Origin of the sequence: Streptococcus sp. 477, assembly GCF_013277295.1 — a bacterium.
GTDB lineage: Bacteria > Bacillota > Bacilli > Lactobacillales > Streptococcaceae > Streptococcus > Streptococcus pseudopneumoniae.
Genome location: NZ_VMMQ01000014.1, coordinates 1 through 57,671 on the forward strand (window position 1 = coordinate 1; position 57,671 = coordinate 57,671).

At 41.0% G+C, this 57,671-nt stretch carries 54 protein-coding genes, 7 pseudogenes and 1 other annotated feature (1 of these 62 running past the window's edge); of the genes and pseudogenes, 6 read left to right on the forward strand and 55 right to left on the reverse strand.

What is annotated here, in order from left to right; all coding sequences use genetic code 11:
* Positions 1-111: 111 nt before the first annotated feature.
* Together HT691_RS02355 and HT691_RS02360 are read right to left on the reverse strand one after the other, a co-directional pair.
* Entirely contained in the window at positions 112-465 is a 354-nt protein-coding gene (locus HT691_RS02355; protein WP_000945719.1) for an aminotransferase class V-fold PLP-dependent enzyme, read from the reverse strand.
* Positions 466-1,142: 677 nt separating this feature from the next.
* Positions 1,143-2,522: an FAD-dependent oxidoreductase gene (locus HT691_RS02360; protein ID WP_000036801.1), complete on the reverse strand. Its 1,380-nt coding sequence runs from the start codon at positions 2,520-2,522 to the stop codon at positions 1,143-1,145.
* Positions 2,523-2,817: 295 nt separating this feature from the next.
* On the opposite strand from HT691_RS02360, the pseudogene HT691_RS02365 reads away from it, so the two are divergent.
* Positions 2,818-3,538: pseudogene (locus HT691_RS02365) on the forward strand (FAD:protein FMN transferase); the annotation flags it as partial.
* 12 nt (positions 3,539-3,550) lie between these two features.
* On the opposite strand, the pseudogene HT691_RS02370 reads toward HT691_RS02365, so the two are convergent.
* From HT691_RS02370 to HT691_RS02475, 22 genes and pseudogenes are all read right to left on the reverse strand, one after another.
* Positions 3,551-3,658: pseudogene (locus tag HT691_RS02370) on the reverse strand (IS5/IS1182 family transposase); the annotation flags it as partial.
* Positions 3,659-3,760: 102 nt separating this feature from the next.
* Positions 3,761-4,446, reverse strand: a pseudogene (locus tag HT691_RS02375) (transposase family protein); the annotation flags it as partial.
* 57 nt (positions 4,447-4,503) lie between these two features.
* On the reverse strand, positions 4,504-6,738 hold the full coding sequence (locus HT691_RS02380; RefSeq protein WP_000942432.1) for a DNA internalization-related competence protein ComEC/Rec2: 2,235 nt from the start codon (positions 6,736-6,738) through the stop codon (positions 4,504-4,506).
* Complete coding sequence (locus tag HT691_RS02385; protein ID WP_000387332.1) at positions 6,722-7,372, reverse strand: helix-hairpin-helix domain-containing protein; 651 nt, start codon at positions 7,370-7,372, stop codon at positions 6,722-6,724. The genes HT691_RS02380 and HT691_RS02385 overlap by 17 nt, the downstream gene beginning before the upstream one ends.
* Positions 7,373-7,439: 67 nt before the next feature.
* Entirely contained in the window at positions 7,440-8,009 is a 570-nt protein-coding gene (locus HT691_RS02390) for a GNAT family N-acetyltransferase (RefSeq protein WP_000443735.1), read from the reverse strand.
* Positions 8,010-8,221: 212 nt separating this feature from the next.
* The gene (locus tag HT691_RS02395; RefSeq protein WP_023936948.1) at positions 8,222-9,226 is read right to left on the reverse strand and encodes a PhoH family protein; all 1,005 of its coding nucleotides are present in this window, start codon (positions 9,224-9,226) and stop codon (positions 8,222-8,224) included.
* 84 nt (positions 9,227-9,310) lie between these two features.
* Positions 9,311-9,526, reverse strand: a complete 216-nt coding sequence (locus HT691_RS02400) for a YozE family protein (RefSeq protein WP_001232084.1) — start codon at positions 9,524-9,526, stop codon at positions 9,311-9,313.
* An 8-nt stretch (positions 9,527-9,534) separates the two neighbouring features.
* Positions 9,535-10,389 carry an RNA-binding virulence regulatory protein CvfB gene (gene cvfB, locus HT691_RS02405; RefSeq protein ID WP_001095471.1) on the reverse strand — a complete coding sequence of 285 codons (855 nt, stop codon included), beginning with the start codon at positions 10,387-10,389 and terminating at the stop codon, positions 9,535-9,537.
* 59 nt (positions 10,390-10,448) lie between these two features.
* The gene (gene frr, locus HT691_RS02410; protein ID WP_001262225.1) at positions 10,449-11,006 is read right to left on the reverse strand and encodes a ribosome recycling factor; all 558 of its coding nucleotides are present in this window, start codon (positions 11,004-11,006) and stop codon (positions 10,449-10,451) included.
* Positions 11,007-11,014: 8 nt separating this feature from the next.
* Positions 11,015-11,752: a UMP kinase gene (pyrH, locus tag HT691_RS02415; RefSeq protein ID WP_000002996.1), complete on the reverse strand. Its 738-nt coding sequence runs from the start codon at positions 11,750-11,752 to the stop codon at positions 11,015-11,017.
* An 83-nt stretch (positions 11,753-11,835) separates the two neighbouring features.
* Positions 11,836-13,170: a methylenetetrahydrofolate--tRNA-(uracil(54)-C(5))-methyltransferase (FADH(2)-oxidizing) TrmFO gene (trmFO, locus tag HT691_RS02420; protein ID WP_172923244.1), complete on the reverse strand. Its 1,335-nt coding sequence runs from the start codon at positions 13,168-13,170 to the stop codon at positions 11,836-11,838.
* Between the two features lie 332 nt (positions 13,171-13,502).
* Positions 13,503-14,381 (reverse strand): 16S rRNA (cytidine(1402)-2'-O)-methyltransferase, encoded by an 879-nt coding sequence (rsmI, locus tag HT691_RS02425; protein ID WP_023933809.1) that lies wholly within the window; start codon positions 14,379-14,381, stop codon positions 13,503-13,505.
* 2 nt (positions 14,382-14,383) lie between these two features.
* The gene (gene yabA / locus HT691_RS02430) at positions 14,384-14,701 is read right to left on the reverse strand and encodes a DNA replication initiation control protein YabA (RefSeq protein WP_000358228.1); all 318 of its coding nucleotides are present in this window, start codon (positions 14,699-14,701) and stop codon (positions 14,384-14,386) included.
* Between the two features lie 39 nt (positions 14,702-14,740).
* Entirely contained in the window at positions 14,741-15,631 is an 891-nt protein-coding gene (locus HT691_RS02435; protein WP_023933812.1) for a DNA polymerase III subunit delta', read from the reverse strand.
* Entirely contained in the window at positions 15,628-16,266 is a 639-nt protein-coding gene (gene tmk, locus HT691_RS02440) for a dTMP kinase (protein ID WP_023933814.1), read from the reverse strand. Before tmk ends, HT691_RS02435 begins: the two co-directional genes overlap by 4 nt.
* Positions 16,267-16,379: 113 nt before the next feature.
* Positions 16,380-17,177: a pyrroline-5-carboxylate reductase gene (gene proC, locus HT691_RS02445; RefSeq protein ID WP_069285334.1), complete on the reverse strand. Its 798-nt coding sequence runs from the start codon at positions 17,175-17,177 to the stop codon at positions 16,380-16,382.
* Between the two features lie 3 nt (positions 17,178-17,180).
* On the reverse strand, positions 17,181-18,443 hold the full coding sequence (locus HT691_RS02450; RefSeq protein ID WP_172921728.1) for a glutamate-5-semialdehyde dehydrogenase: 1,263 nt from the start codon (positions 18,441-18,443) through the stop codon (positions 17,181-17,183).
* Between the two features lie 9 nt (positions 18,444-18,452).
* Positions 18,453-19,562 (reverse strand): glutamate 5-kinase, encoded by a 1,110-nt coding sequence (gene proB / locus HT691_RS02455; RefSeq protein ID WP_240154007.1) that lies wholly within the window; start codon positions 19,560-19,562, stop codon positions 18,453-18,455.
* Positions 19,563-19,662: 100 nt separating this feature from the next.
* Positions 19,663-21,546, reverse strand: a complete 1,884-nt coding sequence (gene cbpE / locus HT691_RS02460) for a phosphorylcholine esterase CbpE (protein WP_000728244.1) — start codon at positions 21,544-21,546, stop codon at positions 19,663-19,665.
* A gap of 2 nt (positions 21,547-21,548) precedes the next feature.
* On the reverse strand, positions 21,549-22,436 hold the full coding sequence (locus HT691_RS02465) for an RluA family pseudouridine synthase (RefSeq protein ID WP_000403212.1): 888 nt from the start codon (positions 22,434-22,436) through the stop codon (positions 21,549-21,551).
* Complete coding sequence (gene lspA, locus HT691_RS02470; RefSeq protein WP_000745672.1) at positions 22,426-22,887, reverse strand: signal peptidase II; 462 nt, start codon at positions 22,885-22,887, stop codon at positions 22,426-22,428. Before lspA ends, HT691_RS02465 begins: the two co-directional genes overlap by 11 nt.
* Positions 22,884-23,792 carry a LysR family transcriptional regulator gene (locus HT691_RS02475; RefSeq protein WP_001025687.1) on the reverse strand — a complete coding sequence of 303 codons (909 nt, stop codon included), beginning with the start codon at positions 23,790-23,792 and terminating at the stop codon, positions 22,884-22,886. The genes lspA and HT691_RS02475 overlap by 4 nt, the downstream gene beginning before the upstream one ends.
* On the opposite strand from HT691_RS02475, the pseudogene HT691_RS02480 reads away from it, so the two are divergent.
* Positions 23,785-23,990, forward strand: a pseudogene (locus HT691_RS02480) (AraC family transcriptional regulator). The gene HT691_RS02475 and the pseudogene HT691_RS02480 sit on opposite strands and share 8 nt — an antisense overlap.
* A gap of 51 nt (positions 23,991-24,041) precedes the next feature.
* Here the strand turns inward: HT691_RS02480 and HT691_RS02485 are convergent.
* Positions 24,042-24,713 carry a CPBP family intramembrane glutamic endopeptidase gene (locus HT691_RS02485; RefSeq protein ID WP_000746011.1) on the reverse strand — a complete coding sequence of 224 codons (672 nt, stop codon included), beginning with the start codon at positions 24,711-24,713 and terminating at the stop codon, positions 24,042-24,044.
* Between the two features lie 41 nt (positions 24,714-24,754).
* Positions 24,755-24,976, reverse strand: coding sequence for an SP_0924 family bacteriocin-like peptide (locus HT691_RS02490; RefSeq protein WP_000602445.1), 222 nt, complete (start codon positions 24,974-24,976; stop codon positions 24,755-24,757).
* Positions 24,977-25,247: 271 nt separating this feature from the next.
* Here HT691_RS02490 and HT691_RS02495 point away from each other — a divergent pair, with 271 nt between their 5' ends.
* Entirely contained in the window at positions 25,248-26,057 is an 810-nt protein-coding gene (locus HT691_RS02495) for a Cof-type HAD-IIB family hydrolase (protein WP_023932748.1), read from the forward strand.
* Positions 26,056-26,719, forward strand: a pseudogene (locus tag HT691_RS11610) (choline-binding protein C); the annotation flags it as partial. The gene HT691_RS02495 and the pseudogene HT691_RS11610, both read left to right, overlap by 2 nt.
* 111 nt (positions 26,720-26,830) lie before the next feature.
* Here HT691_RS11610 and HT691_RS02510 read toward each other — a convergent pair.
* A pseudogene (locus tag HT691_RS02510) lies at positions 26,831-27,365 on the reverse strand (transposase); the annotation flags it as partial.
* Positions 27,366-27,421: 56 nt separating this feature from the next.
* Positions 27,422-27,602, reverse strand: a pseudogene (locus tag HT691_RS11240) (hypothetical protein); the annotation flags it as partial.
* Positions 27,603-27,805: 203 nt separating this feature from the next.
* Here HT691_RS11240 and gdhA point away from each other — a divergent pair.
* Entirely contained in the window at positions 27,806-29,152 is a 1,347-nt protein-coding gene (gene gdhA / locus HT691_RS02515) for an NADP-specific glutamate dehydrogenase (RefSeq protein WP_000199528.1), read from the forward strand.
* Positions 29,153-29,515: 363 nt separating this feature from the next.
* On the opposite strand, the gene rplL is transcribed toward gdhA, so the two are convergent.
* The 27 genes from rplL to HT691_RS02650 all read right to left on the reverse strand — a co-directional run bounded on the left by rplL (position 29,516) and on the right by HT691_RS02650 (position 56,820).
* Positions 29,516-29,884, reverse strand: a complete 369-nt coding sequence (gene rplL, locus HT691_RS02520; protein WP_001196965.1) for a 50S ribosomal protein L7/L12 — start codon at positions 29,882-29,884, stop codon at positions 29,516-29,518.
* Between the two features lie 72 nt (positions 29,885-29,956).
* Entirely contained in the window at positions 29,957-30,457 is a 501-nt protein-coding gene (rplJ, locus tag HT691_RS02525; protein ID WP_001287278.1) for a 50S ribosomal protein L10, read from the reverse strand.
* Positions 30,458-30,495: 38 nt separating this feature from the next.
* Positions 30,496-30,631, reverse strand: a sequence feature (ribosomal protein L10 leader region).
* Positions 30,632-30,706: 75 nt separating this feature from the next.
* Positions 30,707-31,966, reverse strand: a complete 1,260-nt coding sequence (locus tag HT691_RS02530; RefSeq protein WP_000862496.1) for a TRZ/ATZ family protein — start codon at positions 31,964-31,966, stop codon at positions 30,707-30,709.
* A gap of 211 nt (positions 31,967-32,177) precedes the next feature.
* Positions 32,178-33,926, reverse strand: a complete 1,749-nt coding sequence (locus HT691_RS02535; protein ID WP_023932752.1) for an ABC transporter ATP-binding protein — start codon at positions 33,924-33,926, stop codon at positions 32,178-32,180.
* A gap of 1 nt (position 33,927) precedes the next feature.
* Positions 33,928-35,652 carry an ABC transporter ATP-binding protein gene (locus HT691_RS02540; RefSeq protein WP_023936095.1) on the reverse strand — a complete coding sequence of 575 codons (1,725 nt, stop codon included), beginning with the start codon at positions 35,650-35,652 and terminating at the stop codon, positions 33,928-33,930.
* A 57-nt stretch (positions 35,653-35,709) separates the two neighbouring features.
* Positions 35,710-36,648 (reverse strand): peptide-methionine (R)-S-oxide reductase MsrB, encoded by a 939-nt coding sequence (gene msrB / locus HT691_RS02545; protein WP_023932754.1) that lies wholly within the window; start codon positions 36,646-36,648, stop codon positions 35,710-35,712.
* 194 nt (positions 36,649-36,842) lie between these two features.
* A complete protein-coding gene (gene thrB, locus HT691_RS02550; protein ID WP_031243300.1) occupies positions 36,843-37,712 on the reverse strand; it encodes a homoserine kinase in 870 nt (289 codons plus the stop codon).
* 1 nt (position 37,713) lies between these two features.
* Entirely contained in the window at positions 37,714-39,000 is a 1,287-nt protein-coding gene (locus HT691_RS02555) for a homoserine dehydrogenase (protein ID WP_023932756.1), read from the reverse strand.
* Positions 39,001-39,152: 152 nt separating this feature from the next.
* A complete protein-coding gene (mecA, locus tag HT691_RS02560; RefSeq protein ID WP_000782675.1) occupies positions 39,153-39,890 on the reverse strand; it encodes an adaptor protein MecA in 738 nt (245 codons plus the stop codon).
* A 201-nt stretch (positions 39,891-40,091) separates the two neighbouring features.
* On the reverse strand, positions 40,092-41,126 hold the full coding sequence (locus HT691_RS02565; protein WP_138699322.1) for a prephenate dehydratase: 1,035 nt from the start codon (positions 41,124-41,126) through the stop codon (positions 40,092-40,094).
* On the reverse strand, positions 41,119-42,588 hold the full coding sequence (locus HT691_RS02570) for an O-antigen polysaccharide polymerase Wzy family protein (protein WP_138699323.1): 1,470 nt from the start codon (positions 42,586-42,588) through the stop codon (positions 41,119-41,121). The genes HT691_RS02565 and HT691_RS02570 overlap by 8 nt, the downstream gene beginning before the upstream one ends.
* Positions 42,589-42,603: 15 nt before the next feature.
* Positions 42,604-43,590, reverse strand: a complete 987-nt coding sequence (locus HT691_RS02575; RefSeq protein ID WP_023932758.1) for a glycosyltransferase family 2 protein — start codon at positions 43,588-43,590, stop codon at positions 42,604-42,606.
* A gap of 1 nt (position 43,591) precedes the next feature.
* Entirely contained in the window at positions 43,592-44,695 is a 1,104-nt protein-coding gene (locus tag HT691_RS02580; protein WP_171039248.1) for a glycosyltransferase, read from the reverse strand.
* Positions 44,685-45,530 carry a phosphorylcholine transferase LicD gene (locus tag HT691_RS02585; RefSeq protein WP_023932760.1) on the reverse strand — a complete coding sequence of 282 codons (846 nt, stop codon included), beginning with the start codon at positions 45,528-45,530 and terminating at the stop codon, positions 44,685-44,687. The genes HT691_RS02580 and HT691_RS02585 overlap by 11 nt, the downstream gene beginning before the upstream one ends.
* A 278-nt stretch (positions 45,531-45,808) precedes the next feature.
* Positions 45,809-47,083 carry a polyisoprenyl-teichoic acid--peptidoglycan teichoic acid transferase Psr gene (psr, locus tag HT691_RS02590; RefSeq protein ID WP_000032344.1) on the reverse strand — a complete coding sequence of 425 codons (1,275 nt, stop codon included), beginning with the start codon at positions 47,081-47,083 and terminating at the stop codon, positions 45,809-45,811.
* Positions 47,080-47,928 (reverse strand): prephenate dehydratase, encoded by an 849-nt coding sequence (pheA, locus tag HT691_RS02595; RefSeq protein ID WP_000686437.1) that lies wholly within the window; start codon positions 47,926-47,928, stop codon positions 47,080-47,082. Before pheA ends, psr begins: the two co-directional genes overlap by 4 nt.
* Positions 47,925-48,401 carry a shikimate kinase gene (locus HT691_RS02600; protein WP_001151365.1) on the reverse strand — a complete coding sequence of 159 codons (477 nt, stop codon included), beginning with the start codon at positions 48,399-48,401 and terminating at the stop codon, positions 47,925-47,927. The genes pheA and HT691_RS02600 overlap by 4 nt, the downstream gene beginning before the upstream one ends.
* Complete coding sequence (gene aroA, locus HT691_RS02605; protein ID WP_000769893.1) at positions 48,394-49,677, reverse strand: 3-phosphoshikimate 1-carboxyvinyltransferase; 1,284 nt, start codon at positions 49,675-49,677, stop codon at positions 48,394-48,396. The genes HT691_RS02600 and aroA overlap by 8 nt, the downstream gene beginning before the upstream one ends.
* 90 nt (positions 49,678-49,767) lie before the next feature.
* The gene (locus tag HT691_RS02610; RefSeq protein ID WP_000065969.1) at positions 49,768-50,106 is read right to left on the reverse strand and encodes a YlbF/YmcA family competence regulator; all 339 of its coding nucleotides are present in this window, start codon (positions 50,104-50,106) and stop codon (positions 49,768-49,770) included.
* 53 nt (positions 50,107-50,159) lie between these two features.
* The gene (locus tag HT691_RS02615; protein WP_138706229.1) at positions 50,160-50,360 is read right to left on the reverse strand and encodes a hypothetical protein; all 201 of its coding nucleotides are present in this window, start codon (positions 50,358-50,360) and stop codon (positions 50,160-50,162) included.
* Between the two features lie 243 nt (positions 50,361-50,603).
* Positions 50,604-50,753, reverse strand: coding sequence for a hypothetical protein (locus HT691_RS02620; RefSeq protein WP_001124152.1), 150 nt, complete (start codon positions 50,751-50,753; stop codon positions 50,604-50,606).
* Between the two features lie 10 nt (positions 50,754-50,763).
* Positions 50,764-51,867: a prephenate dehydrogenase gene (locus HT691_RS02625; RefSeq protein ID WP_001140489.1), complete on the reverse strand. Its 1,104-nt coding sequence runs from the start codon at positions 51,865-51,867 to the stop codon at positions 50,764-50,766.
* A 9-nt stretch (positions 51,868-51,876) separates the two neighbouring features.
* Positions 51,877-53,043 (reverse strand): chorismate synthase, encoded by a 1,167-nt coding sequence (aroC, locus tag HT691_RS02630; protein WP_138706228.1) that lies wholly within the window; start codon positions 53,041-53,043, stop codon positions 51,877-51,879.
* Positions 53,044-53,052: 9 nt separating this feature from the next.
* Positions 53,053-54,120: a 3-dehydroquinate synthase gene (gene aroB, locus HT691_RS02635; protein WP_000702126.1), complete on the reverse strand. Its 1,068-nt coding sequence runs from the start codon at positions 54,118-54,120 to the stop codon at positions 53,053-53,055.
* A gap of 18 nt (positions 54,121-54,138) precedes the next feature.
* Positions 54,139-54,993, reverse strand: coding sequence for a shikimate dehydrogenase (locus HT691_RS02640; RefSeq protein ID WP_023932792.1), 855 nt, complete (start codon positions 54,991-54,993; stop codon positions 54,139-54,141).
* The gene (gene aroD / locus HT691_RS02645; protein WP_000767767.1) at positions 54,983-55,660 is read right to left on the reverse strand and encodes a type I 3-dehydroquinate dehydratase; all 678 of its coding nucleotides are present in this window, start codon (positions 55,658-55,660) and stop codon (positions 54,983-54,985) included. Before aroD ends, HT691_RS02640 begins: the two co-directional genes overlap by 11 nt.
* Positions 55,657-56,820, reverse strand: a complete 1,164-nt coding sequence (locus HT691_RS02650) for a class I SAM-dependent rRNA methyltransferase (protein ID WP_031233545.1) — start codon at positions 56,818-56,820, stop codon at positions 55,657-55,659. Before HT691_RS02650 ends, aroD begins: the two co-directional genes overlap by 4 nt.
* A gap of 149 nt (positions 56,821-56,969) precedes the next feature.
* Between HT691_RS02650 and HT691_RS02655 the strand changes: the two genes are divergently transcribed.
* A protein-coding gene (locus HT691_RS02655; protein WP_031243305.1) for an LTA synthase family protein crosses the window boundary here: on the forward strand, positions 56,970-57,671 show its 5' portion. The gene runs 1,416 nt beyond the window's last position; the window shows 702 of its 2,118 coding nt (coding positions 1-702); it begins with the start codon at positions 56,970-56,972; its stop codon lies beyond the right edge, outside the window.

Consider the following 57,671-nt stretch of genomic DNA (forward strand, 5'->3'; position numbering starts at 1 on the left):
GCTGCCTCGACATGGCTGTGCCCCCTCTTTGATGTAATCTAATGCTCGCTGTTTAAAATCTGTACTATATGCCATAGCTTTATTATAACATGCTTGTTTGAAACTAAGCAACTATAACATTTTCCAAGGTAAATAATTAGAATGGTGTTCTAATACAGACACGCCTAATTTACCTTTATTATATTTTATAGACCTACTAAGTAAGTTATAAGCCTCCGTAGCACTTTTAGTGAAAAGCACATTGTAGTTACTGGCACTTAGAAAATTTTTAATTTTTTTCTTAACAGCCTCATATTCATTAGAAAAAATTAAATCATTTTTTGAATTATGTCTCTTAATGTTTATTGGAATTCCTGAATAAACTTCTGTTAATTTATTAACAACAGCTTTTGGCTTGGGAACTGTAGCTGCATTATCAAAATAAATAATATCTGATGTTTGAAAAGAAAATAAATTCCTCAACATATTTCACCACTTTGAAAATCTACTACCATTAAAAATTTCTACTTCCTAAGATTTAAAATTCGATTTATGTAATACATTGTATTGGCACATCTTTTTGGGAAATACAACTGAACCATTTAATACTACTACAGAAACTTCATCACTACTATGGCTTCTGCTGACTTCTCATGATTCCTTGTTACTATGCTTTAGGCGCTCATGAAACCTCACGGAATCAGTCCCAGATTTTTCTTCCTTTATAACAGAGGACGTTAAAAGGTTACAGTGAAAATAGGAAATCGGACGCAGAGTCTTTGGACTCTAGGAAGATTTATCTTTTTCACACAAACCTTAGTCCGAATTCAATTACTTTCATGACTTACAGATATAAGTTACGACTACCTATTTAAACTTTAGAGTTCTTGGCTATCTCATCTGCTAGATAGGCTTTCCTAGCACCTCTCTGTTCCTAGAACCAGGATTTCGCTATTCTTTCCTCTAACGTTTTTTACTCTAACGTCAGGGTCTATCTCCAGACCGTCTTCGTCCGCTACCTCACGATAGTCAGGATTGAGGGGCGCTGTTGGGTTCATCGGTAGCTAGTGCCCACAGAGGACTTGTTCCTCAGATGTAGGCCATGACCCGTCGTACCTAAAAAACTATCCGACCTTAACTTAAGACCAGATAGTTCATCATTTTTATTTTTCAGCTGTAAGGGCAGCCATTGTGATGTAGTTGTATGGTTTGTTGAAGTGTGGCAAGAAGAAGAGGTCTGTCAATGCCAATTTATCAATTGTTACATGCTCTTGGATAGCAAGTGAGAACATGTGAATTCCCATGCTGATTGAAATATCGTGTGAAACCATTTGGGCACCAAGAATTTCACGGCTATCTTTGTCAAAGACAATCTTAATCGCTACTTCATGGTTATCGTGTTTCATGAATTCTGGTTTTTGAAGATCGTTAAATCCTGTCTCAGTCGCATTGTAACCTGCAGCTTTTGCTTTTTCAAGAGTCAAACCAGTTGAAACCATGTGAAGACCATAGATTGAGATACCGTTTGAACCTTGAACACCGATTCCTTCCAATTCATGTCCACAAGCATTGTAGGCACCAACGATACCAGTACGAACTGCGTTTGAAGCAAGGGCGATGTAGCTTGTGTCTTTACGAGCATTATCATAGACAGTCGCACAGTCACCAACTGCAAATACACCTGGAATTGAAGTTTCTTGTTTCTTATCTACAAGGAAAGCACCATTTCGGAAGAGTTCAATCTTACCGTCAGCAAGAGCTGTGTTAGGACGGAAACCAACCGCAAGAACAACCATATCCACATCAAAAGTTTCTTTATCGGTAATCAAGCGTTCAACTTTACCGTCACCTTCGATTGCTTTAACAGTTTGACCAAGAGCCAAGCGGATGTTGTGGTCTTCCAAGTTCTTCGCCATCATTTGTGTAAAGTCTTTGTCATAGTAACCGTTCAAGACAGTATCAACGATATCGACAAGGACAACTTCTTTTCCAAGACGCTCAAAGGCTTCAGCAAGTTCAACACCAATGTAACCACCACCAACAACGGCGATACGGTCAAGGTGTTGGCTCTTGTCAGCAAGTTTATTGATCACTTCTTCAGCGTTTTGGTACAATTTCACGAATTGTACGTTTTCAAGAGTTGCTTTAAATTCGCGGTTTCCTTTAAGAATTTCAACACCTTCTATTGGTGGCAAGATTGGTGTAGAACCTGTAGCGAAAATCAATTTCTCGTATGATTCTTTGTGCTCTTTTCCTTCAACTTCGGCTGTGACTACTTTGTTATCATAGTCGATTGAAAGAACAGGTGAGTTCATGTAAACCTTAGCACCTTTAGCTTCCAATTTTTCTTTATCAGAATAGAACAAGCCTTCAGCACCGTCAATTTGATTACCAATCCAAAGAGCCATTCCACATCCTAGGAAAGAGATGCTAGAGTTTTGGTCAAATACAACAATTTCGTTCTCATTTCCAAAATTATCCAACATAGTATTAATACATGCTGTACCAGCATGGTTAGCACCGACTACAACAATTTTACTCATAAAAAATTTCCTACTTTCATTCTAAATTTACCTTACTAGTATACCATTTATTGTCAGCGTTTACCAGAGGTTTGCTATTACTTTATCATTTTTTATCAAAAACAATTCTCCATTTATCCTAATTTCAAGCCTAATGAATTTTTTTAAGCATATTTCTTGACTTTTTCCAAATTTAATTTATGAAAATTCTAGCTTTATGGTATTATAATAACATGAAAATAAAATACAAGGTCTTCCATTTATATAATTATTTGATATTGCAACTTATTTTCTACAAAAGAAAAAAGTTGCTAGCTTGCCTCTTCGTTCACATTCTGAACTCCTAACGGGAACCACTATCACTATTTCATTAGTTAATGAGTGAGCAGATATCTTACTCCAAAAATCCTTTGATTTGCTCAAAAAGCTTGAATACCATTTCAATGCCAATAGTCAAGAATCTGAGTTGATGGAAATCAATTATCAAGCAGGAATAGCCCCCGTCACTGTTCATCCAGACCTGTTTGAACTGATTTCACTTGGTTTAGAGCATAGCCTAGCACTCTATAGCCAGCTCAACATCAGTATTGGTCCCCTAATTCAAACCTGGCGCATTGGTTTTTCAGATGCCAAAGCTGCACAACCTCAAGAAATTGAAGCGGTGCTGTCTCTAATCAATCCTCATGATATCGAGTTAGATTCTTCTACTTCCATTGTATTCTTAAAGCAGAAAGGAATGAAAATCGATTTAGGTTGTTTAGTCAAGGGTTATAGTGCAGATAAAGGGTGCCCAATTTCTTAGAAAAGAGGGTATGACTTCTGCCTTGATCAATCTGGGAGGGAGTATCCTGACCATTGGAAAAAATCAGACAAGAGGGGATAACCCTTGGCAAATCGAGATTCAAGATTCAGCCAATCCGAGGGGAAATCACTTAATGACCATTCCCGTTGTCAATCAATCTGTCGTGACTTCAGGCATTTATGAACGTCACCTGACAGTCGATGGACAAGATTACCATCACATTTTTGACAATAGACTTCCTGCAAAACTAGAATCCTAGTTCATGATTGATAATGCCAGCAATCAAATTCATTCGTAATCCGAAGCGTTTACGATGATTTCGATAGGTTGTTGAAAATATTTTAAACGTTTTCATAGTGAAATGAAATAAGAACAGGACAAATCAATCAAGACAGTCAAATCGATTTCTAACAATGTTTTAGAAGTAGATATGTACTATTCTAGTTTCAATCTACTATACTTTGGCAAAAATATTCTCAACCTTGCTGCTCCCCTTAGATAGCGCATGGTTACAGGCCTTCTCTTCAGCTGTTAGCGGCTTGAGTTTGCTGGATTTACGTGGAGTTTGTGCTTGAGGATATATCTTCATGAGCCTTTGATAAGCACTGTCAGCCAAGATTTTACCAGCTTGTCCGATATTTCTGCGACTCATTTTGAACAACTTCATATCATGACAATAGTTCACAGTGATCTCCAAAGAAACAATTCTCCCTTGACTTGTGACAATCGCTTGAGCCTTCATAGCGTGGCATTTCTTTTTACCAGAATCATTCGCTAATTGTTTTTTTAGGGCGATTGATTTTTACTTCCGTCGCATCAATCATTACCGTGTCTTCAGCACTAAGGTGAGTTCTTGAAATCGTAAAACCACTTTGAACAAGAGTTACTTCAACCCATTGACTCCGATGGGTTAAGTTGCTTTCGTGGATACCAAAATCAGCCGCAATTTGTTCATAAGTTCGATATTCTCGCACATATTGAAGTCGCCATAAGAAGGTATTCTAGGCTTAATTTAGGTTTTTATCCATCTTTTGCGTGTTTAATTTTTAATACAGCTAACATCTCTTCAAAAGTCGTGCGCTGAACACCAACAAGACGATTAAATTGTGCATCAGTTAGTTGTTTACTTGCTTCATAATTCATAGAACTATTATACCATATTTTGTTTCGCAGGAAGTCTAATAATAATATTTATCTTTCCTATCGAACGCTTTCAATCTTCCAACTATTCCAACCTTTAAACCGTATAGCTCCATGCTGGTCAGTTCGGTAAACTTTGCTATTGATACCTTCCAGTCGTGTCAAAGTTTCCTGATGGGGGAGTTTCGTTCGATTGTTCTTTCCAACTGAGATGAGAGTCATCTCTGGTTTGAGCTGTTCTAAAAAGTCTGAACTTAATGATTTTTTAGAGCCATGTTGGCTAGCTTTCAAAACATCCACTTCTAGGTCAGGATAGTGCTTCAGCATGTCCTTCTCTCCTTTCTCCTCCAAATTTCCAGTGAAAAGAAAGTTTTTATCCAAGAGTTTTCCATACAAAACCAGGGTATCTTCATGATCTCCAATTTTCCTTGGAGATAGGACTTCTAACTGACTTCCAAAAATTGGCAAGTTCTCTCCTGCTGTCACACTGCGCACCTTGGTTTGAGTCGCCTGTAGTTCTGCCACAAATTCCTTCTGTTTCAGACTTCCTTTTGATACTAAAATCTCCCCTACATGAAAAGCCTTGGTCACCTCCAACAAATCTCCAACATGTTCCTTGTCCGTATTTGTCAAAATCAGCTGGTCAATCTTGGCTACTCCTCGACTTTTGAGATAGGGAATCAAGGTTCGCTGGGCATTGCTGGTCGTCGCCTTTTCTTGCCATTTTTCAATTTTCTTATCAGATTCTGCCTTGCCACCTACATCTATGAGAATGGTCTTCCCAGTTACATCCCTTAGGAAAATACTTTCTCCTTGCCCCACATCCAGCATGGTAATTTCATTTTCCAGTGGATGCTTGGTCAAGAAAAAGAGACCCACAATAAGTAAGCTGAAGCCAGCTACTCTTTTGATATTTTTCCTCAAATCATAGACCAAAGCCAAGGAAATTAACAATAAAATTAAAAACCATGCATTAGGTTGTCCAAAGACAAACGGCCTACTTGTCATCTGCGAGACCAAGCGAATCATTCCCTCCAACCATTCAAAGATAAAATTCAGTTGAATGACTGGATAGAGAAAGGAAAGGGCAAATAAGATAGACAAGAGCGGTAAGAAGACCAAATCAAATAGAAAGGAAAAGACAAAGGTCAAGAGGATGGACCAAGGTTGAAATTCCGCAAAATAGAAGGATAGAATGGGCAATATGCCCAAGGAGATGACTAGACTTTCACTAGCAACAGCCTTGAGCCCCTCCCCTTCTTTGCTGGTCATGGTCAGGATAAAAGCATAAGCGCAGGACAAGACTCCTCCTGCTGTCAAGAAAAAGTTTGGCATGACAATAAAGAGGAGAAACACTGTCAAGGCAAAATTATCCAAGCCCTTAACCCCATGTTGAGCCAGTAGCTTTTGCAAGAGACTGCGAATAACCGATGCTGAAAATCCAGTTAGTCCCGCATAGATAAGGGAAAAGGGATAAGTCAGCCATTTCAACTTTTCTTGGGTCAAGCCCAATCGCAAGAGAAGTTTCTTAAATCCATTCATGAAAAAACCTACCTGCATGCCAGATAGGGCAAAGAGGTGGATAATTCCTAGACTGGAATAAAGCTCATTCATCTCCTCAAAGTCGGTGTCCAGATGTCCCAGCAAGAGTCCTGTCATGTAATTGCGCATAGGGTCTGGAAAGTGCGTCTTAATCCAAACCACAGCCTTTCGACGTAAACTGGACAAGTTTTCTCCTATATCCCAACTGCCAATCTTTTGAAGTGACTGGATTGTTTTGATATTGAGAGTCTGGTAAATTCCCTGAGTCTTCAGATAGGCTTGGTAATTAAAGCCACCAAAATTTCTCTGCCCTTCTGGCTCCGAAAGCTTCCCTTCTAGTCCTATCTCATGCAGGTCGGTTAAAGCTTGAAAGGCTTCTTTCTCCTCCTCGGACTGGAGTTTATAATAGACTTGAAAAATGCGTCCATCAGCCTTGCCGCGAAAGGACAGACTATCACCATTGACCTTAACAGTGTCAGGCAGAATCCGTACCCTTTCAACAGAATCCGCCAGATTTTGACTCGCTTGGCTCTGTTGCCAATTTTGAAACAGAAACCAGAAGCCAAAGACTCCACAAATCACTAAAACTTTGCCTGTTGATTTCCATGGAAATTGGAAAAAGAGACAGACTAGCAGAAAAACAAAGCCCAACAAAGCAAGATAGGATGCTGAGAAAATAGCGTAATAAAACCAAAGTAACAAAAAACTCAGGTAAATTAGGGGAATGGGGATGTTCTTAATCCACTGTAACATAGTCTTTTAGCTTTTCTATGGTCTTAGCACCAATGCCAGAGACCTTCTTGAGTTCATCAATCGACTTGAATTTCCCATTTGCCTCACGATGGTCTATAATGTCCTGAGCTCGTTTTCCTCCCAGTCCCTTAACCTGTTTAAGCTCTTCCAGACTGGCCTTGTTGAGATTGACCTTCTTTTCCTTGCTTGTTGAAGAAGCTGTCCCCGAACCAGTCTGTTGACTAACTGCTTCTTCTCCCTTAGTAGGAACGTAAACCAGAGCCTCATCACTAACTTTCTGAGCTAGATTGAGCGACTTGCTGTCTGCTTGCTCTGTCAAGCCACCAGCCTTCTGAACAGCATCATTGACTCGACTACCTACAGGCAAGTCATAAATCCCTGGCGATTTGACAGCACCTTTGACATCTACTGTGATTAGATCTTGTTCAAGGGGTTCTTCCTTCTCTTCCTTGTTCACTTCCTTTTCGGATACCAAATCCTTGGAAACAGCTGCAACTTCAGCCTGCAAATTCGTTTCCTTTACAGGTGTTTGTGGAGCTGGCTTTAGCAGGAAAAATCCGCCTACAAGCAAGCCCAGACCAGTACAGATGACGATGATTTTATACTCTTTGATTTTCTCGATAATTGCTTCCATATTTTCTCCTCTCTTAGATTATTCGTAAGAGGAAGAAAAAACAGTCGAAAAATTTCTTTTCAACTGCTTATTTATTTGCAAAATAGTCTTCCTTGGTCAAGACATAATGAACTCTTGTCACGATTCGGCCTTTTTCATGCTGGTCCATACAAGCATAAGCTTCTTCGTGGGAAAAACGCATGCCTGATTTCTCCATGACCTTTCCTGACGCGGGATTAGCCTTATCGTGTAAAGCAACTAACTTATTCATTCCTATCTTCTCAAAAGCTAGCTCAATTACGGCACGATTGGCTTCTGTCGTCAATCCTTGATTCCAATACTTTTTATTGATAATGTAGCCAATAGCTGCCTTCTTAAGAACAGGATCAATCTTGTGCAAGTCAATGGTTCCGATAAACTTGCCGTTATCTTTTAATTCAATCCCCCAGCGTCCCAAGGGATTAGCCAAGTAGAACTGAGCAATATTATTCTTGGTTTCTTCTACATTTTGATTGGTTGAAAAAGTGTAACGTGTATTATCCTTGTCCGAGGCATAGTCAAACATTGCTTCCGCATCATTCAAAGTTACAGGTCTAAGCAACAAACGCTCTGTCTCGACTATGGGATACTGAGCTAGTTTTAAAAAGATTGATTCCATACGTTTCTTCCACTTGAAACCTTTCTAATCTAATATAAGGATATTGAATAAAACATTTAAAAAGCAAACTTATAGTAGATTGAAATAAGATATAAACAAATCAATCAGGAAAGTCAAATTAATTTCTAAAAATGTTTTAGCAGTCACAACGTACTATTCTAGCTTCAATCTACTATAGATTTAGTATTGAGATAACTTTAAGTACAAAAGAACTATCCTTCATATAGAGGTTGAGGATCTAATTCTTCACTCTCTTCTTTTTTAACCGGTTCTGGTTCATAGGCTCGGATAATCTGAGCGACAACTGGGTGGCGAACCACATCCTTGGCTGAAAAATGAACAAAGTCAATCTGGTGAATGTTCTTGAGTTTCTCTTGGGCATCAATCAAACCGGACTTGACATTGCGTGGCAGGTCAATCTGACTGATATCTCCATTGACAATCATCTTAGAATGAAAACCTAAACGAGTCAAAAACATCTTCATCTGCATAATGGTCGTATTTTGCGCCTCATCGAGAATGACAAAGGCATCATCCAAGGTCCGTCCACGCATATAGGCAAGGGGCGCAATCTCAATAATTTCACGCTCCATGAGTCGAGTTGTTTGGTCTTTCCCCAGAATCTGATACAAAGCATCATAAACAGGTCGAAGGTAAGGATCTACCTTCTCCTTAAGATCACCCGGAAGAAAACCTAGACTCTCTCCTGCTTCCACCGCTGGACGTGTCAAGATAATCCTCTTGACTTGCCCACGTTTAAGTGCAGTCACTGCTAAGGTCACTGCAAGAAAGGTCTTCCCTGTCCCTGCTGGCCCAATTCCAAAGGTCACATCATGCTGTTTAACACTGTCCACATAAAGTTTTTGACCCAGTGTTTTGACACGGATAGGCTTCCCTGTATTATCCTTGATAATTTCTTCTTCATAAAGGGCGACAAATTTGTCGATTTCATCGTTTTTGACCATGCTAATCGCAGTCACTACATCTGGTGTGCCGACTGTCATTCCACGATTTACCAAAACCATCAAGGCTTGAATAACTTGTCTAGCTTCCTCACAAGCTGACTCCCCCCCCAAGACTTGTACAATCTCTGTACGAGCATGAATCACCACATCAAGCTCTTCTTCCATCAAACGAAGATGGCGCTCATTGGAACCAAAAAGATGAAACAGGTCATCTGGATGACTCAGTTGAATGTCTATTGAATGTTCCTTCAAATAAAGAACCTCTCTAATCCTTTTATTTCTTTTTATTATAGCAAAGGGATGGAGAAATTACTAGCCCAAACCCAATGAATCATGCTAGTGTTCTAAGTATTCTTGCCAGATAGCGTCAAAGTCTCCTAGGTTAAAAGAGAAACTGGCATGTTCTTCCAAAAAGCGACTCACCTCATCAAAATCATCTGTGTGTTTTGGAAAAGCTGATTCTTCAAAGGCTAGGTCTGCTAGGATAGCTTTGGGACTGTTACTTTTAGGATTGCGCTCGGTCATGAGCCAAGTGTAAAATGATTTTCTCATATGTCACCCTAGATCAATTCTGTCCCAAACTGGTCTTGCTTGATTTTACCAGCCTTCATAAGACCACCTAAAACTTTCTTGAACTGACCTTTAGAAATGCCAAAGGTTGCCTTGATGTCATCTGGAGATGACTTATCATTCAAGGTCATGAAACCGCCATTGCTTTCCAAATAAGTCAAAATCATCTGGGCATCATTTTCCAACATTTCAAATGAACGTGGTTTGAGGGAGAGGTTCAGAGTGCGGTCCACTTCGCGGAAACCAATGACACGCGCATCTAAAACTTGCCCTAAACGTGGCTCTGCATAGCGCTCGCTAGGATGGATAAAACCAAGCATGTTATTTTCTGGCAGGTAAACAAAAGTTCCTGACAGCTTGAGGCGGTATACAATGGCTGGCCAGTTTTGGTTCTGCATGTTGTTGTAGGCAGGTCGAGCCAGACGTTGGAAGTCTTCTTGATAAGCCAAGAGTCCCCAGATACGATCTTTCTTGTCCACTTCAAGACGGATGTAGAGTTGATCACCCTTCTTAGGCCAGAGTTCCTTGAGCTCAGGGAGAATATCGAGTGACACAACGATTTCCTTGTCAGGAAGGCCTGTATCCACAAAGACACCCAAGTCTTTACGAACTTCTGTGACACGTCCCCAACCAAATTGGTCCTGAGTGGCAGTCACTTCTAGAGTTGTCAAGCGGAGTTTTTGCTTCATATCCGTGTAGGCAAAACCTTTAACCGTATCCCCTACTGTATGTTGACCTTCTTCCTTGGTAAGAGCATAGGTCTGGCCATCCTTTTGAACAAAGTAAAAACGGTCGTTTTCATCGATGATCAGTCCAACGATAAAACTTGCAAGATTTGTATTCATATTTCCTTCTTTCGAACAAAACTCAGCCAGCAATGCCAACTGAGTTTTTCTGTTTATTTTTAGACTTCCAAGAGTTCTTTCTCTTTGTTGGCAGTCATGTCGTCGATGTGTTTAACAGCATCATCTGTTACTTTTTGAATGTCTTTTTCAAGAGTCTTCAATTCGTCTTCAGTGATTTCTTTTGCTTTTTCTTGTTTCTTAGCTTCATCCATAGCATCGCGACGGATATTGCGGACAGCCACTTTAGCATTCTCACCGACCTTCTTCACTTCTTTAGCAAGGTCACGACGAGTTTCTTCTGTAAGAGCAGGGATAACCAAACGAATTACAGAACCATCGTTAGCTGGTGTGATACCAAGATCAGAAGCGTTTAAGGCACGTTCGATGTCTTTCAATGAAGACTTGTCAAATGGTGTTACCAACAAAACACGCGCTTCTGGAATGGTAATTGAAGCAATTTGGTTAAGAGGAGTTTCTACTCCATAGTATTCTACATGTACACGGTCGAGTAAACTTGCGTTGGCACGACCAGCACGGATACCACCAAATTCACGAGCAAGTGATTGGTGAGACTGGGTCATTCTCTCTTTAGCTTTTTCAATAATTGCGTTAGCCATAATCTTTCTTATTCCTTTTCTTCGATATTATTTGAAACTGTTGTTCCGATATTTTCACCAAATACGACACGTTTGATGTTGCCTGGTTGGTTCATGTTGAAGACAACCAAGTCAATGTCGTTATCCATTGAGAGGGTTGAAGCAGTTGAGTCCATGATACGAAGACCTTTATTGATAACGTCACGGTGGGTCAATTCTTCAAACTTAACGGCTGTCTTGTCCTTCTTAGGATCGGCATTGTAAACACCATCGACCCCATTTTTAGCCATAAGGATAGCATCCGCTTCGATTTCAGCTGCACGAAGGGCCGCTGTTGTATCTGTTGAGAAGTAAGGTGAACCAATTCCGGCACCAAAGATAACGATACGGCCTTTTTCAAGATGACGAAGGGCACGTCCACGGACATAAGGCTCTGCCACTTGTTGCATTGCAATAGCTGTTTGCACACGCGTATCAACACCAACTTGTTGCAATGAATCGGCCATCACAAGAGCATTCATAACAGTCCCAAGCATTCCTGTGTAATCTGCCTGAACGCGGTCCATACCTGCTTCTGCTGCAGGTTCTCCACGCCAGAGATTTCCTCCACCGATAACAAGGGCAATTTCGATACCTAAGCTATGAACTTCTTGAATCTCTTTTGCGATTGTTTGAACTGTTTGGATATCAATCCCTACGCCACGTTCACCGGCAAGGGCTTCACCTGATAACTTGATTAAAATACGTTTATACTTGGGATTCGCCATTTTCACTCTCCTTCTTTTATCCTACCTATTTTATCACAATTTCTAAGATTTTTATAGTATCATGAGCGATTCTTTCAAAAAAATTAGACAGTCAAAAATTCCTCTAAATCGCTGAGGGCACGCTCTGCAATTTTTTCATAACGAGCCTTCTTATCACGGATACGTTCGCCTTCCAACTCCTTGATAATCCCAAAGTTGACATTCATTGGTTGGAAATGTTTGCTGTCGGCATGGGTGATGTAATGAGCTAGACTTCCAATCGCTGTTGTCTCTGGGAAAATAGCCTCACTTTCACCCTTGAAGAGTCGAGCCGCGTTAATACCTGCAACTAAGCCTGATGCTGCGGACTCTACATAGCCTTCCACACCCGTCATCTGACCAGCAAAGAAGAGATTTGGTTGTTTCTTAGAACGGTAGGTCTGCTCCAGAAGATTTGGTGAATCCATGTAAGAATTGCGGTGCATGACCCCATAACGAACAAACTCCGCATTTTCAAGACCTGGAATCATTTGGAAAACGCGCTTTTGCTCTCCCCATTTAAGGTGGGTTTGGAAACCGACGATATTATAGAGGCTACCAGCAGCATTGTCCTGACGAAGTTGCACAACCGCATAAGGTGTTTTAAATTCTCCATCACGAGGTCCTGTGTAGTCGTCCGGATACTCAAGACCCACTGGTTTCATAGGACCATAAAGCATGGTTTTAATACCTCGTTTGGCCATGACTTCGATAGGCATACAGCCTTCAAAATACTTTTCTTTTTCAAAGGAATTAAGCGGAGCTTCTTCCGCATTGACCAAGGCTTCATGGAAATCCATAAATTCTTGCTTGGTCATGGGAGCGTTGAGATAAGCCGCTTCTCCCTTATCATAACGAGACTTGAGATAGACCTTGCTCATATCGATGGTATTGACGTCGATAATAGGCGCTGCCGCATCGTAGAAATAGAAGCCATCGCCATCATTAAGGGCATGAATCTTTTCAACCAGGGCATCGCTAGTCAAGGGACCAGTCGCCACAACTGTAATAACATCTGTCGGCAACTCTGTAATTTCATCACGCACCACTTCAATCAAGGGGTGGTTGGCAACTTTTTCAGTCACCATCTGTGAGAAACCATCTCGGTCCACCGCAAGGGCTCCTCCTGCAGGAACACGTGTATCCTCAGCAGATTCCAAGATAACAGAACCCAAGCGACGCATTTCTTCCTTGAGAAGACCAACTGCATTTGTCAAAGCATCCCCACGCAAAGAATTGGAACAAACCAACTCAGCAAAATTGTCTGTTTTATGCTGGGGTGTAGACTTGACACCACGCATTTCATATAGTTTAACTGGAATACCACGCTCTGCGATTTGGTAAGCTGCTTCAGAACCTGCCAAACCAGCACCGATAACATTGATATAAGATTGAGACACGACACTAATACCTCTTTGGGAGTGTGAAGACAAGGTTCACATTGAAAAAGCCAATCAAACTTAAGAGCTTTCGAATTTCTTGGTTCAGGCTGAAAAAGTCTACAGGACTTACTTCGCTCTCGAGTTTCTTGGCTCAGGCTGAAAAAGTCCACTGGACTTACTTCGCTTTCGAATTTCTTGGCTCAGGCTGAAAAAGTCCACAGGACTTACTTCGCTTTCGAATTTTCTGGCTCAGGCTGAAAAAGTCCCCCAGACTTTTTCACTCCCACAAATCTTTCTATTTTTTCTTCTACTAGTATAACAAAAAAAGGGAAGAAGGCAAACTTCCCTGTTTAGTCATTTTCTTGATTTTCTTCCCAGTCATGATAGGCAGCATAGAGCTGACTTTTATTCCACTGGTAAATCTTAGCGACTTCCTTGATAGCTTGATTTTTCTTCACACCTTGCTGGATACGGGCTTGGATTTCTGAAAACAAGTCTTCCTCGTCCTTTTCCTCCACATCCTGGCTGGCACCTTCAACGATGAGAAGGCATTCACCCTTGAGTGGCGTTTCAGCAATGCTTTCTAATAACTCAGAAATGATACCGCGTTGGTATTCTTCATAGATTTTGGTCAATTCTCTGACCAAGACGACCGATCGGTCGCCGTAGACTTCTAGCATATTTTCCAACGTATCTGCTACACGATGAGGCGATTCATAGAAAATCTGAGTTTCTGGATAGTCTTTTTTTGAGTCGAAAAATTGCTTTTGCTGGCCTGATTTTCTGGGTAAAAAGCCATAAAAGATATGTGGCTGTGGCGCTAAACCACTGGCAATCAAGGCAGAAATACCTGCAGAGGCACCTGGAACAGTCACAACCGCAATTTCTTCCTCAATCGCTACCTTAACCAAATCATGACCAGGGTCTGAGATGCTAGGCAGACCCGCGTCGGATACCTGAGCAATGCTTTGTCCTGCTTTCAGGAAACCAATCAAATCGGGAATTTTTTCCTTGGCATTGTGCTCATGAAAACTAATCTGCTTAGTAGAAATGTCAAAATGCTTGAGCAAAAGACCTGTATTGCGCGTATCCTCAGCAGCAATCCAATCTACTTCTTTCAAGGTCTGGATAGCTCGAAAGGTCATATCATCTAGATTGCCAATCGGCGTTGCCACTAGATACAGCTTGCCATAGGGAGACTGCCCCTTAAAACTTTTTTGAATCTGCATGCCTACTCCCTGTATAGCAACTCGTCACAAAACATACATTCCTCGTCCTGCTCTCGACGTTGTCCATAAAAATCATTACATACGTGAAATCCATCACGGTAAATGCGACGGACACTTTCACGAACATGCTTGGCCTTGACAGGAGCATCTGCTTCCACCTCACCCAAGCGTTCGCGCAACTTACTATTTTCCAAACGAAGAGCTGTATTTTCCTCTACCAGGCTCTTGAGATTTTTCTTGATGGCTTCCACATCGGCCAAGGTTACCAATAACTGTTGGGAAAAATCATCCAGCGCGTCAAATAATTCTTTTTTGTCCATAAACCAGCCCTTTCCTCTCTTTATCGTTCATTTTTGAGTTCATATTTCTTTCAAGACCAGATATTCCATGGCATTTTGAAAGCTGACATTAGCTTGCCACATTTTTCTAGCTTCTAACAAATCTTGTAAAATCACTCTTACTCTTGCTTGTAGGATATCTTGTCCACAGAGGACTTCAAGAATCCGTAAAACCTGATCTTGTTTTTCCTTGTCATCTGCCAAGTTGGCTAATTTAGCAACCTGCAGATAACTTTCTTTTTTCTTAGCTAATAACCAGGTTAGCAGGCGTTCACTTTCATCGACCAAGGTCCAAAAACTTGCCTGATTAGCCAACTTTTCCGCTTCAGCTCGCGATTGACTAAACTGGGCTAAAAGAGTTGCTTTTTTCTTGACCAGACCTGCTTGTTCTAATTGATGGATGAGCTTTTCTTCTTGCTTTTTAAAGTGGAAGATCTGGGTCCGACTTCGGATTGTCGGTAACATCTTTTCCTCATCGCTAGTCAAGAAGAAAATATAAACTTCACTCTGGGGTTCTTCGATGACCTTGAGCAGAGAATTGGCTGCGTTGGGATGCATTTTATCCGCTTGCTCGATGATAAAGACCTGTTGCTGGCTTTCAATCCCTGCTTGAGAAAACTGTCCCACCAATTCCCTAATGCGTTCTGTCTTGATGACCTGATTGACTGGTTTAATCAAGGTGACATCGGGAAATTCTCCCTGTTCAATCAGCTTGCAACTTCGGCATTTCTCACATGGTAAGACGCCAACTTTATCCGTACAAAAGAGGCTCTTAGCTAAAAATTGCGCTATTTCCAAGCTTCCAAAGAAACCTGAAAAGAGATAGGCGTGATTGAGCTGGTCTTGTTCTAAGATACGGACAAAACGGTCAAACTGAGCTGGTTGCCAAGCCTTTAGTTGATCTTGTTTCATTTGGCCAAGCCCATTCCGTCAAACAAGACAGCCTTGGTAGTTTCCACAACTTGCTCCAAAGGGAGACTAGCATCAATCTTGACAATGCGATTTCCCTCTTTATCCAGAAGAGAAAGGTAGCCTTGACGAACTTTTTTATGCAAGTCCAACCCTTCCAAATCCAAACGATTAACCTCGCGGTCACTATTAGCAGCAATACGAGCCAGCCCTTCTTCCACCTCGATGTCAAAATAGAGTGTCAAATCGGGTTTGAGGCCATCTGTCGCAAACTGATTGAGCCAGTCAATGGCTTCAATATCTAAGCCACGACCAAATCCCTGATAGGCAAGAGAACTATCGATGAAGCGGTCCATAATGACCAACTTGCCAGCTTCAAGGGCTGGAAGAACTTTTTCCACCAAATGCTGTCTGCGACTGGCAATATAGAGAAGCAACTCTGTCTTCGCATCCATCTGAGTATGACTTGGGTCCAAAATCACTTCCCGAATCTTCTCCCCAATCAAGACTCCGCCAGGTTCACGGGTCGTCAGCACCTCTACCCCTTTTTCCTCTAAAATTGGTAGCAGAGCCTCTAAAACACTGGTCTTTCCTGCTCCCTCTGGTCCCTCAAGAGAGACTAAAAATCCTTTTGACATGTCTAACTCATTTCTTTTTTACTACTTCTATTCTATCAAAAAAATAGGGGTTTGTGACAATCTTTTTGTCTTCTCATTTCAACCACCATAAAAGAGGCAGACAAATCCACCTCTTATTTACCTAGTTCTTGTGTTCGTTTGTAGGCTTGACCAACTGCATCCATGACCGTTCCTCGAAAAGCATGCGCTTCTAGGCTCGCTACACCAGCGATAGTCGAACCGCCTGGGCTGCAAACTTGGTCTTTCAAAACTCCAGGATGTTGCTGACTTTCAAGGACCAATTGTCCAGCTCCTACCACAGTTTGAGCTGCCATTTTCAATGCTGTTTCTCGTGGCAATCCAGTCTGAACACCTGCATCTGCCAAGGCCTCGATAAAAAGATAGACAAAGGCTGGTCCACAACCTGCAAGACCTGTCGCTGCATCTATTAAGCTTTCTCCAAGTTCAACCAAGAGGCCAGCCTTGGCTAAAAGCTGACAAAAGAGCTCACTGTCCTCAGCCCTGCAATTAGGAGACAAGGCATAACTAATCACTCCTTGACCAATAGAAGCAGGGGTATTTGGCATCATACGAATAATTCTGTGTTGATTTGGAAGAAGACTAGCGAGTTTTTCCAAGGTCAATCCAGCTGCCATGGAAATCAAAAGAAGACTTTCTCGTTTTTCAAGGATGGTCTGATATTGAGAAAGTAAGTCTGAGAACTGAGCTGGCTTAACACCTAGAAAAATCACATCTGCTTCTGCAAAAATTTCTTCATTGCTGGAAGCATGACCACCAAAGTTGGCGATGAAAGCATCCACCTTGGCTTGGCTACGATTGGCAAGAAGAATGTCATCACACGTCTTGGCCTGCAAAACAGCCTTAGCCAAACTAGCCCCCATATTCCCCAAACCGATAAATCCAATCTTCATCTCTTACTCCCTTATCTGTCCGTCCCCAGTAACCACATACTTGTAGCTAGTCAACTCCTTCAAGCCCATTGGACCACGCGCATGCAGTTTCTGAGTTGAAATTCCCATCTCACATCCAAGACCAAATTGTCCACCATCGGTAAAACGAGTTGAGGCATTGACATAGACAGCTGCAGAGTCCACTTGATCTGTAAAGTAAGCTGCAGCTTCAGCATTTTCCGTTACAATGGCATCCGAATGATGGGTACTATGGGCTTCAATATGGGCAACCGCTTCTTCTAAACTGCTCACAACCTTAACAGCAAGGACATAGTCTAAAAACTCGGTGTCAAAGTCTTGGGTCTCAGCTGCTTGACCTGAAACAAACTGGCTTGCTTTGCTATCCAAGCGGAATTGAATTGGTTCCAGTCCAGCTTCCTTACGCTCTGCAACCAGCATTTGATCCAAGCGAGGAAGGATGCTTGCTGCCTTGTTTTCATGAACCAGCAGAACCTCCATGGCATTACAAACAGAAGGACGACTGGTTTTAGCATTGTTGATGATAGACAGCGCCTTGTCTTCGTCTGCATCCTTATCCACATAGACATGGACAATCCCAGTCCCTGTCTCGATAGCAGGTACAATCGCATTCTCAACCACTGCATTGATCAAGCCAGCTCCTCCACGAGGAATGAGAAGGTCTAGATAGCCCTTGGCCTTCATCATAGCATAACTACTTTCACGGCTAGTATCCTCCACCAGTTGAATCACATTTGGATGAATAGTAGTCGTCTCCAAGCCCTTCTTCAAGGCTGTGACAATGGCATGGGTTGTTTGATAGGCATCCTTACCACTACGAAGAACAACCGCATTTCCACTCTTAAGAGTCAAAGCAGCCGCATCAGACGTCACATTTGGACGGCTTTCATAGATAATACCGATGACACCCATAGCTACACGTTTTTTTGTGATAACCAAACCATTTTCAAGCTGACTTGTTTCTAAAACTTCACCGATTGGATCTGGTAAGGCAACCACTTCACGAATTCCTCTTGCCATCGCTTCTATACGATCTGCATCCAAATAAAGACGATCCAACATCACATCTGAGATTTTCCCCTTAGCCGCTGCCATATCGAGGGCATTAGCCGCTAAAATTTCCTCAGTAGCAGCCACTAAGTGATCAGCCATGGCTAGCAAGGCTTGGTTTTTCACTTCTTCACTAGCTGTGTTAATCGATTTTTTAACAGCCTGTACCTGTTCAAATTGTTCTTGTCTACTCACCATAGTTTACCTCTAAAATTCTGTAAAAAGTAGTTGGATTTCAGGAGTAATGGAAATCCAGTCGTCACGGTAAATCAAGACACCCTTGGCTTTTTGAGAACGCAACATATCCTCCAAAGCAGATGCTCCAAATTGCACGCGTCCTTTTCCAAGTGATTTTCCACTTTCCTTATCAAATACTGTCACGATATCACCGTAAGAAAAGGCGCCTTCTGCTTCAACGATACCAGATAAGAGAAGACTCTTTCCATGTTGAGAGAGAGCTTCCGCAGCCCCTTTATCAACCCAAATAGAACCTTGACTCTGAGCATAAAAGGCCAGCCATTGTTTCTGGGTACGAAGCCCCTTCTCTTGCGCAACAAAGTAGGAACCATCCTTGGTCTCCTCAGCCGCTTCAATCATGGCATCTGACTTCAAGGATGAGCAGATATAAACAGGAACACCCGATTCTGTCGCAATAGTTGCAGCTTTGATTTTGGTTAACATGCCCCCAGTTCCGTTTGACGAACCAGCTCCACCGGCCATATCGATAATCTCACGATTGATAGTCTCGATTTGCTCCAAACGTTTGGCTCTTGGATCTGAATTAGGATTTCCTGTATAGAGACCATCTACGTCTGTCAAGAGGATCAAAAGGTCTGCTTGGATCATGGCCGCCACCTGTGCACTCAGAGTATCATTGTCCCCAACCTTGAGCTCATCAATAACAACACTATCATTCTCATTGATGATAGGAATCGCCCCACGGCTAAGTAAAACCGACAAAGCCTGATGGGCATTTTTATAACGACGCTTATCTACAAAGTCATCCTGGGTTAGCAAGATTTGTGCAGAAACGATTTGGCGCAAGAGAAGATTGGTCGTGTATTCTTCCAACAAAAGCCCTTGTCCTACCGCTGCTGAAGCCTGTTTATCAGCAATTTTAGTCGGACGCTTTTTAAATCCTAAGGCTCCAAAACCAGCCGCAATGGCACCTGAAGACACCAAAATCAACTCATGACCAGCCTCGTGCAGCATAGCCAACTGCTGGGTAATATCCTTTACCTTACTACGTGATAAACTTCCATCCTCATTTGTCAGAGAAGAAGTACCCACCTTAAAGACAATCCGTTTGTATTTCATAGTCTCACTCCGATTATTCATATTTATCCATTATAACATGAATAACAGGAAATAGAAAAGAGTTGATAGGAAAAAGAAGGCCCTAAAACCTTCTTTTCTACTACTGTTCTGATTCCGATTTGTTTACACTCGTTTCAGAGCTTTGTGAAGTTGAGGATGTCAAATCTTGACTAGTTGAAGAATTTGTAACACTTTCATGTTGACTCGTTTCTTTATTTTCAAGATCCTTTTTCACTACTTCTTTGGATTCTTTTATTTCTGAATGACTTGTAGTTTTAATTGTAGCAGATTTCTCGATCGGAACATCCACTAACCAGGCACCACTTGAATCCACAGTATAGCCTTCTGGTGTCTTACCATTCACAAGTAATTGACCATTTTCTTTCAAGAAGTACCATTTATCCTTGTCTTTAATCCAACCTATAGCTCGTGAACCATCTGTCTTGTAGAAATACCAATCATTTGCCTTTTTAAGCCAGCCTTGCTTCATAGCTCCTGATTCTTCTAGATAGTAATGATGTCCAGCAACTTCTATCTCACCTGTCTTCATGATACCAGTAGAATCCATATAGTACCAGGCTTCTTTATCTTTTACCCAGCCCGTTTTCATTTCCCCTGATGGAGCAAAGTAATACCATTGCCCCTTATATTGAAGCCAACCTGTCTTCATAGAGCCATCAACATCCAAATAATACCACTGCTCTTTATCTTGAATCCAACCAATTTCCATCTGGTTTTCTTTGTTAAAATAATACCAGATTCCAGCGATTTTCTTCCAATTTTTAGCAGCAACACCAGAGTTTGTCAAATAGAACCAACGATTGTTCCATTTTTTCCATTGATTCTGTAATAAGATACCCGTTTGGTTAAAGTAATACCATTCACCCTTAATTTCATTCCAACCGACAGCATATTCTCCTGTAGAATCAGGCGCTTGATACCACCAGTTTCCATATGAACTCTTATGCCAACCAGCTTGAAAACTTGGAATAGGCTTGTAGGAAGTTGAAATGTTTACTAAACCGTCTTGTCGAATATCAAAAACTGTTGCATCATAGTCTTTGCTGGCTGCGTTGATTCTCTCAATTCCTCGTTCTTTGAGCCAATTAACATACTCACTATCAACACCATTTTTCCAAGGTAGACTATCCGAAGTTTGAACAATCAAACTCGGACTCAAATTTTTAATAAAATCCTTGGTATTTGATTTGTTGGTATCATGGTGATGATTAAACTTCATCAAATCAACTTTTCCAATGAGAGGTCCATACTTATCTTCCGCTCCATGCACATTATCTAAGTCGCCCCCAAGGTAAATTTTCTTACCATTGACTTTTACTACGCTAATCAAGGAATTGGAATTATCATCCCAAATTTTCTTTAATTCACCTGATGAATCTGTTTCATTTTCATAATTATATAGTTGAATATCCATGTCTCCAAACTGAAAATGAGCATCTCCTTGTGTGATATTTTGAATAACTGAAACACCTTTTTCAGCAGCAGTCTTTAAAACCTTATCATAGCCATACAGATTATCCCAAAGACGTTCAGGCTTAGTAATACGATTATCACTATATTTCTTAAGATAGACTCGGTCAACTGGATAGGTAGACAGTAATTCATCAACATTTCCAATATGGTCACTGTGGGTATGGGTTACCAAAATAAAATCAAGTTTTTGGACACCCAATTCCTTCAAACGACGAAAGACACGGTCTGTTAGAACATGCTTATAAGTTGTATTGATACCCTGTCTCCATGGATAACGAGAATCACTTCCATCTGGGAAATCATAATCTTCTCCTGTATCCACCATGGCAAAATGTCCATTGCTTTCAAGAATAATCGCATCACTGCCACCTTCATGAACATTTATAAAGTGGATTTTATTTCCTGAACTTTCTTGAGCTTGAACATTTCCATACCATGACAAGCCTAAAAAAGCGCCTGCAAGTGCTAAACTAGTTAATTTCTTTTTCATTCTTACTTCCTCAATCTCTCCAATGTTTCCTTAAAAATTGCTGGGATATCTGCTGTAAATTCTAAGGTCTCACCTGTTCTCGGATGAGTAAAACCTAGAGTCTTGGCATGAAGAAATTGTCCATGCCCCTTAAGTGTCTTACGAGGACCATAGACTTCATCCCCAGCAACTGGATGACCGATATAAGCCATGTGGACACGAATCTGATGGGTACGCCCTGTCTCTAGTTGCAACTCCACTAAGCTATAATCGCCAAAGCGTTCCAAGACGTGGAAACGAGTTACTGCAGGTTTCCCTTTAGCAGTCACAGCCTGTTTCTTACGATCTTTTTCACTCCGGCCAATCGGTGCTTCAATCACACCGCGATCATTGGGCAAATTTCCATGAACAATCGCCCAATATTTGCGGAGAGACTTTTTATCCTTGAGTTCTTGGGCAAGTGCTAGATGCGCCTCATCATTTTTAGCAATCATAAGAAGACCTGACGTATCCTTATCAATACGATGAACAATTCCTGGACGCAGAACCCCATTGATACCCGACAAGTCCTTAATATGATACATAAGGGCATTTACTAGGGTTCCACTAGTATGACCAGCACTCGGATGCACAACCATTCCCTGAGGTTTGTTGACAACAGCCACATCCTCATCTTGGTAGATGATTTCTAGCGGAAGATCCTCAGCCACATACTCTAAAACCTCTGGTTCTGGCACATGGTAAGTGACGACATCGCCCTCTTGGACAGTGTATTTAGCTTTCTTGACTTGGCCATTGACCAAGACCTGGCCTGATTTGATTTGTTCATTCGCGAGACTACGTGATAATTCTGTCAAATCTGACAAAGCCTTATCTAAACGCAGGCCACCAGTTTCAATTTTAATTTCCATTTATTTCCTCTTTTAGCATTGCAATCAATAAAATAATCACTCCAACAGTCAGATAGCTATCTGCCACATTGAAAATTGCAAAATTGATAAAGTCAAGGTGAAACATATCCACAACAAAGCCCTGACTGACCCTGTCAATAAAGTTTCCAAGACCACCCGCGATTATCAGAGTCAAACCCAAGACCATCCAGAATGAGTCCTCCATGTGCTTATGTAGATACCAAATGGCACCTACCACGACGACCAGGGTAATGACAGCGAATAACAACTGCTGATCTTGTAAGATAGAAAAGGCTGCCCCTCGATTTTGCAGGTAGGTCAAGCTAACGAAATTGGGAATCCAGGAGCGCACTTCACCCAGTGGAATCTGTTGGACGATATAGGATTTAACTAACTGATCCAGCGCAATCAAAAGCAGTACAATGACTGCCACTATTCCTCTTTTTTTCATGATTTCCTCTTCTGATTAAAATATTCTTGCATGACTTCTACGAAAAGAGTTCCAGCTTGACTCAGCTCCACTTCTTCACGTTTAACATAGACCATGCGGTTATCTAGGTTATCCTTGAGACGAATAACTGTGATGCCATTCACACTGTCACTATCTAAAAATCCGGAACCTGTTGCATAAGCGTCCGTCCGCTCCAAAATACCATTCAAAGTAGCACGGTCTGTCACATTAAACATCTGCGAGCTCGCGCTGGTATCAACAAAGTTCTCTGAATAATAAAGATACTCGTCTTTCTCTTGCGTGAAACGAACCGTTGGTAGATCCGCTAAATCCTCCATGACCAATTCCTCTTTCTGAGCTAAAGGATGCCCCTCACGGAGATAAATATGGGTATGGAAGGGAATTAGTTCAATAACCTCTAGGCCTAACTTTTCAACCCGTTGCATAATCCCTTTTTTATTTTGATTATTGAGGTAGATAATCCCAATCTCACTGTGACCTTGCGCTACTTCGTCTAAAATTTGAACAGTAGTTGATTCAAAAATACGGAAGTTCTTATAATCAGGATAGCGCTCTGAAAAGGCCGTAATGGTTGGTGGCAAGAAGTCATAGTGCTGACTGGCAATGGAAAATTCATCCTTTTCTTCCTCAGGATGGGCATACTGATTTTGAAAAATATCAAATCCTTTAACCAATTCTTGCGCTTTTTCATAGAATTCCATACCACGACGAGTCAAGAAAGTCCCTGAGCTGGTCCGACGGAAAATCTTAAAACCCAATTCTTTTTCCAAATCACGAACAGAAATAGACAGACTCGGCTGACTAACATACATCTTTTCAGCAGCTTCACGAAAAGTACCGCTATTGGCAATAGCCACAACATAGCGTAATTGTTGAATGTTCATCTTCTACCTCCAACTTCTTTATCTTTTCATTATACCATATTTTAGAAGTTTTCCAAAAAGGAAAAAAGAACATCCTATTCTTCTTAACCTTCTTAACTATCTTCACTATCTGCCTTTCTCAAGCCAACCTTATTTTCAAAATCAATTCAAAAAATAACTGGATACACACCACTCCAATATCGAAAAGAAAAACGTTGACTATTTGTGAAAAAAGAAAATGCCGGAAAGTTCCGACATTTTTTTAGTAAGCTAACTTCCTGAAAATAGGAGTAACCATACATTCCAGAAGGCAGTGATATTGATGAGAATATGAACTAGTATTGGATAGTAGAGATTTTTTGTCATGCGATACAGTAGAGCTAAAATGAGACCTCCACTAGCATAAATGAAAAAAGCAAGAGGAGTTAAAGCAAAATTGATATGAATATAACCGAAAATAATAGCAGAAAGCAAGACATCTCCGTACCAAGGCGAGTTTTTGAAAAAGGTTGTCATAAGCACACCGCGATAAATCAATTCCTCAGCAATAGGGCCGATGAAGCAAGCCATGAGCAAGAAATAGGGTAATTCCTGTCTCCCTATCATTTCTATCGTTTCATTCAAAGAAATTTGATTTGAAGACGAGGGTATGAAATAAGACAAGAGGACGTCAGACATATACAAAATGATGTAACCCAGTAAAAGGTAGATAAAGTGCCTCAGCTGCCATTTGAAATGAAAAGTCTTCTTTCCTGCAAAAACTAGTAGATAGATGACCGCTAATAAAAGACCTCCACTCTCCATCCAAAGCAGAATCTGAAAAAATTCACGACTTGCTGGTAGATAGGGCTTTGCGAGGTGATTGAAAATTCCCCAAAACCAAGTTGATTTGTAAAAAATTAAGGATAATGCTAGTAAAATCTGAATAATCCGTTTTTTCATATTAAATCCTCTGTTTTCTCCATATTCCTAATAAATTTTACTTAAAATCTCGCAGGACTTCCTTTGCAAAGATGATTGCCTCCTCCAATATATCCTAAATCATAGGTTCCTCTGGGACAAAATCCATGAACCGGCATAGTTAATACCGGCTCTATTTGCCAAGGAAAATAACCATTAGGTTCTTTTCCATAGGGATCTGCTCCACCTTGTATCAGCTCTAATTCTTCATTTGTTAGATTTATATTTTTTGTCATTAAAATCATGATATATTTCCTCCGTTATTGTTTAGATTAGTTGAGTAATCTGATACTCATACCTACTTACAAAAAACTATTATATTAAGTTGGTTTTTTAATTTGTCTAGTTGCAACGTTGACAAGTTTAGTATAACATATCTTGGCCAAATATCCTCTTCAAATCATGAATTGTCATCAAAACGTCCTAAACTGCAAAATCAATTAGCTCCTGTCCCTTTGACCGTCATCTTCTCCAAAATATGTTATAATAATACCAAAAGATAAAGAAGGAAGTCTTATGATTAAACTACTAGCCTTGGATATGGACGGAACCCTCCTCAATGAAGCCAAGGAAATCCCACAAGCTCACATTATTGCTATTCACAAAGCCATTGAAAAAGGTGTCAAATTGGTTCTCTGTACGGGTCGCCCGCTTTTCGGTGTCCTCCCCTACTACAAAAAACTGGGGCTTGATCTCCAGAATGAGTATGTGATTGTTAACAACGGTTGTTCAACTCACCAGACTAGCGACTGGGGCTTGGTTGACTGGCAAGAACTTAGTCCAGCAGACATCGAATACCTCTATGACCTAGCTGAAAAAAGTGATGTTCAGTTGACTCTTTTTGATGAGGAACATTATTTTGTCCTCGGTGGCAAACCTAATGAAATCATTCAAAATGATGCCAAACTAGTCTTTTCAGACCTGACTGAAATTTCTCTTGAGGAAGCGACTAGTGGCAAGTTTCGTATGTTCCAAGGTATGTTTTTAGGAACAGAGAGCCAAACAGACGATTTTGAGCAGCGTTTTGCTGAAGAGCTTTGCCAACGATTCAGTGGAGTTCGTTCGCAGCCTGTCATTTATGAAGCAATGCCGCTTGGAACGACAAAGGCTACTGCTCTTTCACGACTAGCTGAGATTTTGAAGATTGATTCCTCAGAGATTATGGCCATGGGCGATGCTAATAACGATATCGAAATGCTCCAATTTGCAGGGCTTGGGATTGCAATGGGAAATGCCAGCGATTATGTCAAATCTCTTGCGGATGCCGTTACCTCAAGCAACGAAGAAGACGGCGTTGCGCGTGCTATTGAGAAATATATTCTATAAATCTCGTAGCGGAGCAAATGTCTCTGATCAAACTGGACACTACGAATCCTTAATCAATCCAGAATTGACCTATATGGGTTTGGCAGCCTTTGAAAACCCTGTTACTCAAAATGGATGGATTACCGTTGCACAAAGTTTCGGAACATCATCTGGTGGCTCTGAAGAATTAGCTGGTGGTTATGGAAAAGCCATTCAATACATAGAAGCCTACTCTTCTCAGATTCAAACATTTGCGACTAAGGCGAATCTTTTTGACAAAAATTTGAAGGCTATCGGAACTCATAAAATCAAAAATGAAAATAAGAGTACAACGAATAATTCCTACAATTTCTTTAACCAAATGCAAGAAGTAGGTAAAAGTATGGGTTTTTGGCGACAAGCTGGCTCGCGTTGGTAGTTTATGCAACTTGATGGGATCTTACCCTTACAATCAGTGGGCAAAATTAGATAATATCTGGTATCGCTTCGATAGTTCAGTCTGGATGCAAGCAGGTTGGTTGAAAGACGGTGAGACTTGGTACTATCTCGACGGTTCAGGTGCTATGAAAACAGGCTGGATGAAGGTATCTGGCAAATGGTACTATGCTTATAGCTCTGGTGCTCTAGCAATCAATACGACTACACCAGACGGTTACCGTGTTAATTACAATGGGGAATGGGTAGGATGGTTTAACTACAACAAAAATACTCTATACTATCTCACAGTGAGTAGTCTTCACTTTCAAATAGTATAGAGATTTTTATTTACCTAGTATAGCTCTTATCTTAGGTGTTTATAACAAACTGAAACAAGAGTGGGACAAAAGAGCCTCGTAAAAGGTATTGCAACTTGGTAATACCTTTTTGAGGTGCTTTTTGATATGAGCACATGTCTTCTCAATAGGATTGTACTCAGGTGAGTAGGGAGGAAGGGGTAAAAGTTTATGCCCAAACTCTTCACACAAGAATTCTATCCTAGCTATTCTATTGGAATCTTGCATTATCCATAATAATAACTGAGGGTGTGGTTAATGTTGGTAAGAGAAATTTCTGAAACCATGCTTCAAAAAAGTCGCTCGTCATCGTCTCTTCGTAGGTCATTGGAGCGATTAAGTCACCATTTGTTAGACCTGCAACCAAAGAAATCCCCTGATATCTTCTTCCAGAGACTTTACCTCCTATTAACTGACCCTTTGATGAGCGACCATATTCTCGATAAAAGTAAGTATCGAATCCTGTTTCATCAATATAAACAGGTGCTAAGTGCTTTAAACTATTAAAATTCTTAAGAAATAAGGCTACTTTTTCTGGGTCTTGTTCATAGATAGTATAGTACTTTATGGTTACCGAACAAGTCTAATGAAAAAATTCTGATGATAGTTCTAAATCTCAATAACCGCTTGGGTTCCATGATCCAACTCCAGCAAGACATCTATACTTGTATAGAAAATCCTGCCCTGAATAAGGAGATGTAAATATTTCTTTCCTCCAAAATGGTCATAGTTTTGCTGGCAAATCTAACATATCATGGATAAATTAACAAGTGATTTCTGAATTGCTAAACATTTTCTTTTCTTATAGCATATTTTCAGATTTTCTCTTTGAGAAAGATATTTACAAGAAAAAGGTTCGTTTTTTGTCTATTTTCAAAAAGTCTTAAAACTAAATTGAAAGAATTTTTAGAAAATTTTTGTTTTTCTCTTTACAGTTTAAAAAAATTCTGCTATAATAGCTCATGTAATAAAATATGACAACAAAAGGAGAACGATATGACATCTGCTAAAGAATATATCCAAAGCGTGTTTGAAACTGTAAAAGCTCGTAATGGGCACGAGGCTGAATTCCTCCAAGCTGTTGAAGAATTTTTCAACACTTTGGAACCTGTATTTGAAAAACACCCTGAGTATATCGAAGAAAATATCTTGGCACGTATTACTGAGCCTGAGCGCGTAATTTCTTTCCGTGTTCCTTGGGTTGACCGTGATGGAAAAATTCAAGTAAACCGTGGTTACCGTGTTCAATTCAACTCAGCTGTTGGACCATACAAAGGAGGACTTCGTTTCCACCCAACTGTAAACCAAGGGATTTTGAAATTCCTCGGATTTGAACAAATCTTCAAAAACGTCTTGACTGGACTTCCAATCGGTGGAGGTAAAGGTGGATCAGACTTCGATCCTAAAGGTAAAACAGATGCTGAAGTGATGCGCTTCTGCCAAAGCTTCATGACTGAGTTGCAAAAACACATCGGACCATCACTTGACGTACCTGCTGGTGATATCGGCGTAGGTGGACGTGAAATTGGTTACCTTTATGGTCAATACAAGCGTCTTAACCAATTTGATGCTGGTGTCTTGACTGGTAAGCCTCTTGAATTTGGTGGTAGCTTGATTCGTCCAGAAGCAACTGGTTACGGTTTGGTTTACTATACTGAAGAAATGCTGAAAGCTAACGGTAATAGCTTTGCTGGTAAGAAAGTGGTTATTTCAGGTTCTGGGAACGTTGCTCAATACGCTCTTCAAAAAGCGACTGAACTTGGCGCTACTGTCATCTCTGTATCTGACTCAAACGGTTATGTCATCGATGAAAATGGTATCGACTTCGATCTTTTGGTTGATGTTAAAGAGAAACGTCGTGCTCGTTTGACTGAGTATGCAGCTGAGAAAGCAACTGCAACATATCACGAAGGTTCTGTATGGACTTACGCTGGAAACTATGATATTGCGCTTCCATGTGCTACTCAAAACGAAATCAACGGTGAAGCAGCTAAACGTTTGGTTGCTCAAGGCGTTATCTGTGTATCTGAAGGTGCCAACATGCCGAGCGACCTTGATGCCATCAAAATCTACAAAGAAAATGGTATCTTCTACGGACCTGCCAAAGCTGCCAACGCTGGTGGTGTAGCCGTTTCAGCCCTTGAAATGAGCCAAAACAGTCTTCGCCTCTCATGGACTCGTGAGGAAGTTGATGGACGTCTCAAAGACATCATGACAAACATCTTCAACACAGCTAAAACAACTTCAGAAACATATGGTCTTGATAAAGACTATCTTGCAGGAGCAAACATTGCTGCATTTGAAAATGTAGCAAACGCTATGATTGCCCAAGGTATTGTTTAAGATTCATTTGCTTAATCCTCAATCGCTTCGATTGGGGATTTTTATCTTGAGTTAAACGGTTGGGAAATTCTAATTTAATTAAATTAAATGAAATAAAAACCGAACAAATTGATTGCGGAATTCAAACCAATTTCTAACAATGTTTTATAAAACTCAGTGGACTATTCTAAATTCAATCTATTTTATACTTTTCGAAAATCTCTTCAAACCACGTCAGCGTCGCCTTACCGTAGATATGTTACTGACTTCGTCNNTTTTCATTGAGTATTACTTACTCGCCAACTTCTTAAACAAAAAGAAAAACCACTACTCCTAAGAATAGCGATTTAATCATGTTTTTAAGCTACTAATGTAGTCGCTCTATTATTTAAGAGTAACTGAAGCTCCAGCTTCTTCCAATTTAGCTTTGATTTCTTCAGCTTCTGCAGTTGCAACGCCTTCTTTAACAAGTGCTGGTGCACCGTCAACAAGTTCTTTAGCTTCTTTAAGACCAAGACCTGTGATTTCACGTACAACTTTGATAACGCCAACTTTTTTGTCGCCTGCAGATGTCAATTCAACGTCGAATGAATCTTTAGCAGCACCAGCGTCAGCAGCACCAGCTGCAGCAACAGCTACAGGAGCAGCTGCAGTTACACCAAATTCTTCTTCGATAGCTTTTACAAGGTCGTTCAATTCAAGGATTGAAGCTTCTTTAATTTCAGCAATAATGTTTTCAATGTTCAATGCCATTGTTATTTCCTCCAAATATGTTTTAAATTTATAATAGATTTTCGTAGCTAGGCTACGCTACGTAGCTTAAGATTAAGCTGCGTCTTCTTTGCTTTCTGCAACCGCTTTGACTGCAAGAGCAACGTTGCGCACTGGCGCTTGAAGTACAGAAAGGAGCATAGAAAGAAGTCCTTCGCGGTTTGGAAGAGTTGCAAGTGCAAGAATCTCTTCTTTAGATGCGACAGCGCCTTCGATTGCACCACCTTTGATTTCAAGTGCTTCAGCGTTTTTAGAAAAGTCGTTCAAGATTTTCGCTGGTGCAATAACATCTTCGTTAGAAAATGCTACTGCAGATGGTCCAACGAATACTGATGCAAGATCTTCAAGACCAGCTTTTTCAGCTGCACGACGCAAGATTGAGTTTTTAATGACTTTATACTCAACTTCGCTTCCACGAAGCTCACGACGAAGAACTGTATCTTGCTCAACTGTCAAACCACGAGCGTCTACAACGACGATAGATGCAGCAGCTTTCATTTTTTCAGCTACTACGTCAACTAGTTCCGCTTTTTTAGCAATAATTGCTTCACTCATTAGTGTGTTCACCTCCGTAATTATTTTGCTTGGGGAATTTTTCCAAAAGAAAAACGCGCCCAAACCTAGACACGAAAGTACAATACGCTTCTTTTTACATGATACGTTTTGTCCTCGGTAGGATATTTATGAGTCGAGCTCCCCTACTGTCTTAGGCAGTTTTTTCAAACCGTATATAAGTATAGCATAGTCAAAAAAAGAATGCAAGATTTTTACAAACTTTTTTTAAAATTTTTCGTGATTTTTCTTCTAAAGTTCTACTGTCAGAACTTGACCTTGCTTAACAACCTGTTCTCCAGCAATATAGACATCATCAACATCACTGGATTTGACAGCATAAACTAGGTGAGAGAGCATATTTTCTTGAGGTTGGAGATGGATTTTGCCTTGTGGTTGAATAACGAGAAAATCTGCCTGCTTGCCGACTTCTAGACTTCCTATCTGATTTTCCATTCCTAGAACCTTAGCCCCTTCGATTGTCAGTGCCTTGAGAGCTGTTTCGATAGGAAATTGGCTGGCATCTCCACTTTTCATCTTCTGAAGAAGGGCTGCAGTCCGTCCCTCCTCAAACATATCAAGATTGTTATTGGAAGCGACCGAGTCAGTCGCAATTCCGACTGCTACTCCTGCTTTTTGGAGCTGGATAATTGGAGCAATTCCTGATGCCAGTTTGAGATTACTGATAGGATTGTGAGCAATAGCCACTTGAGAAGTTGCCAAGCGTTCAATTTCTCGCTCGTTTAATTCGACCCCATGAGCAAAGACAGACGGATGATCTAAGTAACCCAGTTCTTCTAGAAAGGCGAGGGGGCGTTTGCCGTATCGTTTCAGGATAATGCCTGATTCTTCCTTGGTCTCCGCCACATGGATATGGATTGGAATAGCAAGCTCTTTTGCCATTTCCAAACTCGCTTCCAGCAAGTCTCTACTGCAGCTATAGGGAGAATGAGGTGCTACCATAACCTTGAAATTTGGATTTTTATATTTTAAGATTTCGTCTATGATGGATCGAGTTCTGCTTATAGTCTCAGCAGTTGTTTCTGTCTCTGAAGAAAAAAGAGTCGGAGAAAAATAACAACGCATCTTGGAATCTTTCACTGCCTGATAAATCTGCTCAATATTCACACCATTGGGATTATACATATCATTAAAGGTTGTTGTTCCTGACTGGAGTATCTCTGTCAGAGCTTCTTTGACCGCCTTAGTAGTCATGTCGGGAGTAAACTCAGCTTCTGCTGGCCAGATATAGTCATTGAGCCATTCATGGAGATTGCTATCATCCCGAATTCCTCTCAAACCTGTCATAGCAGAATGGGTGTGGCAATTGACCAACCCAGGCATAATCCAAGCTCCCTGATAGTCTATAATCTGCTCAGCTTGCTCTAAAAACGCTGGCTTATCTTGACCGACATAGACGATTTGAGAATCCTTGACTGCTAAGATTCCATCAAGATAAACATGGAAATCTTGATCACAAGTCACGATATTTACATTCTGAAAGACTTTCATTATAGGCTCCTTTTCTAAAAGACAAGTTATACTCTCTTCAAACTACTTCAGATTCACTTTGCCGTAGGTGTGGTTACTGACTTCGTCAGNNTTCCTAGTTTGCTCTTTGATTTTCATTGAGTATTACAGTGAACAATTTTTCTAGCTATTGTAACAAAAAAGTCACCCGAAGGCAACTTTTTTCGTCCATAAACTTTCAAAAGAGAATGGCTTATTCAGAGCTAAAAGCTGCTGCTTGCTGCATTTGGTAATACTTACCCTTTCTAGCCATGAGATCCTGATGATTGCCATGCTCCACGATGTCGCCATCTACCAAGACAAGAATCAAATCCGCATCCTGAATGGTTGACAAACGGTGGGCGATGATAAAGCTTGTGCGCCCCTTCATGAGTTTGGCAAAGGCATCCTGTACTAGCACTTCTGTCCGTGTATCGATGGAGGAAGTTGCCTCGTCTAAGATAAGAATCTTTGGAATAGCCAAAAAGACTCGCGCTATAGTCAAGAGCTGGGTCTGACCGACAGAGAGAGATTCTCCTGCATTTTCTAACTTGGTATCGTATCCCTGTGGCAACTGTTGGATGAAAAAATCTGCATTGGCTGCTTTGGCAGCAGCAATCACCTGCTCCCGACTGGCTTCAGGATTTCCAAAAGCAATATTGTCATGAATGGTTCCTTGCTTGAGCCAGGTTTCTTGGAGCACCATGCCAAACTGCTGTCTCAATGATACTAGGGTATAATCATAAATGGATTGCCCATCCAGCAAGATATCTCCTGAGTTAATAGGATAGAAACGCATAAGAAGATTGATAAGGGTTGATTTTCCTGCACCTGTCGGACCAACGATGGCTACCTTGCTACCAGCTGGAATATCAATAGATAAATCCTTAATCAAAATCTTTTCAGGATGGTAACCAAAAGAGACATGTTTAAAGGAAATAGCTCCCTTAACTTGGTCACTGGTCAAGACTTCCTTGCCTGTTTCAGCAACCTCAGGACTTTCTAAGACAGCATAGACGCGCTCTGCGCAAGCCAGAGCACTTTGCAACTCAGCTAGCACTGAAGAAATATCGTTAAAGGGCTTGGTATACTGTTGGACATAGTTCAAAAAAGTCACTAAACGCCCAATGGTCAAGGTTGACCCCATCATGATACGATAAGCTCCTACTCCAGCTAGAATCGCATAAATGAGCGCATTGACAAAGCGAGTCGAAGGATTGACCGTTGAAGAATAAAAGATGGCCGACTGCGAATAGCCTGCGTAGTTGTCATTAGCCTCACACAGTCTTTTGATAAACTCTACCTGAGCATTAAAAGATTGAATAATAGTCTGCTGGCTAAGCGATTCTTCAATCAACTGAGTCTGAATTCCCCTTGTCTCTGTTTGCTTCTGGAAGAGATGATAGGAGCGTTTGGCAATAAAGCGTGAAATCACCATAGACAGTGGCGTCAACAGCAAGACTAAGAGAGTCATGAGGAGGTGAATTTGCAGCATGGCTAGAATGCTAACCAAAATCATCAAGACACCAATGAAAAATTGGTTAAAAATCATGGTCAAGCCAGCTGCTAACTGTTCGATGTCCGTGGTTACCCGACTGACCATCTCTCCACTTCCTTGCCGCTCCACAAAAGCAATCGGTAAACGATGGAGCTTATAGATGATTCGCTCTCGCAAGTCTCTGGTATAAGAGAAGATTAGGCGATTATAAAGAAGAGGATTGGCCCATTGTACCAGAGTATTTCCTATAACTACCAAGATCATCTGGAGAAAAATCTGCCAAAAAACTGGTGAAGAACCAGCCACTAGGACTTGGTCGATGACCTGCCCAATCAAGATAGGTAGGTAGATTGATAAGCCAACCTGGGTAATAGTTCCTAGAAAGGCTAGGAAAAGGAGGAAGGGATGACTTGCTAAATCTTTTGCCAAGCGTGTGAGCGTCTGGTTTGCAGTTTGTCGTCTCATGCTAGTCCTCCTTTCCATGTTGGGATGCATTGATTTCGCGATAAACTTGACTAGATTTCATCAAGTTCTCGTGCTTGCCGATAGCTAGGAGCTCTCCTTTTTCTAAGAGGAGAATCTGGTCAGCCATCTGTAAAGTCGAGGTTCGTTGAGAGATCAAGATTAAGCTCGTATTTAGCAAATTTTCTCGGATAGCTTTCAAGAGCTTAGACTCGGTAATGGTGTCGAGGGCCGAGGTCGCATCATCTAGGATGAGAAATGGAGCTTGGCGCAAGACTGCGCGAGCAATAGACAGCCTTTGTTTTTGTCCACCTGAGAAATTTCGACCTCCTGCCTCAACAGTGGCATCCAAGAGCCCTTCCTTTTCACTAACAAAATCCTTAGCTTGCGCAATCTCCAAGGCCTGCCAGAGTTCCTGGTCAGATACTTCTTGATGTAAACCTAGAGTCAAGTTAGAACGAATGGTTCCCTTAAAGAGTTCGACTTTTTGGGGCACATAGGCAATCCAAGACCGCCACTGCTCCAAATTAAGAGGACTACGTCCATTTCGATAAAGGTCTATACTCCCCTTGTCTGCTGGATAAAGTCCAAGTAAGACTTGCACCAAGCTTGATTTACCAGAACCAGTTCCTCCGATGATACCAAGGATTTGCCCTTGCTTCATATTAAAGGAAATGTCTCTCAGAGAAGGCTGGGCCGCATCAGGATAGGTAAAGGTCAGTTCTTGAACTTGTAAAACCTGATCACTGCTAGCTTGCTTTTGTTCTAATTCTGAATGAATATCTTCTGGAGCCTCAGCAAAAACTTCCTCGATTCGCTTAGCTGAGATGTAGGACTGGTTGAGGGAATTGATCAGCATGGCTAGCTTGACCAATTCCACCAAAATCTGTAAGAGGTAATTGATAAGAGCAATGAGAGCACCTTGACTGAGCACTCCTCCTTGAATTGAAATATAGCCTTGCCAGATAATAACGAGAAGAGTTCCATTGACAATCAGATAGGTCAGAGGTGTTAATAAACTAGACCAGAAACCTGTCTTTTCTTGTAATCTAGCATAAACTTGGTTAAGGGTTTGAAAAATCTGTAACTCTCGTTTTTCTTGACCAAAAGCACGAATAACCCGCATCCCTTGCAATTGCTGGCGCGTTTCCTGAACCAGTTGGTCCGTTTTCTTTCTGAGACTACTGTAGAGAGGATTGACCAATCGAGATAACCCTACAATGACAATGGTCAAAATGGCAACCATGACTAAGAACCAGAAAGTCAACTCAGCTGAGATTCGATAAGCCATAAAAATGGCACCAAAAACGATAATGGGCGCTCGCAAAAAGAGACGCAGGAATTGATTGATACCAGTCTGAATCTGGTAGGTATCCGAAGTCAAGCGAGTGACCAAACTAGAAGTTGTCAGACGGTCTCTGCTGTCCTTGGACAAGGAAAGAATATGACGATAAAGATCGTTTGTCAATTCCTTAGCAAAGCCTACTGCTGCCTTTGCTGAGTAAAATTGAGCTATCAAGGCCACTAAAACGCCAATTACTGCAAAGATAAGGAGCAGGCCAATCTGCATCCAGAGATGACCTTGATCTCCCTGAGGTAAAGATTGGTCAACAATCCCAGCAATCACCATGGGAACCAAGAGCTCAAAAACAGCTTCTAACAGCTTGAACAAGGGGGCTAAAATTGATTCCTTGATGTAGGGTTTGAAGTAAGATAATAGGTGTTTCATAAATCCCTTCTATTCATATTCTAGAAATGAAGAAAGTGGGAAGCCCCACTCTCTGTTTTATTTGTTTAAGTAAGGCAATAGATAGCCATATCCTGCTTTTTCCATCTCATCCTTGGCCACAAAGCGTAAAGAAGCAGAATTGATACAGTAACGGAGGCCGCCTAACTCCCGCGGTCCATCTGTGAAAACATGACCCAAGTGAGCGCTGCCTGAACGAGAACGAACTTCAATTCGCTCCATTCCATGGCTCAGATCCTTGTAATAATGAATCAACTCTTTGGAAATCGGACGGCTAAAACTTGGCCAACCACAACCTGAAGCAAACTTATCCTTGGCAAAAAAGAGTGGCTCACCCGTCGTAATATCTACATAAATCCCCTCTTCAAAGGTTTGGTCATAGGCATTGGTAAATGGAGCCTCTGTAGCAGCTTCTTGTGTGACACGATAAGACTCTTCAGATAGACTGGCCTTTAACACTTCTTGGCTAGGCTTTTCATAGTTTGCTGCATCAATCAATGGCTTATCAGCATCGGTCACATCGATATGACAGTAACCTGAAGGATTCTTCCTGAGATAATCTTGGTGGTAGTCTTCAGCCAGAATGTAGTGGCGTAATTGCTCCACTTCTACTGCAATCTTTCGATCCAGCATGCGTTCCTGCTCCTGTACCACTGTGTAGATAGCTGGCAAATCTGCTTCATCCTGATAATAAATCCCAGTTCGATATTGGCGACCACGGTCATTCCCTTGTTGATTGATAGATAGAGGATCGATAACTCGGAAATAATAAAGTAAAATCTCTCTGAGTGACACTTCCTTCTCATCGTAAATCACTTGGACCGTTTCTGCATGGTCTGTTTCCTTGATCAACTGGTAATTGGTCGTTTCGACTTGACCATTAGCGTAGCCAACACTGGTTTCTAGCACTCCAGAAATGCGTGAAAAATATTCCTCTAGGCCCCAAAAACAACCACCTGCTAGATAAATTTCTGCCATCTTTATTTCTCCTTTATCACGTTTTTAACTAATACTCTTCGAAAATCTCTTCAAACCACGTCAGCTCACATCTGCAACCTCAAAACANNTAGCTTCCTAGTTTGTTCTTTGATTTTCACTGAGTATAAACTTCTTTTCAAAAAAAGGATATGAAGCCCTCTGGTCAAGAGTTTCCCCATCCTATCTTCTATTCTTTATTTTGCTTCTACACGGACACCTTGGGTATCAACTCTCAAGTCATGCAGTTTTCCTTTAAAAGGTTGCTTTTCCAATTCTGCCTTAATTGTTGGCATCTTATCATGAGAAGCCAGAACCATAACTGTCGGCCCAGCACCAGAAAGGTAGGTTGCATAGGCCCCATTTTCTTTGGTCACTTGCTTAATCATCGCAAATTCTCTCACCAAGTCCTGACGATAGCGCTCATGGAAGAGGTCTCCCTCGATTGCTTGCCCAGCGGTCACCATGTCTCCTGCCAACAAGGCAGCAACCGCTACATTGGCGATAGAACTTGCAGCAACAGCTTCCTTATAAGACAATTTTTTAGGCAAGACACTACGGCTGTCGCGAGTACGCAATTCATAGTTGGGAATGTAGGCTAGGAAATCACACTCTGGAAAGTCTGCTACGATAGCAGAGACTTGCCCTTCCACGGAACTTGCAATAACGAGATTACCATAAATGGCTGGAGCCACATTGTCAGGATGTCCTTCAATCTTGGTCGCTAACTGCAATTTTTCATGATCAGACAAGTCGAGTTGCCCCAATTGGTTGGCTAGTTCAATCCCAGCCACAATAACTGAGCTGGAAGAACCCAAACCACGCGCCAAGGGAACATCACTGGTCATTTTCAAGCGTCTAGGTTTCAAATCTGGTACAATTTGCAAAGCGATTTTGAGCAAGAGATTACGCTCATCATGTGGAATCCATTTGCCAATCTGGTGTTCAATCAACCACTCATCTCCTTCTTCGCAGACCTCAATTTGAAGATACTTGGTTACAGCTACACCGACCGAGTCAAAACCTGGCCCGATATTGGCACTGGTTGCAGGTACAATAATCTTCATCTTATTCTCCTAGCACCTTGAAGGTATTCAAGAGGTCGAATTCTGAAACCTTCTTCAATTCAGCTGAGACATTTTCAAGCTGGGCTTTATTAATCTTGTGTGTGATGATAACGACACGCGCCTTGTCACCCTCTTTGCCATCTTGAAGGATTTGCTTAAAGGAAATATCTTGAGCATTGAAGATTTCAGCCAACTTCAAGACCTGACCTTTTGAGTCTGGAGCCAAGATTGAGAAATAGTAGTTTGCTTTGACATCTTCAGGATTTGCCAAGACCAAGTCACGGCTATATTCGTTGAAGTCTTTGCCAATAGTACCATCATTCAAACGACGAACGATACGGACAATATCAGCTACAACACTTGTTGCAGTTGGTTTTTGACCCGCACCTGGTCCGTAGTACATAGACTCACCAATACCGATAGATTCTACAAAGACAGCGTTCATTACGCCATTCACACTAGCAAGTGGGTGCGCTTTAGGTAGGAAGGTTGGAGTCACTTCTGCAGCAATACCTGAAGAAGTTTCCTCAATAGAACCAACCAATTTCACTACGTAACCAAGCTCTTGAGCTACAGCTACGTCTTCTGATGTGATATTGCGGATTCCCTTGTGGGCTACATCATCAAAGGCAATCTTCATGCCAAAGGCAAATTGGCTCAAAATAACCATCTTGTAGGCTGCATCAATCCCATCTACGTCATTCGTCGGATCGCTTTCTGCAAATCCTAGACGTTGTGCTTCCGCAAGAGCATCATCGTAAGACCAGCCTTCTTCCACCATCTTGGTCACCATGAAGTTGGAAGTTCCGTTGACTACTCCAAGCACGCGCGTAATTTTATCAGAAGCCAAGGAATTTGCTAAAGTACGAAGAATTGGAATCCCACCAGCAACTGCTGCTTCGTAGTAAAGTGCTACCTTGTTAGCTTGAGCGATTTCTAGCAATTCTGCGCCATGGACAGCCAAAAGGTCCTTGTTAGCAGTAACAACGTGTTTTCCAGCTTCCAAGGCACGAGTGATAAAGGTTTTAGCAGGTTCGATACGCCCCATCAATTCCACTACGATTGTAATGTCTTGATCTGATAAAATATCATCCACATTGGTTACAAAGTTAAAGTCATTCCCTGCTGCAAGTAAGCGATTCTTTTCATCTTCATCCTTGACCAATACCTTAGCAACTTCAATCTCTGAATGTGCTGATTGATTGATTTTTTCTCCATTTTCCTTTAGGAGGAAAGGCACACCACTTGCAACGGTACCAAATCCTAGTAAAGCAATTTTAACTGTCATCTTTATCTCCTCGAAATTTTCTAATATAGCCATTATAACAGAATTTTGTGAAAATTCCTATCATAGTAAATCACTATTTCAGTCTAGAAAAGAAAAAAACGAATCTGATGATTCGCTCTTCCTAAAATCTAGAAATAATTTTCCAGAAGTGATTATCCAATCTTTTGCAGATTGGTCACTGCATCGTGATTCATCAAGACTTGGCCATACTCCTGCAAGACTGAACGACTGATGTCACTATCGTCCGCAAACTCGCGCATACGGGCCAACAGCCAAGCTGGATATGGACTTGGATGATTTTCAATATCCACTAAAATGGTCAAATAATAGCGCTCATTCATCTTGTAGAGTTCAGAAGTTTCCATCTCAAAAGTCACTGTCTTAGCAAAAGCCACCAAGTCAGCCAACTTAGCAAAAGAAAGGATGTAGTAGATGTAAGGTTCTTTCTTACTCTCAGCTTCTTGTTCAGCCTGCTCCTGCTCTTCTTCCTTGGCTTCGACTTGCTCTAAAGATTGAATCGCTTCGATATCATCCTTAGTTTTGTCTGCGATGCTCTTTTCTAAGGTTTTAATAAACTCATCTGGCGACATTTGAGCCAATTCTTCCATATCTGGTAAATCCGATAAATCTTCAAAATCTAGATTTTGGTCAATCTTTGATTTGGTTACAAAGACATCAACCTTATCAGGTTTTGGAGTCACACGGAAGCTCAACATACCTGTATCTAGAAAGCTATCAGGCATCTCTAACTCATCCAAGATAGCATAAAAAAACTCTTCTGTTTTTTCTTGAGGGACAAGAAAGTCAGCAATCTCCATGCCACGATCCATCAAATCCTCTAAAGACATCGTGATTTTCAAAGTTGTATCACTAATTTGTTTCATTTTCATTGCTAGTAACCTCATACTTTCAGTTCTATCTATTATACTAGATTTTTACGATTTTATCAAAAGAAGGCTCCTCTATACGGATAGATTTTCCCTAGGGTCTTTCTATAGGAGACTCCAAGAGAAAATTTCTGCAGACAGATAGAAAAAGCCTTCAAAATCAAACTTCTTGTTCGACTTTGAAGACCTAATACATCAGAAAGCTTATAGTTTAAAGGTTGCTACACCGAGGATAGAACGATTTAAGTTTCTAAGAATTTGAAGACTTTGTTCAAATTTCTTATAACGAGTCACTCCGTACTCTTCAACAAGAAGGACTGTATCTCTTTCCAAAAGAGATGATACATCCTGTAAATCTACAAAATGCATTCCTTTTAAAGCCTCTTGACTCTGTTTCAATTTATCTAGGATAGCTTTATTTGAGCTAACGATTGTTAATTCTTGTCCAGCATTTTTGTATGACAAGACATCTGCTAGGTTAGCAATTGTTGTAATCTCTGTTACAAAATCAATTTGATACTGAGAAAAATCACCTGCTCTATTGATTGTTGGATTAAAGAGATAAACCAATACATTTCCCATCACAACCAAAATCACACAGACTACTCCAATAACAGCTAAACGGAGAATCAAATTCTTCACATTCAATCCAAGCGCTGTCTCACCGTTTGCATTCAATTCTTTAGAGTTGATGGTTTCCAATTTTTCAATTTTTACATTTGCAAAAGTGTGTTTAAATTTCTCAATCAATCCATCAATTTTTCGCTCTAACAAATCATTAGCATCTTTACTTGATGTCAAAATTTTCACACCAACCCCTGCATCGTCAATCATATAGTAGACGGTCAATTTTTTCCACCAATAATCATTCGTTGAATTTTTCAAGGTTGTCTCTGTCGTGTCTAATTCACTGGCAATTTTTTTCAACTCACTGGGTTCTACATCATTGAAAAGATAAGCTCCATTCAAATTACCATCAATCAATTTCCCATAAAAATCACTATAACCACCAATTTGATGATTCAAAATTGTTTTAGCTGAGTCTTCTGGAGGAGTGATTTTATAGCTAAGATAAGTTGAATAACTTGTTGTATCTTTGACAGTGTTTTTATTCCTAACTGCTTTAATTGTAAATGGTACAGCAATGAGAGCAAATAAAACGATGAGAGCTAAAATATTTACTTTTCGTTTTTTATAAAGATTTGCAAACAAATCAGCTACTGAATAATGTTCAAACATGATTTTTTTCTCCTTTGTTGAGTAGATACTGGTTCTCTTTTGTAAGCATTTTTGCTACAAATACCATCACAAGAACAATTCCCCAGAATTGCATTGTAAATAAATTGAAGAAACTTTCTGAAAAGCTACTTCTAGGCATAAAGAATAGATTATTCAAGATGAGTAAGGACAAGGCAAATAGGATTGTTCTAGAGCGATAGGCTACTTGCAGCATGGCTATGAATAACATACCGAGTAAGAGACTAAGTAGAAAGACTCCTATCATACCATAGTCTGTATACAACTCCATGATATAACTACTTCCGATACCATGTCCTTTCAAATATTCCTTGTTCAAAACAAGATAGGATAAATTGTGAGCATAACTATTACTATCAATAGCTAGTTCCACACTATTGGTTGTATGTTCAAAGGCTTTTCCTCCGAAAATAGCCCCCAAACTTCCCCTTGCAAAATAATCAAGAACAGGACCAAAAGTAAAATTACGGAAATCTCGGTAAGGGAGGCTACTGTTAAATAGAAAACCTCGAGCCAAGACACCAAAACTAGTTCCTTGTTTATAGATAAAGTCAAGTAAGATATCCCAGAAACCTGTATGGGAAACTTGGACATTATCCCGTACATAATTGAGCACTCCCATCGCTAACATGAGAATAGGAGAACCTACAAAAATCGCTAACTTTTCTTTAAACCCAATCCATTTTCCTTTTTCAGTTTGCTCCCGCATAAAGTAATAAACAAAAGCAAATAGAATACTTAAAATAAAGGGATTTCGTGTCCCGATTGCCAAATGAATGGTATTAGCTGCAATAAAGGAGACAAGCACTGCTGTGGCCTGCAATTTCTTTGGCTTGGTTGCCAGATACATACACATTGCATAGACCGTAAAGGTAGACAAAATGTAGGTAAAATAAGGCAGTTTACTTTCAAAATTTGCATAGTAGGCATAGTAGGAAGTCTGCAAGCGATACAGGAGCCGTTCGAATAACCGAATGAAATAGAAAGGATAGGTGAGAAGAAAAACTCCTAGCGAAACAAAGCGTAACCGCTTGATATAAACCTCTTTTAGAGAATTTCCTATATTTGCTACTTTTATTTTCTTCCTAGCTATGAAATAACGAGCCAAGATGCCTCCTGTCGTCAAGCCCAGAATCGAAACCATGACAACTATAAAGGCAAAACGATAGGCTATGGGATGATAGGTATCCAGAGCGCCATCCCTAAAATAATCAATGGTCGGTCTTGATACCAGAAAGACAAAAATGGTTAAATAGAAAATAAAATGGATTAAGTAATACTTGATGTCATTCCAGCAGGCAATTAAGCTACTAACCAGTAAGAACAATAAAGTAGAAAGCAAGCTAACATTGTTATTATTAAACAGATACACAATTCCACTTACTAGCGTCAAGGCATAACTGACTATGGTCAAACTAAATAATAATCGTTTTCCATCAATCACTTGCTCACCCCCGTTCTAATGTAATTTTTTAGATTTTTCAATATTTTTCAGTAATAAGAATCGGTATAAGGAAATGTTTATGAATAAAGCCAAGGCACTAATTCTTCTCCCCTTACGGAAAATTGGATTCCTAGCAATAGCAAAGGCATGGCCTTTTAAAAAACGATGAATCTGAGAATAGGCTTCAAACTGTTTATACTGATCATCTAGCAACATCTTATCCAGAATAAAGAAGTTAGCATAGGCCAATCTGAAAAAAGCAACCTCTTTCAAGTCAGAATAGTTTTTCACAACTTCATTGTAAAACTTTTGGTAGATATCAATATAGGCTAAATCCTTCTCTGCATAGGGTTTAGTTGTAATACTATCCCCTCTATGGAAATAGTAATAATAGGGTTTGGTATTAACAACGTACTTTTTAGCCAACTTGATTAAATCAAAATGATAATAAGCATCTTCATAAATCAATCCCTTTGGAAAGGATAGGGCAGTTGCAATCTCTCTCTTGATTAGCTTATTGCAGATTGTTCCAGGTATTTTTTCACCTATGAGGTATTCCCTCAGAAATGTTTGGGAATCACAGACAAAATAATCATCCTGATTGGCTGACTGTGGACTTTCATCATTAGCATAGACATTCATGACACCACAGCTTGAAACATCCGCATCTTCTTGAATTAATTGCTCATATAAGCTCTGAATCATTTCTGGATGGATATAATCATCTGAGTCAATAAAAATCAGATAATCTCCGTGAGCCTGCTTCATTCCATCATTTCGTGCTTGTGACAAACCTTCATTCTTTTTATGAAGCACTGACACCCTATCATCTAGTTCAGCGATTGAATCACACAAGCGACCACTTTCATCCGTTGCTCCATCATCAACAAGAATGATTTCCAGATTTTGATAAGTCTGCTTCTGAATGGAAGCTATCGATTTTTCTAGGTACTGCGCCACATTATAGACTGGCACAATGACACTAATTAATGCAGTTTCCATGCTACTCCTCTAATAGTTTTTCTACTTGTTCGATTTGTTTGGCAATTGTAAATTGTTGAATGAATTGGCTAGCCTCATTGACATCGAAGTTTGAGGTAGAGGTCATGTAGTTCGTAATTGCCTTAGCTGCCTCTTGATTGCTCTCAATGATTTGTCCAAATCGTCCTTCTTGGGATAATTCCTCAGCCCCTCCGACATCCGTAGAGACAAAAGGGATTCCAAGGCTCAAGGATTCCACATAAACACCAGGAAAACCTTCTTGTTTAGACATAGACAAGAGGATCTTCATCTGAGACAAATACTGGTATGGATTTTTTTGATAACCAAGGAAATGCACATAGTCTTCAAGCTCATACTCTTTAACTCGTTTTTTCAGTTCCTCTTCCATATCACCAGCCCCGATAAAATAGAGATGATAGTTTTTCCCCTCTTGGTGCAATAACCGTATCACTTCCACCACACGGTCAGAACCCTTATTTTCCTCAATCCGTCCGATGGTACAGATACTTTGAGGAGCAATCTCGATATCGATCTTCTCTTGAGATTTTTCTAAAATAGTCTTAAAATCATATCCATTGTAGACTGTCTGTAATTTAGAAGCATAATCTGGATAGACTTCCTTGATAGAATTGCTGGTCTTTTTTGAAATTCCTACAATGGTATTCGCAGCATCCAACTGGCTTCTATGTGATTCTCTTTTAGAGCTATCCTTAAGAAGTTCTTCGATACTTCCATGAATCCAAGAGATTTTCTTGACTTCTTTTCTTTTAGAAAACAACAGTGGTGGATTCATAATGGTAAAAGAAACTTCAACATCATAGTCATCTTTTACAAGCAAGCGACGAGTCAGCCTTGGAAAATAAATTCTCATTCTCCACAAAAAAGCTCGTAACCATCTAGCTTGGCGATAATCTTGAAGGGATTTTAAAATGCCTACATGCTTGGGAACAGATTCGTATCCCTTGTCAAAGTGCTCCATTTCAAGAATATCAATATCATACTTTTCTGGATCCAGATTTGAAACAATTGTCGACAGAATCTTCTCTGCTCCACCCCCGAGAGAAAAAGACCACATAAAAAATAAGATTTTTTTCTTAGCCACCATATTCTCCCTTGTATTCTGTATAAGACTTATCCATATCAGCGATGACAGCATCATGATGCGGTACTTGCTTGTCTGCTGGCGGAGGCGTCATATAATCTCCAAAAGCAGTGCTGAGATAAGCATCATAGCCAACTGGAATAGGCATCTCTGTTCCTTCAAATGGCAAGAAAAGATTATCTTCAAAAGATTCGATTAGGTACTTGTTTCTCATGTAGCCAGGACCTGAGCATAGTTCCGTGATTCCATCGCTCTCAGCCAAATCATACTTAGTCATTTCTTTCTCAGCTTTTTTCCAGATGCGATAACGGAGAGATTTTGGAGTCAAACCCAGTAAAATGCGACTTCCCCATTTCATGAGAGCACCATGCTTTTCTGGAATAGTTTGCGCACAAAAGAGTGAATAAATCAAGGCCCAACGAACCTGTTTTTTCCGCTCAGCTGGATCTTTCGGATAATAATCCAAAGGCAAAACATCCAAGGCCAGACCATGTGGCAAATCCAAATCCTGCTGATAAGGCTTGATACAGGTGGTTTCCTTGTCACGAATGGTAATAAAAAGATTACGATCAACAAAATCCTTGTAACTCTTTGACAAGAAATAACGTTCATCTGCATAACGAGGCCATAATTCTGCTAATTTCTCATAATCTTTACGAGGCATAAAAAAGTCTAGGTCGTCGTCCCAAGGAATAAATCCCTTGTTTCGAAGGGTACCAATAGCGCCTCCGCCACAGAGATAACAGAGCAAATCATGTTCTTTACAAAAGGCCACAAAATATTCAGCCATCTCCAGACTACGAGCCTGAATTGCTTTTAAATCAGTCATATTGTTCATTATTCTTTCTATCGTATCGTTTCATTATACCACAAACAAGGGGTGAAAATCTATTGCAGACTGTAAAAAATCAAAGCCTGACTGCTATCCAAATAGCTATCAAACTTTGATTTTTCTGTCTTATACTCTTCGAAAATCTCTTCAAACCACGTCAGCTTCACCTTGCCGTAGGTATAGGTAACTGACTTCGTCAGTCTTATCTACAACCTCAAAACTGTGTTTTTAGCAGCCTGCGGCTAGCTTCCTAGTTTGCACTTTAATTTTCATTGAGTATTATCTTATCTCAAGCCCATTTGAGCGAGCTTGGTTTGATATTTGTTTTGATCAACCAGCAAGCCCAAGCCTCCATAAACATCATAGGCATCTACCCAGTCACCCAGTTCTGGAATCGTCAATTTTTCAATACCATTTTTTGCTCCATCCAAAACAGATAAACCGTTTGTTAGGAGGAAAGTATAGGGTACGTTGGTTGAGGTCATAGCAAAAACCTTTCCAAGAGCTTCAGAACCAGTGAAAAGTTTAGTGGGATCTTTAATTTGCTCTAAAATTGCTGTTAAAACTTGTTGCTGTCTTTTTGTACGGCCGTAATCCGCCTCATCATCATCACGGAAACGAGCATAATTGAGCAGGGTCGAGCCATTCATCTGCTGTTTTCCGACTTTAATGGTTTGGGTTGGAGACTCAGTCTCGGTAGCATATAAATCATCTCCGACTGTAGCTTCTGTTAGGGGACGCCCATTCAATGTTGAAAATTGAGCATCAATCGTCACCCCATCAGGGAAAAGCGTGTCAATCGCTGTGGCAAAGGCCTGGAAATCAACCAAGGCGTAGTACTTAATGTCCAAGTCAAAATTATCTTTCAAGACTTGGCGAACCATTTCTGCCCCTTTTTGCCCCTCTTGTTCTCCTAACTCGTAGGCTACGTTTAACTTGTTATCTGTCTGTTTTCTACCATTAATCACTTGACTATAACCATCTATATAGACCAAATTATCACGCATGAAACTGACTAGCTTCATTTTCTTATCTGAGCCCCCGACATTTAATACCATAATAGAGTCAGTTCGTGTCTCAACACTATTTTGACCGATTCGACCGTCTGTCCCCATGATCAAAATATTAACTCCATCTCTAGTGTCCTGACCATTAAAGACTTGAACCTGTGCTGCCTTAGCATCAGCAGTTTTCTTTGCGCTAGCATCTTGGTAACCACGCAAAAACATGAATACCATGGCCAAAGCCACACAGACCAAAAGTGAAAAAATCACCATAAAAATTCGTTTAAGACGGAGCTTCCGTCTTTTCTTTTTTGGAGGGAAAGAGAGTGCTTGTGATTTGGATTGTGAGCGACTCCGGTTCGCATAGCTTGGTAAGTCAACCTGCTCTTCTCTTTCTTGTTCCAAGCTAGAGCTACTATTTCCCCTAGCAAGAGTTAGCTTTTCTTGCAAATAGGCAAACTCATTTTTTTCTCTCTCATTGAGATAATGAATATTTTTTAGCAAATAATCATAACGCAACTGCTCATGATGACTTAAGGGATTTTCTTTACTCATCTTCTCTCCTTTCCATGGTCTGATATTGGATAAATAGGATAGGCACCCAGAATTTTATACTGGATTCCAATCGCTTCTAATTCTTTTTGGGCAAAGTGGACCAAGTCCTTATCGGTATAATCCACATCGATAATGAAAAAGTATTCACCCAGTGCTGTCTTGAGTGGACGACTTTCAATTTTTGTCAAGTCAATTCCTCGCCAAGCAAAGGTCGACAGGGCCTTATAAAGTGCACCTGGAAGGTTGTCAGGTAATGTCAAGGCCAAACTCATCTTTTCAGTTTGTGCTTGCAAGGGAATAGAAGGCTTTTCAGCTCCTAGAACCCAGAAACGTGTGAAATTGGCTTCCATTTCCTGAATATCCTCGGCAATCAGTTCCAATCCATATTCTTCAGCAGAACTTCTAGGTGCAACTGCTGCAAAGGGCTGGTCTGGATGTTCGGAAATAAAACGGGCCGCATAAGCTGTACTAGCTGTTACCTCGATTTGAGCCTCTGGATATTGTTCATCGATGAATTTCTTTCCTTGAGCCAAGGCCTGTGGATGTGAAAAAATCTTTTCAATCTTAGTATGGCCTGGAACCACCATCAACTGCTGATGAATAGGCTGAACGATTTCTGCTACTGCTTGGATGTGAGCCTGATGAAAAAGATAGTCCAAGGTTTCATGAACACTACCCTCAATAGAGTTTTCAACTGGCACCACAGAATAGTCCACTAATCCTTGCTCATAAGCCTTGATGACATCTGTAATGTTGGCAAAAGCCTGCAATTCCTCATTAGGAAAAGCTGTCTGCACAACATGGTGTGAAAATGATCCCTTGGGACCTAGATAAGCAATTTTCATCTTAGTTCCTCTATAATTTCCTCCGGACTTAGCTTGGTCACATCCAAAATCCGACTAGCCACTTCCTCATACCAAACCTGTCTTTCTTGGAAAATAGCTGCAAGTTCTTCCTTGCTATTATTTAGAAAAAGCGGGCGCTGATTATCCTTATCAGCTGCGATACGTTGGTAGAGGGTTTCAAAATCTGCTTTCAGGTAGATGTTATCTGTATTAGTCTTGAGTAAGTCACGATTTCTCTGAGAAATAACCACTCCTCCTCCAGTTGACACGACTTGGTCTGTTTGTAGTAAATTAGCTAGGACTTCTGACTCTACCTGACGAAAGGCCGCTTCGCCCTTTTCCGCGAAAAATTCCGCAATGGACATACCTAAACGCTTCTCTATCAGAGCATCCATATCAAGGTAGTCTGGGTCTAAACCTCTTGCAATAGTCGATTTGCCAGCACCCATAAAGCCTAGTAACACCTTAGCCATGAGTCAAGTTCTCCAAATCATCAAAGAAGCTAGGATAGCTGGTATTGATGGCTTCTGCCCGATCAAGTTCCACTTCTCCATCTGCAACCAAGAGAGCTGCGATGGCTGTCATCATGCCAATTCGGTGGTCTCCAAACGTATTGACTCTAGCACCGTAAAGAGCGGATTTTCCTTTGATAATCATTCCATCTGCTGTAGGTGTGATATCTGCTCCCATACTATTCAGGGCGTCTGCCACCACCTGAATGCGGTCTGTTTCCTTGACCTTAAGTTCCTCAGCATCCTTGATAACTGTTACACCTTGGGCTTGGGTCGCAAGTAGAGCGATAATGGGCAATTCATCAATCAAACGTGGAATCAAGGCACCGCCAATCTCTGTTCCTTTCAAGTCTGAAGACTCAACAGTCAAGGTAGCAGATTTAGCGACTGGGTCAATTTCAGTCATTTCCAATTTTCCACCCATGGCGCGAATGACATCAATAATACCGGTGCGCGTTTCGTTGATACCCACATTCTGCAGCACTAGACGAGAGTTTGGAACAATCAAACCTGCGACTAACCAAAAGGCTGCACTGGAAATATCTCCTGGTACGACCACCTTCTGTCCTGTCAATTTTTGTGGCCCTTGGACTGTGATTTTCTTGCCCTCCACACTTAAATGGCCACCAAATTGTTGCAACATATCTTCAGTATGATTACGGGTGCACTCTTTTTCGATAATCACTGACTCCCCCTGAGCCTGCAAGGCCGCAAAGATCAAGGCTGACTTGACTTGGGCAGAGGCAATTGGCAACTCATACTGAATAGGTCTTAGGGTTTTCGTCCCTTTTAAGTGAAGAGGAGGCAGGTCTCGCTCAGTTTGTCCCGAAATGCTAACGCCCATTTTTTTCAGAGGAATCGTCACACGATCCATAGGACGTTTGGAAAGACTGTCGTCTCCAAACATTTCTACTTCAAAATCTGCACCTGCAAGGACACCTGAAATCAGGCGAATCGAGGTACCAGAATTTCCCATATCAAGGGCATTTTGCGGAGCTTTTAAGCCTTCCATACCCACACCTTGAATGGTAATAACCCCATCTTTGTCCTCAATTTCAACACCAAGGTCACGAAAAACCTGCATGGTCGAAAGAACGTCTTCACCTCGCAGAATATCATAAACCTTGGTCTCACCCTCAGCCAAACTTCCAAAGATAATGGAACGGTGGCTGATAGACTTGTCACCTGGAACGCGGATACTGCCATGTAAGTGGCGAATGTTTGTTTTTAGTTTCATACTGGACCTCATACTTGCAATACTTTTACCTATTTTATCATAAAAAGCCAGAAATTCCTTAAAAATTCTGACTTTAGGATAGTTCTTTTCTTATTTTAGCAATTCTGAAACTGGTTCGAAAACAATTTTTTCAATGTCAGAAAGGTAAATGGCCAATTGTTGTTGCTTGGTAAAGAATTCTGACAAGAGGCTGTTCCCTTGAATCTGTTTACCAAAGCCTTCCATTTTCGCTTGGAAGGATGCGTCTGGCATTTGCCCTGTCTGGGCTAGTCTTTGAATTTCTTCTTGGAAGGCAACATATTCTGTAAAGATTTTACTTGCCTCAGCATCTGCTGCAATCGCATCTTTAGCTGCTTTAACAGCCTTGTATTCTGGTAATTCGCGTAGACCGCGACTGAGTTCGTTTGCACTATCGTAAATATTTGACATGATTTTCTCCTTATTCATTTCTTTTTAAATTACTAGTCACTCTGTGGTCTTTATTATTGTGCAATCACTTTTATATGACCTCTTGAATGTCCATTGCTTAATTCCTTATCTGGTATATACTCTATCTTCAAAGTTCCTAAATTAGAACCTGTTTTTATTTCATTTGACATAAGATTATCAAAATAGTTCTCTATCTCATCATCAGATAAGGATGATTCAATCGATTTAACAATATCATGAAATACTTCTTTCATTCCTGCAACACCAGATTCACTATTTTCATTTGTCTGATTTATTGTTACATTGATTTTATCAGTATCATTTGCATGTAAAAGCTCTAAGTAGTATCCGTAGCTTGATGCGAAATATTTACTTTTATATTTTATTTTTATATTTCCTTTTTTGATATTTTCTAATGGGCTATTAGAATTTTGATTATAGCTATTGATAAACTCATTAATAATTCTATCGTCTACATACTTTGAATTGGTTTTCTCTTAACTTATTTCCTTGTTGGATGGTTCATTTTTTGTCTCAACACTGGCTTCTGAAGTAGTTTTCACATCTTTTTTAACAGCGTAAGCTCTAAGTAAGATAAAAGAAATAAAGATAACACCAAATATGAATTTAAGCTCTATTTTAGGCATATTTTTCTCCTTATTTGATGACGACTGTGTGGTCGGTATTTTCTGTTATGAGATGCTCGGCTCTTTCCAAGTCTTGAGCATTTTTAAATGAAATTTGTAGGATTCCGTGAATATCTTCACGATTTTCCTCGTTGATGTGGATGTTAACCAAGGAAGTTCCACGTAGCAGTTCCAAAATCCGCAGGATGACATCTTCTTCATCAGGAACGTCAACATAGAGGTCGTAAGAGCTATCCACACCACCACGCTTATGGATTTCCATGGTCTGGCGTTGTTCACGCGCTTGGTTAAAAAAATTCCAAATTTGCTCTTCATCCCCCTTACTAATGGCCTGACCAATCGCTTCCAAACGTTCCTTAAAATCCTCAATTCGGTCTAGAATAGTCTCACGATTGGACAAGAGAATAGAGGTCCACATACCCGGCTCGCTTTCCGCAATTCGGGTCATATCTCGAAAACCACCGGCCGCAAAGCGCCTTACCATCTCATGTTCTTGAGCATAGACCGCAGTCTGCTCCATGAGACTAGAAGCCAGAATATGAGGGAAATGGCTAATCTGAGAAGTCACACAATCATGCTCCTGGGCATCAATCTCGATAAAACGAGCATGAAGACCTGAAAGCAGATCCTTCATTTCCTTAAGCGTGTCCTGACTTGTCAGCCTCGAAGGTGTGAAGATATAATAGGCGTTTTCAAAAAGATTGACATCCGCAGAAGCTGCCCCTGTCTTGTGACTACCAGCCATGGGATGGGCCCCGACAAAGCGAACAGACTTGCCAGCCAAATACTGCTCCGCCGCATCCACAATGGCTGACTTGGTCGAACCAGCATCTGAAATAATGACCCCTTCTTTCAAGTTCAAACCTGCCAACTCCTGTATAAAAGCAATGGTCTGCTTGATTGGCAAGGTCAAAATGATGACATCAGCCAGAGGAGCAAAACTGGCAAAATCATCCGTTGCTCGGTCAATCATGCCTTCTTTCAAGGCAATATCTCTCGAAGCTTGACTGCGATTATACCCTAAAATTTCATAATCTGGATGATCGCGTTTGATACCAAGTGCCATAGAGGCTCCAATCAAACCAAGACCTGCGATATAGATTGTTTTTGCCATAGGAACTCCTTAATAGTTCTTTGTATAATCTCGGTGTTGGGCTACCGCTTCTTTTAATTCCTCTAGATTGTCTGATGAGAATTTTTCAAGGATTTCTTGTGCCAGAACCGTTGCCACAACGGCTTCCATAACCACTCCTGCTGCTGGAAGAGCGGTCGGATCACTTCTTTCGACTGTTGCCTTGTAGGGTTCATGGGTTTCGATATCCACACTCATAAGTGGTTTGTAGAGAGTAGGGATGGGCTTCATCACGCCGCGAACAACGATGGGTTGCCCATTAGTCATACCACCTTCAAAGCCACCTAGATTATTGGTACGGCGGGTATAACCGTCTTCTTTAGACCAGAGAATTTCATCCATGACTTGGCTGCCTTTACGATAACCAGCTTCAAATCCAAGACCAAATTCCACCCCTTTAAAAGCATTGATAGAAACAATTGCTTGGGCCAATCTTGCATCCAATTTTCTGTCCCATTGGACATAGGAACCAAGACCAACTGGAACACCTCCAACGACTGTCTCCACAACCCCACCGATGGTATCACCGTCACGCTTGATTTGGTCAATGTAATCCTTGATTTCCTGTTCCCGTTCTTGGTTGACAATAGAAACGTCAGACTGGGCAGCTCGTTTCTTAATCTCAGCAACTGTGAGATTCTCAGGAACATCGATTTCCTTGCCACCAAAAACCACGACATGATTAGCAATCTCCATACCCAGCTCAGCCAAGAGGCGTTTGGCCACTGCCCCCACTGCTACCCGCATGGTGGTTTCACGAGCTGATGAACGCTCCAAAGAATTTCTTAAATCATCAAAACGGTACTTGATGCCCCCAACCAAGTCGGCGTGACCTGGACGAGGATGGGTGATTTTTCGTTTGCTTTTAAGGCGGTCTTCAATGTCCTCTGCAGACATGATGTCCAGCCATTTCTGGTGGTCCTTATTGACGACATCCATGGTAATAGGCGCCCCTGTCGTCTTCCCGTGGCGAACGCCCGAAGTAAAGATAACTTGGTCGCTCTCAATTTTCATACGACCACCGCGGCCGTAGCCACCCTGACGGCGTTTAAGGTCGCCATTGATATCCTCAGCTGTCAAAGGAAGCCCAGCTGGAATTCCCTCAATGATAGCTATCAGACGGGGGCCGTGTGATTCTCCTGCAGTTAAATATCTCATACACTCTCCTTATTTTACCAAGTAGTCTTTCATCTCTTCCAGAGAAACTGGGTGAATGGTCGCTGAACCAAGCTCTGGCACCAAGACCAATTTCAAGATGTTGCCACGCGCTTTCTTGTCATGAGTCAAAGCCTGATAAAGCTTGTCAACATCCCAGTTTTCATAGTCAACAGGCAAGCCAAATTTCTGACACATAGCTGTAATGGACTGAGTTATTCCTTCTGGCATAAGGCCTTTTTCCTCAGCCACCTTGGAAATCTGCACCATTCCCATGGCAACAGCTTCACCATGCATGACTTTCCCATACCCAGCCGTCGCTTCAATGGCATGACCAATGGTGTGGCCAAAATTGAGGTAAAGGCGAACACCATTGTCCAACTCATCCTCAACTACCATCTTGCGCTTGACCTGACAAGAATGTTCAATCAAGGTCTCTGCATGTTCCAGAATGCTCTCAACAGAACCATCCAGCTCCGTCAAAAGAGCCCACAGTTCTGGATCCTCAATCAAGCCATACTTGATGACCTCCCCCATCCCTTCAATCAACTCTCTTTTTCCAAGCGTTTCAAGGACAAGCGGGTCAATCAGAACCCCATCTGGTTGGGCAAAGGTACCCACCATATTCTTAGCAAATGGAGTGTTAACGCCTGTCTTTCCACCGATAGACGAATCCACCTGGGCAGTTAAACTGGTCGGAATCTGAACAAAGTGAATACCCCGCATATAGGTAGAGGCTACAAAACCAGCCAGGTCCCCAACGACACCACCGCCGAGAGCCACGATTCCATCGCTACGAGTCAACCCCTGCTTAACTAGAAATTCATATACTTTCTGAACAGTAGTTAAATTCTTTCTTTCTTCCCCTTCTAAAAAGTCAAAAACAGCTACCTGAAAACCAGCATCTTCTAGGCTGAGTTTGACCTTCTCAGCATAAAGAGAAGCTACATGGTTGTCTGTTACGATGAGCACTTTTTGTGGTTGCCATAGTTCTCGCAACCATTGACCAGCCTGAGCCAGACAACCTTTTTCAATCTGAATATCATAAGGATGATGAGGAATATCGATTCTGATTTTCATAGGAGAGTCTCCCTTTCTTTATTGGTATTTTTCTGTTAAAGACTGCCAAATCTCTTCTGTCGGCATTTCCTTGCCTGTCCACAGTTGAAAAGCTTCTGCAGCTTGATAGAGCAACATTCCCAGACCATTGACTGCTGGATTGCCCTGACTTCTAGCCCATTTCAAAAATGGCGTTTCAAAGGGTTGGTAAATGATATCTGCGACCAAGAGAGTCTCTGTCAGATTGATGTTTTCTGGAACTGGGGATGATTGACCATCCATGCCCACACTAGTCGCATTGACCAGTAAGCCCGAATCGGCAATCCTTGCTTGCAGTTCCGAAACATCTTCTAAAGCATACAAGTCCACTTTAAAGCCTGTCTGCTCCTGTAACTTGTCTAGGTGAGGTCTTGTTTTTTCCATAGAAACGGAACGAACAAAGACCGAAATCTGACTGACACCATCCAAAATGGCTTGCGCTATAATGGACTTGGCCGCACCACCTGCACCCAGCAGGGTCATCTTCTTACCTGTAATTGTAAAAGAAGGCAAACTCTTAAAGAATCCCTTGCCATCTGTATTATATCCAATCAAATTCCCATTCTCATTGACAACCGTATTGACCGCACCAATCAAGCGCACCTCATCGCTCAGCCCGTCCAAATAAGGAATCACCTGCTCCTTATAGGGCATGGACAGATTGATGCCAAACATCTGGTAGCGACAAATATTGGCTACTGTTTCTGCCAAATCACCCGCTTCAATCTCCCAAGCAACATAAACACCATTGGTAGCTGTCGCCTCAAAGGCCCTATTGTGGATGAAGGGAGAAATAGAATGTTTAATAGGATTGGCAACAACTGCAGCTAAACGTGTATAGCCATCAAGCTTCATCCAAAATCTCCCTGATTTTTTTCATGCTAGCTAGAGAAATCTGACCAGGGGCACTAGCCTCATCCAGACTGGCAAAAGACCAACTCGAACCAGTCACATCCGCAGTGATACGAGAAACCTTGCCCACCTTACCCATAGAAATAGTTACATATTCCTGCTCAGGATTGAGAGTTTTAAAGCCCCGTGTATAGTTCATCAAGTCTAGCACATCCTGCTCCGTATGAGCCATCACCGCAACCTTGACAAGTTTTGGATTTAGGCTCGTCAACTCTGACAAGATTTCCATCATATTTTCAGGTGTTTCTTGGAAATTGTGGTAACTCAAAACGAGATTTGGGAAGTCCAGCATTTCCTCAAAAACATCCTTGTAGCTATAGTACTCAAAATCAATATAGTCTGGTTGATAGAGTTGCACCACTTCCTTGATTAAATGGATATATTCTTCTGAAGAAAGGTCAATTTCTCCCCCTTCAGAGCGAGTTCGTAGCGTGAAAACCAACTCACGACCTGCGAATTTTTCAAAAATAGCTGGAGCCACCTGCAAAATCGCTTCTTTAGGCAGATAGTCGGCACGCCATTCAATGATGTCGGCATCCAGGTACCTCGTGGCATCCAGAGCCTGGGCCTCCTCTAAACTTCTTGGCATTACTGAAACGATTAATTTCATTTACTAACCTTCATACTAATCACCTTGAGGTAATTACTACTTTCATCTTTTTTATTATAGGCGAAGTCTGCTGGAAGACCGTATTTATTTAAAATCTGGTAACTTCTTCCTGCAAAGCCTTTATCAATTTGTTCTGTAAATTTCTGACGGGAAACATTGGCAGCATTGGTACTGGCAATGATAATCCCTCCAGGATTTAAAATCTCAAGACTCTGGGAAATCAACTTGTGATAATCCTTGGCCACAGAGAAGGTTTGTTTTTTGTTCCGAGCAAAGCTAGGCGGATCTAGGACAATCACATCGTAGGTCAAGCCTTTTCGTTTGGCATACTTGAAATATTCAAAGACATCCATGACCACAAAACGATGGTCGTCTGTGCTGATTCCATTTGCCTGAAAATGCGCTTGAGACAATTCTCGTGAACGTTTGGCTAAATCAACCGAAGTTGTCTGGTTTGCTCCTCCCATGGCCGCAGCTACTGAAAAAGCTGCTGTATAAGAAAACATATTGAGCAAGGATTTACCCATAGCCAATCCATCCACCAAGCTACCACGAACCTCGTGCTGGTCTAGGAAAATCCCTGTCATCAAGCCATCATTCATAAAGACTTGATACAAGACACCATTTTCCAAAACAGTGAAAAAGTCAGGTGCTTCTTGACCATAAACATGGGTAGATTCATAGTCCAAACCCTTAAAGCGGATCTTCTCATAGGCCCCTAAAACCTCAGGAAAAACCTGTCTAAAGGCTTCTGAGATGGTCTGACGAATCTGATAAACATAAGAGTTATACCAAGAAAAGACAGCATAGTCGCCATAAAGGTCCACTGTCAGACCCCCAAAGCCATCTCCCTCTTGGTTGAAGAGACGAAAGGCAGTTGTCAAATCATCTTGATAGTAGGCGCTTCTCTTTTCTTTGGCTTGTCTAAACAGCATTTCAAAGAAAGCTTGATTGAAGGCCACCTTGTCCTTACTAACAAACCAGCCCAAGCCCTTGTTTTGCTGAGAAAGGTAGGCAGTCCCAAGAAAGGTTCCTTCTTGACCCTGCACTTCTACTTCCTGATCCTTAAGATTGACATTCTCAAGATCACTGGCTTCTAGTAAAACTAGCCCCTTAGCAAGCTTCTTTTCAACCCTTTTGCTAACTCTTATTCTATTCATAACTACCATTATATCAAACTTTTAGCCAATTCTCAAAAAAGAAACTACCCTTGCTTTTTTACTCTTCTTTTAAAAAATGGTATACTAATACTAATAAAAATTTAGGAAGTAAATGTGTGAGAATTAATTTTAACAAAATCCAAAAAGCCATGGGTACCAGACTGGGTTTTGTCCTAACCCTTTTAATCCTCTATTGGCTCAAAACCTTATTAGCCTATGCCGTTGACTTTAATTTAGATATTCAAGTGGGCAAGTTGCAGGGAAATTACCTTGCCTTTATCGCCTTTTTCAATCCCCTTCCCTTGGGATTACTCCTGCTAGCTCTAGCCCTCTATGCTCGGTCAACCAAAATCTTTTATGGTCTGAGTATAGCTATTTATAGCCTGTTATTCATTTGGCTTTATTCCAACGTCTTTTACTATCGAGAATTTAGTGACTTTATCACGGCTAATACCATGAAGGTGGTCAGCAAGGTGTCTGTTGGTACTGCAGAATTAGAGTTACTGCGCTTTTGGGATTTCATCTATTTTATGGATTTCCCACTGCTGGCTTTCCTTTTCTATAAAAAATTCATCCAGCTGGATAGGAGACCTTTCAAATTCCGCTCCAGTGTTGCCATCACTGCTCTCTCTGCCCTGCTCTTTTCAGCTAACCTTTTCTTGGCTGAAATTGAGCGTCCCGATCTCCTATCGCGAGGATTTTCGAATTATTATGTTGTTCGCGCCCTTAGTTTACCCGCCTTTTTAGGCTATAGTGCCAACCAATCATACAGTGCCAACAAGGAACGTGCCAAGGCCTCTGAGACCGACCTGCAACCTATTACAGATTATATTCAAGAACATTCGGCTAAA

Bases quoted from the DNA above. Each gene is read 5' to 3' on its own strand.
- HT691_RS02355 (WP_000945719.1), bottom strand. From the start codon at position 465: ATGTTGAGGAATTTATTTTCTTTTCAAACATCAGATATTATTTATTTT.
- HT691_RS02360 (WP_000036801.1), bottom strand. From the start codon at position 2,522: ATGAGTAAAATTGTTGTAGTCGGTGCTAACCATGCTGGTACAGCATGT.
- HT691_RS02380 (WP_000942432.1), bottom strand. From the start codon at position 6,738: ATGTTACAGTGGATTAAGAACATCCCCATTCCCCTAATTTACCTGAGT.
- HT691_RS02385 (WP_000387332.1), bottom strand. From the start codon at position 7,372: ATGGAAGCAATTATCGAGAAAATCAAAGAGTATAAAATCATCGTCATC.
- HT691_RS02390 (WP_000443735.1), bottom strand. From the start codon at position 8,009: ATGGAATCAATCTTTTTAAAACTAGCTCAGTATCCCATAGTCGAGACA.
- HT691_RS02400 (WP_001232084.1), bottom strand. From the start codon at position 9,526: ATGAGAAAATCATTTTACACTTGGCTCATGACCGAGCGCAATCCTAAA.
- cvfB (WP_001095471.1), bottom strand. From the start codon at position 10,389: ATGAATACAAATCTTGCAAGTTTTATCGTTGGACTGATCATCGATGAA.
- frr (WP_001262225.1), bottom strand. From the start codon at position 11,006: ATGGCTAACGCAATTATTGAAAAAGCTAAAGAGAGAATGACCCAGTCT.
- pyrH (WP_000002996.1), bottom strand. From the start codon at position 11,752: ATGGCGAATCCCAAGTATAAACGTATTTTAATCAAGTTATCAGGTGAA.
- rsmI (WP_023933809.1), bottom strand. From the start codon at position 14,381: ATGCAGATTCAAAAAAGTTTTAAGGGGCAGTCTCCCTATGGCAAGCTG.
- yabA (WP_000358228.1), bottom strand. From the start codon at position 14,701: ATGGACAAAAAAGAATTATTTGACGCGCTGGATGATTTTTCCCAACAG.
- HT691_RS02435 (WP_023933812.1), bottom strand. From the start codon at position 15,631: ATGAAACAAGATCAACTAAAGGCTTGGCAACCAGCTCAGTTTGACCGT.
- tmk (WP_023933814.1), bottom strand. From the start codon at position 16,266: ATGTCAAAAGGATTTTTAGTCTCTCTTGAGGGACCAGAGGGAGCAGGA.
- proC (WP_069285334.1), bottom strand. From the start codon at position 17,177: ATGAAGATTGGATTTATCGGTTTGGGGAATATGGGGGCTAGTTTGGCT.
- HT691_RS02450 (WP_172921728.1), bottom strand. From the start codon at position 18,443: ATGGTGAGTAGACAAGAACAATTTGAACAGGTACAGGCTGTTAAAAAA.
- proB (WP_240154007.1), bottom strand. From the start codon at position 19,562: ATGAAATACAAACGGATTGTCTTTAAGGTGGGTACTTCTTCTCTGACA.
- cbpE (WP_000728244.1), bottom strand. From the start codon at position 21,546: ATGAAAAAGAAATTAACTAGTTTAGCACTTGCAGGCGCTTTTTTAGGC.
- HT691_RS02465 (WP_000403212.1), bottom strand. From the start codon at position 22,436: ATGGAAATTAAAATTGAAACTGGTGGCCTGCGTTTAGATAAGGCTTTG.
- lspA (WP_000745672.1), bottom strand. From the start codon at position 22,887: ATGAAAAAAAGAGGAATAGTGGCAGTCATTGTACTGCTTTTGATTGCG.
- HT691_RS02475 (WP_001025687.1), bottom strand. From the start codon at position 23,792: ATGAACATTCAACAATTACGCTATGTTGTGGCTATTGCCAATAGCGGT.
- HT691_RS02485 (WP_000746011.1), bottom strand. From the start codon at position 24,713: ATGAAAAAACGGATTATTCAGATTTTACTAGCATTATCCTTAATTTTT.
- HT691_RS02490 (WP_000602445.1), bottom strand. From the start codon at position 24,976: ATGATTTTAATGACAAAAAATATAAATCTAACAAATGAAGAATTAGAG.
- HT691_RS02495 (WP_023932748.1), top strand. From the start codon at position 25,248: ATGATTAAACTACTAGCCTTGGATATGGACGGAACCCTCCTCAATGAA.
- gdhA (WP_000199528.1), top strand. From the start codon at position 27,806: ATGACATCTGCTAAAGAATATATCCAAAGCGTGTTTGAAACTGTAAAA.
- rplL (WP_001196965.1), bottom strand. From the start codon at position 29,884: ATGGCATTGAACATTGAAAACATTATTGCTGAAATTAAAGAAGCTTCA.
- rplJ (WP_001287278.1), bottom strand. From the start codon at position 30,457: ATGAGTGAAGCAATTATTGCTAAAAAAGCGGAACTAGTTGACGTAGTA.
- HT691_RS02530 (WP_000862496.1), bottom strand. From the start codon at position 31,966: ATGAAAGTCTTTCAGAATGTAAATATCGTGACTTGTGATCAAGATTTC.
- HT691_RS02535 (WP_023932752.1), bottom strand. From the start codon at position 33,926: ATGAGACGACAAACTGCAAACCAGACGCTCACACGCTTGGCAAAAGAT.
- HT691_RS02540 (WP_023936095.1), bottom strand. From the start codon at position 35,652: ATGAAACACCTATTATCTTACTTCAAACCCTACATCAAGGAATCAATT.
- msrB (WP_023932754.1), bottom strand. From the start codon at position 36,648: ATGGCAGAAATTTATCTAGCAGGTGGTTGTTTTTGGGGCCTAGAGGAA.
- thrB (WP_031243300.1), bottom strand. From the start codon at position 37,712: ATGAAGATTATTGTACCTGCAACCAGTGCCAATATCGGGCCAGGTTTT.
- HT691_RS02555 (WP_023932756.1), bottom strand. From the start codon at position 39,000: ATGACAGTTAAAATTGCTTTACTAGGATTTGGTACCGTTGCAAGTGGT.
- mecA (WP_000782675.1), bottom strand. From the start codon at position 39,890: ATGAAAATGAAACAAATTAGTGATACAACTTTGAAAATCACGATGTCT.
- HT691_RS02565 (WP_138699322.1), bottom strand. From the start codon at position 41,126: ATGTTTGAACATTATTCAGTAGCTGATTTGTTTGCAAATCTTTATAAA.
- HT691_RS02575 (WP_023932758.1), bottom strand. From the start codon at position 43,590: ATGGAAACTGCATTAATTAGTGTCATTGTGCCAGTCTATAATGTGGCG.
- HT691_RS02580 (WP_171039248.1), bottom strand. From the start codon at position 44,695: ATGGTGGCTAAGAAAAAAATCTTATTTTTTATGTGGTCTTTTTCTCTC.
- HT691_RS02585 (WP_023932760.1), bottom strand. From the start codon at position 45,530: ATGAACAATATGACTGATTTAAAAGCAATTCAGGCTCGTAGTCTGGAG.
- psr (WP_000032344.1), bottom strand. From the start codon at position 47,083: ATGAGTAAAGAAAATCCCTTAAGTCATCATGAGCAGTTGCGTTATGAT.
- pheA (WP_000686437.1), bottom strand. From the start codon at position 47,928: ATGAAAATTGCTTATCTAGGTCCCAAGGGATCATTTTCACACCATGTT.
- HT691_RS02600 (WP_001151365.1), bottom strand. From the start codon at position 48,401: ATGGCTAAGGTGTTACTAGGCTTTATGGGTGCTGGCAAATCGACTATT.
- aroA (WP_000769893.1), bottom strand. From the start codon at position 49,677: ATGAAACTAAAAACAAACATTCGCCACTTACATGGCAGTATCCGCGTT.
- HT691_RS02610 (WP_000065969.1), bottom strand. From the start codon at position 50,106: ATGTCAAATATTTACGATAGTGCAAACGAACTCAGTCGCGGTCTACGC.
- HT691_RS02615 (WP_138706229.1), bottom strand. From the start codon at position 50,360: ATGAAAGAAGTATTTCATGATATTGTTAAATCGATTGAATCATCCTTA.
- HT691_RS02620 (WP_001124152.1), bottom strand. From the start codon at position 50,753: ATGCCTAAAATAGAGCTTAAATTCATATTTGGTGTTATCTTTATTTCT.
- HT691_RS02625 (WP_001140489.1), bottom strand. From the start codon at position 51,867: ATGGCAAAAACAATCTATATCGCAGGTCTTGGTTTGATTGGAGCCTCT.
- aroC (WP_138706228.1), bottom strand. From the start codon at position 53,043: ATGAGATATTTAACTGCAGGAGAATCACACGGCCCCCGTCTGATAGCT.
- aroB (WP_000702126.1), bottom strand. From the start codon at position 54,120: ATGAAAATCAGAATCGATATTCCTCATCATCCTTATGATATTCAGATT.
- HT691_RS02640 (WP_023932792.1), bottom strand. From the start codon at position 54,993: ATGAAGCTTGATGGCTATACACGTTTAGCTGCAGTTGTTGCCAATCCT.
- aroD (WP_000767767.1), bottom strand. From the start codon at position 55,660: ATGAAATTAATCGTTTCAGTAATGCCAAGAAGTTTAGAGGAGGCCCAG.
- HT691_RS02650 (WP_031233545.1), bottom strand. From the start codon at position 56,820: ATGAATAGAATAAGAGTTAGCAAAAGGGTTGAAAAGAAGCTTGCTAAG.